This window comes from Salinicola halophilus (assembly GCF_003206155.1).
Lineage (GTDB): Bacteria > Pseudomonadota > Gammaproteobacteria > Pseudomonadales > Halomonadaceae > Salinicola > Salinicola halophilus.
Genome location: NZ_PZJV01000006.1, coordinates 574,038 through 630,650, shown reverse-complemented (window position 1 = coordinate 630,650; position 56,613 = coordinate 574,038). Strand labels below are relative to the sequence as shown.

The following is a 56,613-nucleotide window of genomic DNA, read 5'->3' as shown; positions in this document are numbered from 1 at the left end:
GCCATAGTCGAAAGGGTGCGGGTCGACGATACAGGTTTCGAGCGTCTCTCTCGGGCAAAGGTAATACTCGCCCTCTCGAATACCGTCGGAAGTGAGCGCCTCGCTCTCCATCGAGTTCCCTAGACTCAGCACCGCGACGTCGCCGTTATCGTCTCGATACCACCACGGCATGAAGCGGCCGTCCTCGCCGAACCCCTCGTCCTCGCGTCCTGTGTAGTAGCGGTCGCTGCCGAAGGCGTCGGGCTCCCAGCCGATGAACGCGTCGAGCAGATCGGGATTGTCGACCACCCGCTGGCGAACAAGGTTGGAGAGCTCACCGCGGCCGAGAATCAGTCGCTGCCGGCCGTCATCGTCGCTCTCGCCCATCAGTGCATTGGTATTGGCGAGCCCACGCGCCAGGGCCAGCGCGCTATCGAGTCGCGCCTCGATGCTCGTCGCTTCGCGATCGGCCACCGCGTTCAGTCGTTCTCGCATGCTGGTACCGATCAGCGACTGCGTGCGCGTATCGACCAGCGCTTGGGAGCGCGCATCCGCGAAAAAGGCGTACCCCACCAGCGCCACCACCACTAGCGCGATGGAACCGCCGACCAGTAGCGCCACTGAGGTACGAATGGATTTGAAGTGCATGCGACATCTCCGCGAGAACGCAGCCGGCGACATGATGTCGCCGGCGAGTTAAGCGGATATCGCCCAAAAGGCATGAAACTGTAGGAAAACCGGAAGGAACGCGTAGGAGATGGCCGACAAACGACGCGGCCGGCCGCAGGGGCGTCAGCCTGCCAGCACCTCGTCCACCAGCGCCTTGGCTTCCTGCTGGATTCGCTCGAGGTGTGCCTGCCCTTCGAAGCTTTCAGCGTAGATCTTGTAGACGTCTTCGGTCCCCGAGGGGCGCGCGGCGAACCAGCCGGCGTCGGTCACTACCTTGAGGCCACCGATGGCGGCGCCGTTGCCGGGGGCTTCGGTCAACTTGCGGGTGATCGGATGGCCGGCCAGCGTCTCGGCAGTCACCTGCTCGGGCGAGAGCTTGCCCAGCTTCGCCTTCTGCTCACGATTGGCCGGGGCGTCGACTCGCTCGTAGACCGGTGAACCGTAGCGCTCGGTGAGCGCCCGGTAGCGCTCGCCCGGATCCTGGCCGGTGACGGCAGTGATCTCAGCGGCCAGCAGGCCCAGAATGATGCCGTCCTTGTCGGTCGACCAAGGCTTGCCGTCGAGGGTAAGGAACGACGCGCCGGCGGACTCTTCGCCGCCGAAACCGAGACCGCCGTCGATCAGGCCGTCGACGAACCACTTGAAGCCCACAGGCACCTCGACCACCGGCCGTCCCAGGCCGTCCGCGACGTAATCGATCATCGACGACGACACCAGCGTCTTGCCGATCCCCGCTTTCGCGTCCCAGTCGGGGCGATGATTGAAGAGATACTCGATGGCGACGGCGAGATAGTGGTTGGGATTCAGCAGGCCCGTCGAGCGCGCGACGATGCCGTGGCGGTCGTGATCGGTGTCGCAGGCAAACGAGACGTCGAAGCGATCCTTGTTCTCGATCAGTCCGGCCATGGCGTAGGGCGAAGAGCAGTCCATCCGGATCTTGCCGTCCCAGTCGACGCGCATGAAGCGGAAGGTCGGATCGACGGTGGTGGAGATCACCTCCAGCGGTAGGTCGTACTTTTCGGCGATACGCGGCCAGTAGTGCACGCCGGCGCCGCCCAGCGGGTCGACGCCGAACTTGAGCCCCGAATCCCGAATGGCGGCCAGGTCGATGACCTTGTCCAGTCCACTCACGTAATGCTCGATGTAGTCGAAACGCTGCGTGGTCGGCGCGGCGAGCGCCTCGGCGTAGTCGATGCGCTTCACGCCTTTGAGCCCGGTTTCGAGCAGCGCGTTGGCGCGCTCCTGGATCCACTTGGTGACGCCGGTGTCCGCCGGACCGCCGTTGGTGGGGTTGTACTTGAAGCCGCCATCCGCCGGCGGATTGTGCGACGGCGTGATGACGATGCCGTCGGCCAGCCCGTCGCTGCGCCCTTTGTTGTGGCTCAGAATGGCGTTGGAGATCGCCGGCGTCGGCGTGTAGCCGGGATCGAAACCGGTCGCCTCGACGCCTGCATCGATGCAGGTGTCGACGCCGTTGGCGGCGAGCACTTCCAGCGCCGAGACGAACGCCGGCTCGGAGAGTGCGTGAGTGTCCATGCCGATGTAGAGCGGGCCCGTGATGCCCTGCGCCTGACGGTAGTCGCAGATCGCCTGGGTCGTGGCGAGGATGTGCCACTCGTTGAAGCTCGTCTTCAGCGAGGAGCCACGATGCCCGGAGGTGCCGAAGGCCACCTGCTGAGCCGGGTCGCTGGGGTCCGGTCGCTCGCTGTAGTAGCGCGCCACCAGGCGCGGCACGTTGACCAGGCTCTGTTCGGTGGGCAAGCGTCCTGCTTGGGGGTCGATACTCATCACGGGTTCCTTGGGATGACGGGGCGTTGACGAAGCGGTCGATCGACCGCGGGCCGTCGCGGGCCGCATGAAACGCGCCACGACGGGGCCGAGACTCTGTAGCAGACCATTATCGCCCCGCCAGCGGCAAGATCGCCAGACGCTAGCGGCCATACTCGCGTTCGACCCGAGCGATACGCGTTCGATACGCCGCGTACCAGCGCTCGCGCCCCAGGCGCTGGGCGTAACGATGATCGATGTCCTGCTTCCAGCTCGCGATCGCCTCGAGATCGCGCCAGTAGGAGACGGTAAGACCCACCGCTTCCCGCGCCGACTCCAACCCAAGAAAGCCGGACCGCTCCTTGGCCAGCGCCAGCATCCGCTCGGCCATCGCTTCGTAGCCTTCCGGGTCATCGCTCATCAGCGAGGTGAAAATGACCGCGTAGTAAGGCGGCTCGGGGGTCTCGGCAATCAGTGACACGTCACTCTCTCCAGCAGTCATCGGCGTGGCCTCCAGCAGTCATCGGCGTGGCGTTCGGCCGGGGTGATCGCGCGTCGCCAGGCGACCGGCGTGGCCGACGCAACGCCGGACCCGGCACCGCCGACGATCCTCGCCAAAACCCGGCTGCGCGGCAATCGTTATCGCGAGGCGGTTCGCTTGGGCTGGCGCAGGATGATCGACGAATCATAAAGGATGGAGTTTGTGCCAACCCGCTGTTGCGACTAGCTTTTGAGTTCAGATCGTTGGAAGCGATCCGAGCTGGCGATCACGTCAGCCCCGTTCACAAGGAGTCGATGACATGGAAATCCTGATTCACAACGACGGCATGGGCGCCGACGAATTCCACCAGCTCGCCGGTGGCGAGACGGGCGATGCGCTGCGCAAGAGCGCGAAGAACTATCTCGGCAGCGAGAATCTCTCCGAAAACCAGGTCAAAGAGATCAAGCAAAACGGCGGCGAAGACTACGAAGCGCTGATTCGCAAGATGACCGAGCATGCGCTCAACCTGGTCAATCTGCCGCTGAACTCGCGGATCCGCCTGGAGATCGATTTCGACGGCGGTCGCACTGCCTGATCGAACGCATCGCGTCGATACCGGCCGGCACGCTGGGCGCCGGCCGGCCCCCTGATTAGACTGTCGGGACTGCCCGCAACGACGGAGCCCGATCATGAAACGACTTTTTCGCCCCACCCGCGATGTCGACCACGACGACGTCACTGCCCTGCCCCAGGACGGCGTCCCTTCTGTCGTCACCGATCCGCTGGGCGAAGAGACACTGGGTGTACACCGCGGTGCCTTCAGCGATGAGCGCTTCTGGCGCAAGCTCGCTCGCTTCGGCAGTCGCGCCGGCCAAGAACTCGTACGCAAGGCGCTGCAGCTCTACTTCGTGCTCAAGCGCCCCGATGCCCCCCTCTGGGCCAAGTCCACCATCATCGGTGCGCTCGGCTATTTCATCTCCCCGCTGGATGCGATTCCCGATTTCGTCCTCGGCGTGGGTTACGCCGACGACGCCAGCGTGCTGGCCGCGGCGCTCGTTGCCGTCTCGATCTATATCGACGAGGACGTCAAACGCCAGGCCGATGAGGTGCTAAAACGCTGGTGGCCAGCCGGGGCGTAAGTCCTCCCGCTCAATGACGTATCGCTTATCCCTGCCTAACGGGCGCTTCAAGGGCGTTTTCGGTTTTCCCACGCTCACCGGTGCCCTGTCCTATCTCGCCTTTCTCGTATGACACCTCTCGATGCTGCGCTACCGCGTCAGGCGTTGCTGACCATCAGTTCTTCTATCTCGCTCATAGCCAAAAACCATCGATTTAGACTAAAGTAGCGCCCCGTAGCTTGGTACCGATTTGCCTGCTTACTATCGGCGCCATCGTCGTCATCGGCGTCGCGCGAATTCGATGCGTCATCACGGGCACATCGCTCGGCGTTCGTCCGCGCCCAGGCCCGAGCTGCACCCGACCCAGACCGTCGACTAGAAGGACATATTTTTCATGGCGTCTCAGCCTGACAACGCCTCGCGGCGCGCGTTTCTCCGCAACTCTTTCATGATGATCCCCGCCGTCAGCCTGACCGGCGGCGTTTCCCTCACCGCCAGCGCGGACGAACCGGCCCCGAACCTCGGCGACTATCAGCCCGCGTTCTTCAGCGACGACGAGTGGTCGTTCCTGCTCGCCGCCTGCGATCGATTGATTCCCGGCGAATCCGCCGGCAAGGGCCCGGGTGCGCTCGATACCAACGTACCGATCTTCATCGACGGACAGATGGACTCCCCGTACGGCCACGCCGAGCGCTGGTACATGGAAGGCCCCTACGTTCTCGACGGCTCGCCCGACCTCGGTTTTCAGTACCCCTACACGCCGCGCGAGGTCTACCAGAAAGGCATCGCGATGACGCAAGCGTACTGCCAGCAGCAGCATGGCAAGCGTTTCGAGCAGCTCGATGGCGATGCCCAGGATCGCGTACTGCAGGCGCTGGAAGCCAACGACGTGGATTTCGCGAGTCTGGGCGAGACGCAGAAGCTCGAGGCCTCCGAATTCTTCGCAAGCCTGCTCTCGAACACCAAGGAGGGCTATCTCGCCGATCCCATCCATGGCGGCAACAAGCACATGGCGTCGTGGAAGATGGTCGGTTTCCCGGGCGCGCGCGCCAGCTTCCGCGACTGGGTCGATCAGCACAACGTCGAATACCCGCTGGGCCCCGTCAGCCTGACCGGCGAACGCGGCTGATACGGAGAGCACCTGACACAGCGTGCGTGCGCCGCTGAGCGCCGTGCGTGCCGCTCTCCTTCAGCCATCGTGAGTACAAGGAATGCTACCGTGACAAAACATCTCATCCCGCTGCTCGCCGGCAGCGCTTTCGTGCTGGCCACTCCGGTTTTCGGCGCCGACGACGACACCGTCGAACGCGGCGCCTATCTCGCCCGCGCCGGTGACTGCGTGGCCTGCCACACCACTGAAGACGGCAAGGCGTTCGCCGGTGGCCTGGGCATCGAGAGCCCTTTCGGCATCATCTACTCGACCAACATCACCCCGGACGATGAGAACGGCATCGGCGACTACAGCGAAGAGGAGTTCGCCGCCGCGCTGCGCGAGGGCGAGCGCGCCGACGGCGCCAATCTGTATCCGGCGATGCCCTACCCCTCCTACGCCAACCTGACCGACGACGACATCCATGCGCTTTACGTCTACTTCATGCAGGGCGTGGAGCCGGTGGCCGAGAAGCCACCGCAGACCGACCTCGGCTTTCCGTTCAACCAGCGCTGGGGCATCAGCGCGTGGAACTGGCTGTTCATCGATCACCCCACCTTCGAGCCCAGCGCCAGCAACCCGGAACTGACCGAACGCGGGCGCTATCTGGTCGAAGGTCTCGGCCACTGCGGCAGCTGCCACACGCCGCGCGGCTTCGCGGCGCAGGAAAGCGCGCTCGACGACGATGGCGACGACTATCTTGCCGGGGCCAACCTCGGCGACTGGTGGGCGCCCTCGCTGCGCGGCGGCGCGGGTGGCGACGGTCGCGGCATACAAGGCTGGGACACCCAGGCGATCGTCGACTACCTCAAGACCGGGCGTAACGCTCACGCCGTCGTCGGCGGCGAAATGACCTCGGTCGTCGCGCACAGCACCTCGCACCTGACCGACAAGGATCTGACCGGGATCGCGCAGTATCTCAAGTCGCTGCCGGCCAACCCGGCCGATGAGGATGCCCCCACGGCCGACGCCCGAAGGCAGGCCGCGAAAGAGACCGAAGCCCATCTCACCGCCGCCAAGAATCTGAGCGACGGTGAACGGCTCTATCTCGATAACTGCGCCGCCTGTCACCTCAACGACGGCATGGGCGCCGAGCGCGTGTTCCCGCCGCTCGACGACAACGCGCTGGCCAACGCCGACAACCCGACCGGGTTGATCCACACCATTCTGGCCGGGGCCAAGCCGCCGGCGACGTCGACCATCCCCGCGCAGCTGCCGATGCCCGGTTTCGGCTGGCGCCTCTCCGACGACGAGGTCGCGACACTGGCGACATTCGTGCGCAGCGCCTGGGGCAACGACGGCGATGTGGTGGACGCCGAGCAGGTCGCCGAGGTTCGTGACGAGCTCGACGATGCGCCGCTCGACCGGGCCGTCGACCCCGAGGGCGAGCTGAACCAGACCGACGGCGAAGACTAATGACAGACAGGTCGCCCGAGAGGCGGCCTGCGTGGCGCGCCTCGATGCGCGCCGACAGGATCGAGGAGTTAATACATGGCTAAGCAACAACCGCGCGTCGATGCGGTCATCGTCGGTCTCGGCTGGACCGGTTCCATCATGGGCATGGAGCTGACCGACGCGGGCCTCAACGTGCTGGCGCTGGAGCGTGGCGAAGATCGCACCAACGAGGATTTCGCCTACCCGAAGCCGGCGGACGAGCTGCAGTACGGCATTCGTCACACCATGATGCAAAAGCCGAAGCAGTCGGCGGTCACCATCCGGCGTAATCTCGACGAACGAGCCCTGCCGCAGCGAAAGCTGGGCGCCTTCCTGCCGGGTGACGGCGTCGGCGGCGCCGGCGCGCACTGGACCGGCGTGCTGATTCGCCCCACGCCCACCGACCTGCAGCTCAAGACCTTTGCCGATCAGGCCTTCGGCAAGGGCGTGCTGCAGGACGACATGCAGATCCAGGACTTCGGTGTGAGCTGGGACGAGCTCGAGCCGCACTTCTCCTTCTTCGAGAAGGTGTGCGGTCAGTCCGGCACCACCGGTAACCTCAACGGCCAGATCCAGGCGGGGGGCGATCCCTTCGAGGGTCCGCGTAGCGAGCCCTATCCGCTACCGGCGCTGCAGGACACGCAGAACACCCAGATGTTCGAGAAGGCCGCCAAGCAGCTCGGGTATCACCCCTTCCCCAACCCCTCGGCCAACGTCTCGCGAGCCTGGACCAACCCCTACGGCATGCAGCTCGGGCCCTGCAACTACTGCGGCTTCTGCTCGCGCTACGGCTGTCTGAACTACTCCAAGGCCTCGCCGCAGACCTGCATCCTCAATGCGCTCAAACAGCGCAGCAATTTCGACTACCGCACCAACGCCAACGTCACCCGCGTCGAGCTGGCCGCGGACGGCAAGACCGCCACCGGCGTCACCTACGTCGACGGCAACGGCGAAGAGGTCTTCCAGCCGGCGGACATGGTCATTCTGGCCTCCTACGCGCTCAACAACGTGCGACTGATGCTCAACTCCGGCATCGGCCAGCCGTACGATCCGGTGGCGCGTACCGGCACCGTGGGCCGTAACTACTCGTATCAGATCGGCGGCGGCATCAACTGCTACTTCGACGACATCGAGTTCAACCCGTTCGCCACCGCCGGGGCGACCGGCAAGATGTTCAACGACTTCTCGCCGGGCAATTTCGACAGTGCCGCTCACGGCTTTATCGGCGGCGCCAAGATGCACTCCTCACAGGCCAGCGGCACGCCGATCAAGACGCCGCTGCCGAAGGATGCACCGAGCTGGGGTCAGGGCTACAAGGATGCGCTGCAGAAGTACTACGGCCATCACATGAAGCTCTCGATGACCGGCAGCGTGATGTCGTATCGCTCCAACATGCTGGATCTCGATCCGACCTGGAAGGACCCGTACGGCATGCCGCTTTTGCGCATGACCTTCGACTGGAAGCAGAACGAACACCGTCTTTCGGCGTTCATGCGCGACCGTCTGCGGGAGATCGCCGACGTGCTCAAGCCGGACTATCGCGACGAGAGCTTCAACCTCGAGGGCTCGCACTTCAAGGTGACAAGCTACGTCTCGACCCACAACGTCGGCGGCGCGGTGATGGGTACCGACCCGAGCACCTCCGCGGTCAACCGCTACCTGCAGAGCTGGGACGTGCACAACGTCTTCGTACCCGGCGGCAACGCCTTCCCGCAGAACTTCCAGGCCAACCCCACCGATCTGATCGCTGCGCTGACCTACTGGTCGGCGAAGAAGATCCGTGAGGACTACCTGAAGAACCCGGGGCCGCTGATGTCGCGTTCGTAACACGCAACCGGCACTCCCTCAGACGAAGGCGCCCAGGTGGCGCCTTCGTCGTGTCTGGCCCTCGTCTCGCTTGAGAAACCCGCCGCCCGCTCGCATATTGAGACTCGCTTCACGCTTCATTTCGTTCGTCACCAGCCCGCGAGTAGCCATGTCCTTCGATACCACCGCCGACAACCGCCACATGACCCACTTCGACGCCCACGATTCGGTGTGGCTGTTCGGCTATGGCTCGCTGATCTGGAAGGCGGACTTCGACTACCTGGAGCGCCGGCCGGCGTCTATCGAGGGCTGGACCCGCCGCTTCTGGCAGGGCTCCCACGACCATCGCGGCACGCCGGAATCGCCGGGGCGCGTCGTCACGCTGGTACCGGACGAGGAGGCGACCTGCCACGGCATGGCCTATCGCATCTCGCCGAGCCTGTTCGCCCAGCTCGATCACCGCGAGAAGAACGGCTACCTGCGGGTGATCACACCGATGACCTTCGACGACGGCAGCCAGGTCGAGGGCGTGGTCTATCTCGCCGGCGAGAACAACGCCGCTTATCTCGGCCCGGCATCGCCGGACGCGATCGCCCGCCAGATCGCCGACTCGCGCGGGCCGAGCGGGCCCAACCGGGACTACCTGCTCAATCTGGCCCAGGCGCTGCGCGAACTCGAAGTCGACGACGACCACGTCTTCACTTTGGAACGTGCGCTGCTGGGCTGAGCCGCAACGCCGAGACGATGGCTCGGGGCTCGGACATATGGCTAGCTCGCTTTCTGTCCTCTGAGTCTCTTCACGCCCTCGAAGAGGGCGAGTAGAAGCCCGCCGGCAAGGAGTCCGGCGGCGAAGTTGAGCAGCATCGGCGTCAGCGGCTGGATGATCGCGCCGACACCCGGCAGATCGCTGGCGTCGGCGAGACGGTCGATGCCGTGATGCAGAAACGGAATGCCGTGGGTGAGAATGCCGCCACCGACCAGGAACATGGCGATGGTGCCGACGATGGAGAGCAGCTTCATCAGCCAGGGCGCGGCCTTGAGGATGGCGTTGCCGACGACCTCGGCCACCCGCGAGCCGCGCTCGGCGAGATAGAGGCCAAGGTCGTCGAGCTTGACGATGGCGCCGACCAGGCCGTAGACCACCAGGGTGATGACGACCGCGATGATCGCCAGCACCACGACCTTCTCGGTGAAGCTGGCCGCGGCCACCGAGCCCAGCGTGATCGCGATGATCTCCGCGGAGAGAATGAAGTCGGTGCGCACGGCACCCTTGATCTTGTCTTTCTCGAACGCCAGACGCTCCTCTTTCGAGTCGAGCTTGGCGGCCTCACGCACCTTCGCCTTGCTCGCCTCCTTGCCGTGGAGAAATTTGTGGGCAAGCTTTTCAGCGCCTTCGAAGCAGAGATAGGCGCCGCCGACCATCAGCAGCGGCGTGATCAGCCAGGGCGCCACCACGCTGATCAGAAGCGCCGCCGGCACCAGGATCAGCTTGTTGCGAAGCGACCCTTTGGCCACCGCCCACACGATGGGCAGCTCGCGGCTGGGGCGAACGCCGGTGACCTGCTGAGCGTTGAGGGCAAGATCGTCGCCGAGGACACCGGCGGTCTTCTTCGCTGCGACCTTGGTCATGACGGAGACGTCGTCGAGCAGCGTGGCAATGTCGTCGAGCAGGGTGAGCAGGCTACCGGCGGCCAAGGGCGAAACTCCTGGAGATCGAAATCGAAGCGTCTTGGCGCGGCCCTTCGCGGGTGCGGTCAAGAACGCGAATCCGCCGATTTTTATGCCGGCGTCGCGGCTGAGCCTAGCCGAGTGTCATTCAGTCGACATCGATAATCTGCGAGAGCGCCTCTCGGAGCGTCTCCACGGCATCGGGGCGCACGCAGCGCGCCCTCTCTTCGCCGTCGCGCAGGAAGATCAGCGTGGGCCAGCGCTTGACGCCGAAGGCGCGCCCGAGCGGGCGCCCCTTGCCATCCTCGATGCGATGATGCACAACGCCACTGTCGGCGAATGCCTGTGACATGAGGGGCTGCGCCGTCTGGCACCATGGGCACCAGCCGACGCCGAACTCGACGATGACGGGCCCCGACGTCTCGCGAAGCGTCTCGAGATCGAGCGCCTCTACGGTGTAGATCGCACTCATGGGCAGCGCCTCAAGTCTCGTCGTCCAGACGACGCAGGCTCGAGGCGAAAGCGCGCCAGCGCTCGACGTAGTGCGTCGCGGAGGCCTTGAGCTCCTCGATCGCCGCCTCGTCGAGGGTGCGGACCACCTTGGCCGGAGAACCGACGATCAGTGAGTTGTCGGGAAACCGCTTGCCCTCGGTGATCAGTGCCCGAGCGCCGATCAGACAGTTGGCACCGATTTCGGCGCCGTTGAGCACGGTCGCCCCCATGCCGACGAGCGTGTTGTCGCCGATCCGGCAGCCATGGAGGATAGCGTGATGTCCGACCGTACATCCGCGGCCGATATGCAGCTCCAGACCGGGATCGGTGTGCAGCATGCAGCCTTCCTGAACGTTGGTGTCGGCACCGATGACGATGCGATCGTTGTCACCGCGAATCACCACGTTGAACCAGATGCCCACGTCCTCGCCGATCTCCACGTGGCCGATCACGTGGGCACCGGGGGCGATCCAGTAGCGCCCAGCCTCAGGCAGCAGCGGGGCGCGATCTTCATAGGCGTAGAGCGGCATGCGGATTCTCCGTGGGTGCGAGCCTTATAGCGTCGGCTGCATCAGGCACGCTCACCAGCCGACTTTAGGCCCACGCGCGACACTTCGCTATTGCGACTCGTCCTCGGACTCTTTCTGGCTGGCGGCCGGGATACTGCTCTCGCTGTAACCGCTCTGGTGGGAACTGGCCTGACTCTCGCCCACCATGAAAAGGGGCAGCAGCGCCGAGACGAGAACGGCGGCAATTTGCGAGAAGAATCGGTTGAACGCTTTCATGACCACTCCTTCGGTTGACGTGCCGATGCGGCTGATCGCCGCAGGCATCTATTTAGCATGCTAAATAGATTGCTTACCGTCAAGCTCGGAAAGAATACGCGCATTCGGATAGGGGTTTCTTCTCAGGAACGTGGCACTAGCGCAGCGACGTCATTAGACTAAGGGCAATCGCGTTCGCGCCTGTCCGTATCCATCAGACAGAGAACCTTCATGAAATTGCGTCACGGCATCACGTTCTGCTCCCTGCCCCAACCCGAGGCAGCAGCGGCATCCGGCGACACCTACGCCGATGTGGTTCTCATCGGGGGCGGCACCATGAGTGCCACCCTCGGCACCCTGCTCCAGTCTCTCCAGCCGGACTGGAAGATTCGACTCTTCGAGCGCCTCGACAAGGCCGCCGAGGAGAGTTCGAACGTCTGGAACAACGCCGGCACCGGCCACTCCGCCTTCGCGGAGATGAACTACACCTCCCCCCAGCCCGACGGTAGCGTCGACATCCAGCGCGCCATCAGCATCACCGAGCAGTTCGAGGTGTCGCGGCAGTTCTGGGCCAGTCAGGTGCGTGATGGCGTGCTCGCCAATCCTCGGTCGTTCATCAATACCGTGCCGCATCTGAGTTTCGTGTGGGGCAAGGAGCGCGTCTCGTTTCTCAACGCGCGCTTCGAGGCGATGCACAAGAACCCGCTCTACGCCGGCATGGAGTATTCGGAGGAGCCCGAGCAGATCGCCGAGTGGATTCCGCTGGTGATGACCGGCCGCGACTCCCGGGATCCCGTCGCCGCCACCCGCATGCCGGTCGGTACCGAGGTCAATTTCGGCGAGATCACCCGCCAGATGATGGGGTCGCTCGCCAAGCGCGACAATTTCCAGCTCGATGTCGACACCCAGGTACGCGATCTCGAGCGCAACGACGATGGCACCTGGCGAGTGACCGTTGCCAACACCAGCGACGGCGGCAACGAGCGCAGCGTCAACGCGCGCTTCGTCTTCATCGGTGCCGGCGGCGCGGCGCTGCCGCTGCTGCAGAAATCCGATATCCCGGAAGCCAAGCAGTACGGCGGTTTTCCGGTGGGCGGGCAGTTTCTCTACACCACCAATCCTGACGTCGTCGCCAAGCACGATGCCAAGGTCTACGGTCTGGCGCCGGCCGGCTCACCGCCGATGTCGGTGCCGCACATCGACAAGCGCATTCTCGACGGTACGCCGGCGATCATGTTCGGCCCCTTCGCCACCTTCTCCAGCAAGTTCCTCAAGAACGGCTCCTGGACCGACCTGATGCGCTCGATCACCCCGAGCAATCTCTGGCCGATGACCAAGGTCGGGCTGGATAACATGGATCTGGTTCGCTACCTGATCAGCCAGCTGCGAATGTCCGAGGGCGATCAGTTCAAGGAGCTGCAGGGCTACTACCCGGAAGCGGACCGCGACGACTGGAAGCTCTGGACGGCCGGGCAGCGAGTGCAGACCATCAAGGACGTCGAGGGCAAGGGCGGCACGCTGCAGTTCGGCACCGAACTGGTCACCGGTGCCGAAGGCTCCATCGCCGCGCTGCTCGGCGCCTCGCCCGGCGCCTCCACCGCGCCGTCGATCATGCTGCAGCTGCTCGAGAGAGCCTTCCCCGAACAGGTCGCAAGCCCCGAGTGGCAGGCGGAGCTCAAGCGTCTCATCCCCTCTTTCGGCCACTCGCTCTCCGAGAACCCGGAACTGCTTCGCGAGGCGCGGGCGCACTCCCGCGAGCATCTCGAGCTCACCGAACCTGCGCTCGACACGACCTCGAGTCTTGGCGAGGCGACCCCCGAGCCCTGATTCGCCGCTACCGTTGGCATCATGACGACTGCCCGTCGGACCTCTCCGAACGGGCAGTCGTCGTTCTTGGCGAGGTCGATCCTCACAGGTTGTACGACATACGACCTTTGCGGCATTTCCCGCATCGTTGCCAGCCCCTAATCTCGACGAGCCAGAACCCGCCGCGGTTCTTCTCGAGAGGTTCGTCATGAGTGAGTCCACCCCCCTTTCCCGCTCGCACGTCGTCTCACCGAGTCAGGAGCCACCGAACGTAGCGGCCCCCGGCCGCCTGTCACGTCGTCGCCTGTTGCAGTCGAGCGCGGTGCTCTCTGCCGTCGCGCTGGTCGGACTGCCCCGCGCCCGGGCCGACTGGGAACCCTCGCTTCGCTACCCCGATGCCAATATCGAGGTGCTCGATCCCGCCTTTCTCGACCTGCGGCTCTTCAACGCCAGCATCGAACGGCTGGCGACGGGGTTTCGCTGGCTGGAGGGCCCCGTCTGGTTCGGCGACGGGCGCTACCTGCTCGCCAGCGACATCGCCAACAATCGGCTGATCCGCTGGGACGAGGTCACCGGCGAGGCGGCCACCTTCCGCTCCCCGTCGAACTACTCGAACGGCAATACCCGCGACAATCGCGGCCGGCTGATCACCTGCGAGGGGTCGATCGGACGGCGCGTCACGCGTACCGAGTACAGCGGGCAGATCACCGTGCTGGCCGATCAGTACCAGGGCAAACCCTTCAACTCGCCCAACGACGTGGTCTGTACCCGAAACGGCGACATCTGGTTCACCGATCCACCGTTCCAGCTCGGCAACAACTACGAAGGCCGCATCGTCGAGCAGGAGCTACCGGCGGCGGTCTATCGCATCGATGCCGAAAGCGGGGAAGTCGAACAGGTACTCAGCGATATCGCCGGCCCTAATGGAATCGGCTTTTCGGCGGACGAGAGTCGTTTCTTCCTGGTCGAGGGGCGCGCCAAGCCCAATCGCATCCTGTGGGAGTTCAGCCACCGCGACGGCAAGCTCAGCGACAAGACCCAGCGCATCGAGGCGCAGAACCACGGCGCGCTGGACGGGTTTGCCATCGACACTCACGGGAACATCTGGGCCGGCTGGGGCAGCAGCGGCGCCGTGGGTGGCGATCCGGAGGCGCTAGACGGCGTGCGGGTCTTCGATCCCACCGGCAAGGCGATCGGCCACATCCATCTGCCGGAGCGCTGCGCCAACGTCTGCTTCGGCGGGGCGATGGGCAACCGGCTCTTCATGGCGAGCAGCCACTCGCTCTACTCCCTCTTCGTCAACACCCAGGGCGTCGGCTTCGATCTTGGCTGATCCGCGCTAGCGGGAAAACCGCCGACGCCAGCGATACGGGTGCATCGCTGGCGTCGGTTCGATCGGCGTATTATCGGCGGCACGTCGTCAGCGCGCGTTATGGGCGCGCCTGCGCTCACCCCCAGAGCGTGCGCAGTGCGACGAAAGCGATCGCCGCCAGTGCGGCCGCGGCAGGGAGAGTCACCACCCAGGCCAGCGCAATGGGCCGCATCAGCTTCCAGTTGGTCTGGCGATTGACCAGACCGATGCCGAGTACCGCGCCGATCAGAATGTGGGTGCTGGAGACCGGCAGGCCGAGGATCGAGGCGAGCATCACCACCGCCGCGGCGGAGAGCTCCGCCGAAAAGCCGGAGGCGGGGTGGATCTCGGTGAGATTGTGTCCCACCGTCTGAATCACCTCCTTGCCGATGAACCAGAGCCCCGCGATCAGCGCCACGCCAAAGGTCATCAGCGCCAACGGCGGTATCGAGGCCTCGCCCTGAATGCCACCGGTTCGCAGCACGTCGAGAATCGCCACGAACGGTCCGATGGCGTTGGCGATGTCGTTGGAGCCGTGGCTGAACGCAAAACCGGAGGCGGTGAACACCTGCATCCAGCTGAACATCAAAAACGTCGAGCGATCGAGAGACTCGCCCTTGAGCGTCTTGGCGAAGATGAAGGTCGCCATCCACACCGCAGCCCCGATCATGCCCATGATCAGGTAGTTGTGAAGCGTGCTCAGGCCAAGATCGACGTTGGTCAGTCCCTTGAAGAGCAGCATCGCCACGATGACCATCGCGCCGATCGCCGCCACCATCGGCACCCAGGCCTCCAGCGCCCGATGGGAGTGAACCTCGCGGCGCTTTTCATCGATCGACTGCAGATCGCGGTAGTACTCGGACTCCAGATCACCGGTATCGAAGTCGCCGTCGTTGATCGTCTGCATGTCCCGCGCCATCGCCTGGGTATAGGAGATCTTCTGAATTTCCGAGAGGCGTTCAAAGCGTGCCTTGTGGCGCTGCCTGTGCTCGCGTTTCTGTTCGCGGATCTGGTCGAGCTCGTGCTTGGCGACCTCGTTGTAAGACAGGATATGCCGCTTGATCAGCGAATAGAGCAGGTAGGAGCCGAGCCCGCCCAGCGCCGGCGAGAGCACCCAGGAGATCGCGATCTGGCCCACCTGCCCCCACTGCACCAGCCCGAGGGCGGTGTCGGTGCCGCTGACCAGCACGCCCAGCGTCAGCGAGGCGCCGACGATCGCCCCGATGATGGAGTGTGTCGTCGACACCGGGAATCCCTTGCGCGAGGCGAAGAGCAGCCAGACCGCCGCGGCGATCAGCGCGGACATCATGATGTAGACGAAGTCCGTCGGCGCTACCTGCATGCCGCCGAGATCGACGATGCCGCTGCGAATGGTCGACGTCACCTCGCCGCCGGCGATCACCGCGCCGCTGACCTCGAAGATCGCCGCCACCACCAGCGCCTGCTGGATCGTCAGCGTGCCGGCGCCGACGCTGGTGCCGAAGGAGTTGGCGACGTCGTTGCCACCGATATTGAACGCCATGAAGATGCCGAACAGTGTCGCCATCACGAAGAGGATCGGCCGGTCGCCCTGAATGTAGCCCAGCCCCCAGAACAGAAAGTAGCCGCCGGAGGCCAGCAGCAGCGCCGCAAAGAAAAGACTCAGCCGTGAGAAGCCGAACGGCGAAAAGCTCGAATCGGCATACCCGGATACGTTACGTTCCATGTCCACTTCCTCGCGAAGTCCCCGAATGGGCGAGACTGGCGTGACGAGCCTCGTCCGGCAGAGTAGAGCGCGAAACGTGACACTACGGTGACCCCGCGGGGGCGGCGCGCCCTTGCCTGGACTAACGACCGTTCGTACACTTTCCGGCCCTGCGCGCGCCGATGACGCCGCGCCACCGTCGCCACGCGGTGGATGACCTATGGAGGTGCCATGTCAGTCGAGATTCGCGGACTCATCGCCCGGGTGTGGCCGGTCGCCATGCTCATCGTCGCCATGGTGTCGATTCAGAGCGGCGCGTCGCTCGCGCAGTCGCTGTTTCCGACGATCGGCGCCACCGGGGCGACGTCGATTCGGCTGATCCTGGCATCGATCATGCTGCTCGCGGTGTTTCGCCCGTGGCGGCGCCCGATCGCGAAAAGCGCCTGGAAGACGCTGATCGTCTACGGCGTCTCCCTCGGGGCCATGAACTTTCTGCTCTATCAGGCGATACAGACGGTGCCGCTGGGCATCGCGGTGGCGCTGGAATTCACCGGGCCGCTGGCGGTGGCGGTCTTCTCGTCGCGGCGGCGGCTCGACCTGCTCTGGGTGGCACTGGCGGTGGCGGGGCTTGCGATGCTGCTACTGCTCGGGGACGAGGCGAGCGGCACTCTCGACCCCTATGGTGCGGCCTGTGCCCTCGGCGCCGGCGTCTGCTGGGCGCTCTACATTCTCTTCGGCCAGAAGGCCGGCGCGGTCAACGGCGCGCAGAGCGCCGCCCTCGGCGTGACCATCGCGGCCATCGTGATTGCACCGATCGGCCTGATCGATGCCGGTGCCGCCCTTCTCTCGCTCGACATCTTGCCGATCGCACTGGCCGTCGCCATCCTCTCCACTGCCATCCCCTACACCCTGGAGATGATCGCGATGTCGCGAATGCCGACCCCGGTGTTCGGTACCCTGATGAGCCTGGAACCGGCCATCGGCGCGCTCTGCGGGGTCATCTTCCTGAGTCAGCACCTGGGCCATCTACAGTGGTCGGCGATCGCGCTGATCGTGGTTGCCTCCATTGGCACGACGCTGGCGACGCGCCCGCACGATGGCATCGAGGCGCCGGTACCGGACTGATCTCGGCCAGGTTCAGGCGTCGAGCCCGAGCCGCCGACAGTGGCCACCGGCATCGGTGCGAAGCGTCTCGCAGCGCCGCTCGGCATTCCGACGCGCCTCGTCGTCGAGCCCGTCGAGGTTGGCCTCGGCCCCGATCAAAAGCGCCTCCAGGCCGGCCTTCACCATCAGCGCACCGACGGCAGTATCGCTTTCGAGCATCGGTGCGGTTTCATCGACCGACTCGACCGCCAGTGCCAGCGCCTGCTCGCAGCACGCCGCCGCGGCCAGCGGCACCTCGATCGAGGCCGCCTGCGCCGCCTCGAGCCGCGCCGGCTTGTCGGCGTTGGCATCGTCGAGCCGTTTCGCGGCGAGCCATTCGGCGAAAGCGGCGGCATCGTCGTCCACGGCGGCGGCGAGTTTGCGATAGAGAGCATCGCCCCGCTCGATGAGCTCGGCAGTGTCGGCGTCGTCCTGGCGCTTGTCGGCGGTCAGACGTAGCCCCTTGAGGACCAGCGAGAGCCCGAAGCAGGCGTTGACCGCTGCCGCCGCTCCGCAGCCTGGGGTCGGGCGCTTCTCCACGGCCTGCTGAAATTCGGTGAGCGAGAAGTGCCAGAGCGAGCGCGAGTCGGTGGACATGGAGAATCTCCGGAACAATCGGCGAGAGGGAGTCGTTAGCCTAGCGGCAAGTGCCCCTTCACGCTGGATCGATCTGGCGGCGGGAAAGCGGGTCACGGCGTGACGAGGGGGAGCGGATAAAGGGGGCGAGCGCGCGGCGAGTGGCACATTCGATGGCGTGGGGTTCGACGAAGCGCTATGGCGAAACGGCCCTCAGGCCGCTTGGCGATAGCGCCGCATCGGGCCACCCCGGCCCTTGCGGCTGTAGCTGCCTTTGCCTTTCTTCGGCGTCTGCTGCTGCTGGCGGAACTGCGGCGTCTTGAGCGCCGCCTTCAACGCGTTGTCGCGTATGGGGTGCGAGGCCATGGGCCCTCCCGAGTATCGATGAGTCTTCTGACGATGGCCGCTTCTCGAAGTGGCCCAGCCGACAATGGGGCGTGCGCAAGACGACTTCAACCGAGGGATCAGCTCGGCTGGAGAACGAGATGGTCGTAGAGCACGGCGCAACCGATCGCGATCAGCACGATGCCGCCGACGATCTCGGCGCGCTTGCCGATCACGCTGCCGATCACCCGCCCGAGCAGAATGCCGAGGGTGACCATGACGGTCGTGGCGATACCGATGGCAGCCGCCGCTAGGACGATGTTCACGTCGGCGAACGCCAGCGTCACGCCGACCGCCATGGCATCGATGCTGGTCGCAAAGGCGGTGGCCACCAGTAGCCAGAACGAGGGGCGTGGCGCCACCTCGTCGCGTACCGGCGAGGCGGGCCGGAAGCCTTCCCAGATCATGTGACCGCCGAGACCGCCGAGCAGCACGAACGCGATCCAGTGATCCCACTGGGCCACGAACTGCGATGCCGCCATGCCGATGCTCCAGCCGATCATCGGTGCGATGCACTCGATGATGCCGAATATCAGCCCGATCTTGAGCGCCTGCGGTAGCCGGGTACGTACCAGCGACGCGCCCTTGCCGATCGACGCGGCAAAGGCGTCGGTCGACATCGCAAAGGCGAGTAGCGCGAGTGAGGCAGGGTTCATAACGTTGTCCAGTCGGCCCGATAGCCATGACGCGCGCGCTGCCCGACTCTGCGCCGCCGCGTCGATGGTCTCGCCAACCGTGAAAGGTGTCCGCGCCACGGCAGTGCCGAGCATGTTGACGCGAACGCCGTCCGATACCGCTGAACGATTGGACGACCGGCTACTCCCCAAAGAGACAGGGACTATAGACCCGGACGTCCTGGAATTCAATAAATCATTGAATTACAAGAACAAATTACACCCCGGTTAACGGATGGAGTTGGCGTTAATCAAGTTAATACCGGTTCATCTTTGATGGCCGGGTTACGCCCAACGCAGTACCCCGGCAATCCAGACCGATAGCCTCGCGGGCGTTGCGCCCTCCGGGTCGTAGAGCAGGCGGTAGGTCATCGGGGCGACGACACCGTCCATCAGTGCTGCGACTTCCGGGGCCGCCTCTCCTCTGGCACGGGCCCTGGCCACCAGGGTGGCCATGATCGATTCACCGTAGCGATAGCAGCACTGCCGGCGCTCGAGATCGGCGCTGGCCATGACGTCGTTGAGCGCCCGCTGGCCGGGGGCCGAGACCATCTCCTCGAGATACTGCTCGCCCCACGCCTGCAGATCGCCGACGAGCGTACCGGTATCTGGCGGCTCACCGTCCGGGCGCAGCCGCGAGAGCGAGACATCCGCCAGCAGTTCGGCGAGATCGCCCCAGCGGCGATAGATGGTGGAGGGTGTCACTCCCGCCGTCGCGGCGATCCGCGGCACGGTCAGCGACTCCCGCGGGGCGCTCGCCTCGAGACACTTCACCGCCTGATGCACCGCTTGCTGAACGCGAGCGCTACGCCCGCCGGGCCGAACGCCTGCTCTTTCCGCCATGATCGCCCCGCTGTCGCCGACGACGCGCCCCACGCCGCCAAACGCAAAATATTTGCTTTATGTCTGCAACCCGCCCAGACTCGCGCTAACGCAAAATATTAGCTTAACGGATCGACTCATGTCATCGCCCGCCGCTTCCACCGCGCCCTATCCTGCCCCTCGGCCCGAGTCGCTGGTCTACTACTCGCTGCTGATGGTGACGTTCCTGGCCGCCTCGAGCGCCCCTACCCCGCTCTACCGGCTCTATCAGGCCAGTTGGGACTTCTCCACCACCTGGCTCACGCTGGTGTTCGCAAGCTATATCTTCGCGCTGCTCGCGACGCTCTTGATGACGGGGCCGCTCTCCGATCATCTCGGCCGGCGGCCGGTCGTGGCGGGAGCGATCGTCGGTGAGATCCTGGCACTCGGGCTGTTTCTCGTCGCCGACGATCTGGCCTGGCTGATGGCGGCGCGTATCGCACAAGGCATCGCCACCGGGGTCGCGACCAGTGCCCTGGCGGCCGCGCTGCTCGACAGCGACCATACCCGCGGGCCGCTGATGGCGAGCATCGCGCCGCTGTCCGGCATGGGCGTGGGGGCGCTGCTCGCCGGCGTGCTGGTGACCTATTGGCCGGCGCCCATGCGCAGCGTCTATCTCGTGCTGGCCGTGATGCTGGTACTGCTCGGGTTCTGGCTGAAGCGTATTCCCGAGGGCGCCACGCCACGCCCGGGGGCGCTGGCCTCCCTGCGGCCGCGCGCGAGCATCCCGCCGCCGGTGAGAAAGCCGCTGCTGCGCGTGGTGCCGGCGGTGGTGGCCTCCTGGGCGCTGGGCGGATTCTCGCTCTCGCTGGGGCCGACACTGGTCGAGACGATCAGCCACCGGGAGAGCCCGCTGATCGGCTCGCTGATCACCTTTCTGCTGCCGTTCGTCGGCGGCATCAGCGTCATGGTGCTGCGCTCGCGCCCGTCGCGGCTGGCCGTGCTGCTGGGCACCGCCTGTATCGTCGCCGGCATGCTCGGGCTGCTGCTCGGGGTCTATCTGACCCGGATCGATATCCTGCTCGGCGGCACGGCGGTGGCTGGCATCGGGTTCGGGGCTGCCTTCATGGGCGCGCTGCGCATCGTCATGCCGCTGGCACCCCCTACGGAGCGCTCGGCGCTGATGGCCGCGTTCTACGTGATCTGCTATCTCTCGGCGAGCCTGCTGGCGCTGATCGGCGGCGTCGCCGCTCAGCACCTAGGGCTGATGCCGACGACCTACGTCTACGGCAGCGGCGTGGCACTGCTCGCGTTGATCGCTTTCGTTGCCACGCTCGTCCAGCGCCCCACCGCGTGAGCGTCTGACGCGCTTCCGCTCGGGCTCCCCCGCTCAGGTCTTCCCTCGGCCTCCCCCCGCTCAGGTCGCGGGGCTTTGGACCTGACGCTCGAGCGTCTGCCGCAGCTCGGCGTCGAGTTCGAGCGCGGCGGCGAGCTGATCGAGCCAGGCGCGCTCCATCGGGTTCTGGTCGTCGGCGATCGCAAGGCTCGCCAGATAGGCTTCGCGCCCGGCCTGGGGCGAGTCGACTTCGCTGGCGATGACGTCGGCATCGAGCGGCGTCACCATCTGTCGTTCGACCCAAGTATGCAGCTCGTCGTCCGCGCCGAGGGCGTCGATCTGGTCGGTCAGCGCCGCCCGCTCTTCCTCGTCGATATGGCCGTCGGCCCGGGCCGTGGCGATCATCGCCTGCAGTATCACGCGACTACGCCTCTCCTGGGCGTCGCCATCGAGGGTCTCCAGCGGTCTACCCGTATCTTCCGCCGAGGTGTCGGATGCGCCGGTATTCGCCTGATGTGCCTGCCACGCCTTGTAGGCAAGCGCCCCCAGCCCCGCCAGCGCTCCGTATTTCACCGCCTTGCCGCCGAGACTGCGCCCGCGCTTGCTGCCGACGAGCAGACCCAACGCGCCACCGCCGAGCAGTGACTTGACGTCGAAACCACCGCGCTGGCTGCCGGATGTCGACTCACCGGCGCTCTTGGCCTGATTCATCAGTTGAGACAGGATCTTCTGTGCGTTCATGGCTCGAACCTCGTGGGGTGGGATGGGGCGAGACAGCGTGACCGGTCCTGCGTGCCTTCCCTGTATGACCGGAAAACCCGCGACAGGTTGCCTCACCCGGTCCCTGCGCTATCAAGTCGTACGGACGACGGCCGATAGTGTCGACTTAGCGCTTGGATTCTCTGCAGCGGGTGGACGCATGAAACGATTCAATGATCTGACGGTAAAGACGAGCTGGCTGCTGGTACTGGGCGCCTTCACGCTGCTGGTGATGGGAATGGCGGGTCTCGCCGCCTATGCCGTGAGCGATGCGACCTCCGTCGCGACCGGCATGGATCCGGCGCGGGCGCAGTGGTTCAACGTCGGCATCGCGGCAGGCGTGCTCGCCACGTTCGTTCTGGCGCTCATCGTGCTCTGGGGCGTCAGCGTCAATGTCATTCGCCCGCTCGAGCGTCTGATGACGCACTGCGAGCGGCTGGCCGAAGGTGATCTCTCGCACCCCGTGGAGAAGCGCGGCAACAACGAGATCGGCCGGTTGTTCACTGCGCTCGGCCATACGCAGGCGCATCTCTCCAATACCGTGGGTGACGTGCGCCTGGCCTGCACCAGCGTTCACGACAGCGCCGCCGAGATCGCCCGCGGCAATACCGATCTCTCCTCGCGCACCGAGCAGCAGGCGGCGTCACTGGAGCAGACCGCTGCCAGCATGGAGGAGCTCACCTCCACCGTTCGCCAGAACGCGGAGAACGCCGCTCAGGCGAACCAGCTGGCCGACGATGCCACCGCCGTCGCCAATCGCGGCGGCGAGGTGGTCGGCAACGTCGTCGAGACGATGCATGAGATCAGCCAGCAGTCGCGCCAGGCGGTGGAGCTTCTCGACGCCATCGACTCGGTGGCGTTCCAGACCAACATTCTCGCGCTCAATGCCTCGGTGGAGGCCGCCCGCGCCGGCGAGCAGGGCCGAGGTTTCGCCGTGGTCGCCAACGAGGTGCAGACGCTTGCCAAGCGTTCGGCGGATGCCGCGAAGGCGATTCGCGACCTGATCCAGCGCTCGGCGGAACGCGTCGAGAACGGGGCCGAACTCGCCGACAAGGCGGGCACGACCATGGGCGACATCGTCACGTCGATTACTCGCGTCAACGAGATCATGCGCGAGATCGCCGCCGCCTCCGAGGAGCAGAGCCACGGCATCAGCCAGGTCGATCAGGCGGTGTCGCAGATGGATCAGGTCACCCAGCAGAACGCCGCGCTGGTGCAGCAGGCCGCCGGCGCTGCAACGGCGCTGTCTCGCCAGGCCGACGAGCTGCAGACGACGGTGGCAGTCTTTCGTCTCGCCGAAGCCCCCGAATCGCGGGCCGGCCAGGCGCTAAAGCGGCCGGCGGCGCACTCCCAGGCCCGCTCGGCCATCGACGGCGGTTCGATGCAACGGCCGTCCCAGACGCCGGCATCGCCTCGGCCAAGCCCCGCGCCCAAGGCCGAAGCGACGGCGGAGTGGGAGTCGTTTTAACGCCCCGGGAATGCGCCTCGAGCCTATCGACGAACGCGGGTCGATAAAGACCGTTCGACGGTCGCCGGGCGATTCGGGTCAATCGACGATCGCAGGGCGATTCGGGTGGGCGTGAAAGGCGAAAGCGTCGACGATGTCCCGGTCGATGACGCGGCCCTCGGAGAGCGGTGGCAGCGCGTCGGGGGCGAAATAGGCCGCATCGAAGACTTCGTGGCCGGGATCGAGCGGCGCGTCGTCCAGCCGCTCGCATAGAAAGAACAGCTTGTAGAAGTCGAGCACGTCCGGCGGATAGGCGTGCCGCGCCTTGTGACGGATAGCGTAGAGCCGGTCGACGGCGACCTCCACTCCCGCTTCTTCCCACACTTCCTTGACCGTGTTGTCCGCCGCCGAGACGCCCACCTCGGCGTAGCCGCCGGGCATCGTCCAGCGGCCGTCGGTCTTCTCCTTCACCAGCAGTATCTTGCCATCGTCGATGATCGCCCCGCGCACGTCGATCTTGGGGGTGACGTGGCCGTGGCCCTCGCCGAGTGCCAGCGCCACCCGCTCGACGGGCGTCTCGCCGAGCGACGCCATCATCTGGTGCGAGAGCGCATTGATCTCTTCATAGCGCTCACGGTCGAACTTGTCCCGACAGTAGTGCAACCCGGTATCGGCCAGCGCCGATAGCCGCTTGGCCCAGCTCAGCCATTGATCTTCCATGAGGCGAATTCCTGTAGGTAGATGGCAACGCACGTTCGTTCAAAGACTAACAACTGTGGCGATGGCCGTCAGACGGCGGGGGTGGCAGAGACGCAAAGGCCCTCGTGCAGAAGGGACCGGAGCGTGTCGGAGACGGTTGCAGAGTATCAACCGATGTCCGGTGCTTCGTCGCCCGCCGCGGTTCGAGCCAGGCATCCGGCAGGCGTAAAAAAACCGCCCCGGACGGGGGCGGCTTTCGATGCGACAGGCGGTGACAATCAGAACGCCCAGTCGTCGTCCTCGGTACTCACCGTCTTGCCGATGACGTAGGAGGAGCCGGAACCGGAGAAGAAGTCATGGTTCTCGTCGGAGCCGGGAGAGAGCGCAGCAAGGATCGACGGGCTGACGTCGGTGACGCTCGCCGGGAAGAGCGCTTCGAAGCCCAGGTTCATCAGCGCCTTGTTGGCGTTGTAATGAAGGAACTTCTTCACGTCTTCGGTGAAGCCGACGTCGTCGTAGAGCGCCTCGGTGTACTTGACCTCGTTGTCGTAGAGCTCGTGCAGCAGCTCGTAGGCATAGATCTTGATCTCTTCCTGACGCTCCGCCGGCAGCTTCGCCAGCTGCTGCTGGAACTTGTAGCCGATGTAGTAGCCGTGGATCGCTTCGTCACGAATGATCAGGCGAATCAGGTCGGCGGTATTGGTCAGCTTGGCGCGGCTGGACCAGTACATCGGCAGATAGAAACCGGAGTAGAACAGAAACGACTCGAGGAAGGTGCTGGCGACCTTGCGCATCAGCGGATCGTCCGAGCGGTAGCGCTCGAGGATCAGGTCGGCCTTCTTCTGCAGAAACGGGTTCTCCTCGCTCCAGCGATAGGCGTCGTCGACGTCGCGGGTGGCGCAGAGCGTGGAGAAGATCGAGCTGTAGGAACGGGCGTGAACCGACTCCATGAAGCTGATATTGGTGATCACCGCCTCTTCGTGGGGCGTCACCGCATCGTCGATCAGCGCCGGCGCGCCGACGGTGCCCTGGATGGTGTCGAGCAGGGTGAGACCGGTGAACACGCGGATCGTGAGCTGCTGCTCCTGCTCGGTCAGCGTGTTCCAGGACGGAATGTCGTTGGAGAGCGGGATCTTCTCCGGCAGCCAGAAGTTGCCGGTGAGCCGGTTCCAGACTTCCAGATCCTTGTCGTCCTGCAGACGGTTCCAGTTGATCGCATCGACCCGGCTCAGGCGGCGGGTGGCGGCACTAGTCGGCATATCCATAAGAGTCTTCTCGTTCGGTTGGCGCCGGGAAGACGAGGTTTGGCCGCCTCGTCTTCCCGGTGCATTCACGCAAAGTCGATCGTGATCAAAGAGCAGTCGTTACAGCGAGCAGGAGACGCAGCCTTCGACCTCGGTCCCCTCCAGCGCCGCCTGTCGAAGGCGGATGTAGTAGATCGTCTTGATACCCTTGCGCCAGGCGTAGATCTGCGCGCGGTTGACGTCGCGAGTGGTCGCCGTGTCGCGGAAGAAGAGCGTCAGCGACAGGCCCTGGTCGACGTGCTTCGTCGCCTCGGCGTAGGTGTCGATGATTTTCTCGGGGCCGATCTCGTAGGCGTCCTGGTAGTACGCCTGATTGTCGTCGGTCAGATACGGCGCCGGGTAGTAGACACGCCCCAGCTTGCCTTCCTTGCGGATCTCGACCTTCGACGTCACCGGGTGGATGCTCGACGTCGAGTTGTTGATGTACGAGATCGAACCGGTCGGCGGGATCGCCTGCAGGTTACGGTTGAACAGCCCGTGGGCCATGACCGAGGCCTTCAGCTCGCGCCAGTCGTCCTGAGTCGGAATGGCGATACCGCTCTTTTCGAACAGCCCGCGCACCTTCTCGGTCTTCGGCAGCCACGCCTCGTCGATGTACTTGTCGAAGTACTCGCCGCTGGCGTAGGTCGACTGCTCGAAGCCGGCGAAGCGCTGATCGCGCTCGATGGCGATCCGATTGGAGGCACGAATGGCGTGGAACGCCACGGTGTAGAAGTAGAGGTTGGTGAAATCCAGCCCCTCTTCGGACCCGTAGAAGATGTGCTCGCGAGCCAGATAGCCGTGCAGGTTCATCTGCCCCAGGCCGATGGCATGAGACTTGGCGTTGCCCTCGGCGATCGACGGCACCGAGGTGATGTTGCTCATCTCGGAGACGGCGGTCAGGCCGCGAATGGCGGTCTCGACGGTGGCGCCGAAGTCCGGCGAATCCATCGCCTTGGCGATGTTGAGCGAGCCCAGGTTGCAGGAGATGTCCTCGCCGATCTTGCGATAGCCGAGATCGTCGTCGTAGTCGGTCGGCGTGTTGACCTGCAGGATCTCCGAGCAGAGATTCGACATGTTGATCCGGCCGTGAATCGGGTTGGCGCGGTTCACCGTGTCTTCGAACATCAGGTAGGGATACCCCGACTCGAACTGCAGCTCGGCGATGGTCTGGAAGAGCTCGCGGGCGTTGATCTTCTTCTTGCGAATGCGCCCGTCGGCGACCATCTCCTCGTACTTCTCGGTGACGCTGATGTCGCCGAACGGCACGCCGTAGATGTGCTCCACGTCGTAGGGCGAGAACAAGTACATGTCCTCGTTGCGCTTGGCGAGCTCGAAAGTGATGTCCGGCATCACGATGCCGAGCGACAGCGTCTTGATACGGATCTTCTCGTCGGCGTTCTCGCGCTTGGTGTCGAGGAACCGCAGGATGTCCGGATGGTGGGCGTTGAGATAGACCGCCCCGGCACCCTGACGCGCCCCCAGCTGGTTGGCATAGGAGAAGGCGTCTTCGAGCATCTTCATGATCGGAATGATGCCGGAGGACTGATTCTCGATGCGCTTGATCGGCGCCCCCGCTTCACGCACGTTGGAGAGCGAGAACGCCACGCCACCGCCGCGCTTGGAGAGCTGCAGCGCCGAGTTGATCGAGCGCCCGATGGACTCCATGTTGTCCTCGATGCGCAGCAGAAAGCAGGAGACCAGCTCGCCGCGCTGTTTCTTGCCGCAGTTGAGGAAGGTCGGCGTCGCCGGCTGGAAGCGGCCGTGGAGAATCTCCTCGACCAGATGCCGGGCTACCGTCTCGTCGCCACGGGCGAGCGACAGTGCCACCATGCAGACGCGATCCTCGAAACGCTCGAGATAGCGCTTGCCGTCGAAGGTCTTCAGCGTATAGCTGGTGTAGTACTTGAACGCGCCCAGAAAGCTCTGGAAGCGGAACTTGACCGCATAGGCCTGATCGAACAGCGCCGAGACGAAGGCGAAATCGTACTGATTGAGGACTTCACCCTCGTAGTAACCCTCTTCCACCAGGTAGTCGAGCTTCTCCTTGAGCGAGTGAAAGAACACGGTGTTCTGGTTCACGTGCTGGAGGAAGTACTGACGCGCGGCCTCGCGGTCCTTGTCGAGCTGCAGACGGCCGTCGGCGTCATACAGGTTCAACATGGCGTTGAGCGCGTGGTAGTCGAGGCTCTTGGCGTTGTGGTCGGCCGCGGGTCGCGTTGCCGCCTCTTTTTCTATGCTGAGCGTTTCCAAAATTCGTTCACCCCTGCAATAACGCGATGGACATCGTCGGGCGTGCCCATCAGCTCGAAACGATAGAGATATGGCACCCGACACTTCTCGGCGACCACCCGTCCGGCCAGCCCGAACGACGCACCGAAGTTGGAGTTGCCGCCGGCGATGACGCCGCGGATCAAGGATCGGTTGTGCGCATCGTTGAGAAACCGGATCACCTGCGGCGGCACCGAACTCTTCGGGTCGCCGTCGCCGTAGGTCGGCAAGACCAAGATATAGGGTTCGTCGACGTGCAGCGCCGGCTCGCTGCGGCTCAACGGAATGCGCTCGGCCGACATGCCCAGCTTCTCGACGAAGCGCCGCGTGTTGCCTGATTTGGTCGAGAAATAGACCAGTTCAGCCATGACGGACTCCTGCACCCTGCACGATGTCGGGCGATCGATGGTGAGCCGCCCGAGACGAAAAAACGTGATGCCAAAAGACTTTACGAGAAATTCCGGTCTACCCGAATCGGCCTCGATGTGGGCCGCTTGGGCAGACGCGCCGCTGTGTATGAGAGGCGAGTCGTGCACCGGGAAGGCCTCGTACTATCGAAGGCGTCCGGCGACTCGCTGACAGCGGCGAAAGGCCGGTCAGGCGACCAGCGTGTTGATCTTGTCGGGGCGAAAACCGGCCCAGTGATCGTCACCGGCGACCACGACCGGCACCTGGCGGTAGCCGAGATCCTGGACGCGCTGCATGGCATCGCTGTCCTGAGTCAGGTCGATCACGGTGTAGTCGATACCCTGCTTGTCGAGGGCACGATAGGTGGCGTTGCACTGTACGCAGGCGGGCTTGCTGTAGATCGTGATGCTCATGATAGTCACTACCATCCGTAGAGTGGGAAAACGGTCGGCAAGAGGGGCCGAACGTCGGCCTGGAAGGGCGTGGTACCACGATACCGTCGTCGCGCCCGCCGACAATGGAAAGCACTATATATGGTAGCCGGCGCTTTTTCCAAGCATAGATGTGCCGTTTTGCTGTGATATTCCTGTGGACAAATTTGCGCCTTTCTGTAGCCCGCATCGTTGCGCGCCTCTCGTCATGTCAAGCGCGAAATCGTCGCATCCCGGATACAAAAAGTGGCGACACCGAAACGAAAAAGCGTCCGCCGACTTGTGCCGGCGGACGCTTTCGCCCCCTACATCTGGTACCCGGTCGGAAAGACCGGCGAACGGGGAATCAGTCCTTCTTGATGGCGTGACCGCCAAACTCGTTGCGCATGGCCGAGAGCAACCGATCGGCATAGGAGTCGTCTTCGCGGGAGCGCAGTCGCTCCAGCAGTGACAGCGTGATCACCGGCGCGCTGACGTCGAGCTCGATCGCCTCGTTGACCGTCCAGCGCCCTTCACCGGAGTCCGACACGTAGGGTGCGATTCCATCAAGTGCCGGATTCTTGTCCAGCGCATTGGCGGTGAGATCGAGCAGCCACGAGCGCACGACGCTGCCATGGCGCCAGATCTCGCTGACCTGATGCAGATCGAGTCCGAACTCCGCCTTGCGCTCCATGATGGCGAAGCCTTCGGCGTAAGCCTGCATCATGCCGTACTCGATGCCGTTGTGGACCATCTTGGTGAAATGCCCGGCGCCGCTCGGCCCGACATGCCCCCAGCCCTTGTCGGCAGCGGGCGCGAGCGTCTCGAACAGCGGCGTGATCGACTCGACGATCGACGTTTCGCCGCCGACCATCATGCTGTAGCCCTCGGCGAGCCCCCAGACGCCACCGCTGGTGCCGACATCGACCCCGTGCAGCCCCACCTCGCGCAGGCGCTCGCCACGGCGCACCGTGTCCTTGTAGAGCGAGTTGCCCCCGTCGATGACGATATCGTCCGTCGTCAGCAGCGGCTCGAGCTGCTCGATCAGCTGATCGACCAGTTCACCGGCGGGAACCATCAGCCAGACGATACGCGGCGACGGTAACGCCTCGACCGCAGCCTCGAGCGACTCGGCCGCCTCGATACCCTTGCCCGCGGCGCGCTCCACCGCCTCTTTGCTGGGGTCGTGGCCCACCACGCGATGGCCGCCTCGCACCAGGCGCTCTGCCATGTTGGCGCCCATGCGCCCCAGCCCGATCATTGCCAGATCCATGAAAGATCCTCCGAAGTCCTTGGAGAGTGTGACGAGCGCGCGTGGCGACGAGAGACAGAGAGCCGTGCGCGATTCATCGATTCAGAGCCGCGGTAGGCTCGAGTCACTGACAGTCTGGGTCAATCGATGGCTCGCGTCAGGTGACTGGCGATGAGACGGCGCACCGGCCAGGCCGCATCGCCGGCTCTGAGCACCGCCTTGCGCAGCCACTGGGCCCGGCGACGATCATCGGTATAGAGGCCGACGATCGCCATCGTCGCCGCAAACAGCGGGCCGGTGGCGAGTCGCTGATCGCGCTGGTAGCGCGAAAGCAGCGGTGGCGAAGCGATATCGCGACTTGCGGCGCGCGCGTCGCCGATCAACCCCGTCAACCGCCAGAGTCCTTCCACCCCCAGGTTGAAGCCGTGGGCCGTGACCGGGTGCATACCGACGGCGGCGTCTCCCAGCAGGGCCTGGCGCCGTCCCACGAACCGCTCGGCGTAAACGCTGGCGAGCGGATAGCGGTGCGCGTCGGCGTTCGGTTCGGCCTTCGTCATGGCCCCCAGGCGATGATCGAAGCGCCGCGCAATATCGGCCTCGAACGCCGTCTGAGACAGCGCGAGCTGCGCTTCCATCTCGCTCGGCGAGAGCGTCAGCACCACCGACGAGCAGTGGGTATCGACCGGCAGCAGCGCCAGCGTCTGACCGTGACCGAACCACTCCCAGGCGGTCTGATCGTGGGCGTATTCATGATTCATGCGACACACCAGCATGTGCTGACCGTGCTGATAGGTATGCGCGGGAATGCCCATCGCTCGGCGCGTCGCCGAAAAACGCCCGTCCGCCGCCACCAGCAGCCGCGAACGGACGCGCTCGCCGCCGGCCAGCGTGATCTCGACGCTGTCGTCTCCCGCCACGAAGCGCTCGAGTTCGGACTCGTCGCGCCACAGAATCTTCCCCGCCTCGGCCTGTTCCAGACTCGCCAGGGCGGAGAACGCAGCGCCACGGATCACATGGTTGGGCACCAGACAGCCTAGCGAGGCGTCCTGCGCACCGCCCGGCGCAATCTGCATCGCGAACAGAGACTCGCCGTCGAACACTTTGGCGCCCCGCATGCGGGCGCGCTCACTCTCGGGAATACGCGGCCAGACGTCGAGCCGTTCGAGAATCTGCTGGGAAGCACGGGTCAGCGCGATCTCACGACCGTCACTGGCGGGAGCTTCGAGCGCTTCGCGGGACTGGCGGTCGATCAGCATGGCGCTGACGCCGCGTCGTGCCAGCGCATTGGCGAAGATCAGCCCGATCGGTCCGGCGCCAACGATAGCGACGTCGACTTCGGTGGCAGGATGGGTATTTGGCATGGTCCGTCGTCCCTGGTGCGAGGCTCGCGGTATCGCTCGAGACTCGCTCTGAACCCTCCAGACCGACCCCGGACGACCGGTGTGTCACACGGCGTATCGTGGAATATCGCAAAAGCGTACCGGAAAAGCGGGTAGCGGCGAAACGCAACGCCGGCCGATTACCGGCCGCGCGCGCTCGACCGTCGCCTGGCCGGCTACCGACCGAACGGTCATCGAACGAATAGTCATCGAAAACGGTCTTCGAACGAACAAAGGCGGCGCCGAAAACGGCGCCGCCCGGCTCCATAGCGCTGATATCGCGTCGATTCAGTGCTCTTCTTCCTGGACCCGGGTCTGGCCCGTCTTGTCCTTGAAGATCTTCTCCTCGAATTCGACCTCGAGGTGCTTGTCGCCCTTCTCGAACAGACGATGGTACTCGAGCCCGCTGAAGCTCAGTTCGAGATTGTCGTCGTACTCGTCGAGCAGTCGCTTGAATTCGCCCACGGTGATGATCATGACGTCTCCTTGTGTCAATGAGTCGTGTCGATGAGTCGTGCAGACGACCCATATCGATAAATCGTGTCGTTGCATGGCCGGCGTCCCTACCCGGCGCTCTCTTCAGCCTAGACCATTCGCCCCGGAATCGCGGGCACCGAACCTTGCGAAGCGGCATTCGCCAAGTGGCACGGGCACGATCAGAAGACGCACGCCGACTTGGACGCCAACCCGGCCCTGGACCAGACTGCCAGAATGACGACACGCCACCGTATCGCCCGCTCCCGATCCGCCGTCTCACGGCCACGCACCCGCTCGGGCGCGGGTCCAGCGTCGGCGCCGAAGCGGACGCCGAGAGGAATGCGTTCGCCGTGCGCCGTCCTCCGACTGACGCTCGCGAGTCTGCTCACCCTCGCACTGATCGCTCCCGCACTCGCCCAGCCGCCGCCGGCCGCTGCGCTCGAGCGCATGGCCGCCCAGGCCAGTGCCCTCTCCCGCAGCCATGCCCTGATGGTCGCCGTGGACGGCGAAACGGTGATCGAGGAAGGCTTTCGCGGTCATACCACCGCCGGCACGGCCAATATCAAGTCGCTCTCCAAGACAGTGATCTCGGCGCTGGTGGGCATCGCCATCGAGCGTGGCGTCATCGAGAGCGTCGACCAGCCCATCGTCGAACTGCTGGGCAACCGCGTGCCCGCCGACACCGACCCGCGGGTCGAGACGATCACCGTGGGCCAGCTGCTCTCCATGCAGGCGGGGCTGGAGCGCACATCCGGCGCCAACTACGGCGGCTGGGTCACCAGCGCCAACTGGATACGCAATGCCCTCACTCGCCCCTTCGTCGCCGAACCCGGTGGGCGCATGCTCTACTCCACCGGCAATAGCCACCTGCTCTCCGCCGCGCTGACCGAAGCGAGCGGTCGCAGCACCCTTGCGCTTGCCCGCGAATGGCTGGGCACACCGCTCGGTATCGCCATACCGCCCTGGACCCGGGACCCGCAGGGCATCTACTTCGGCGGCAACGAGATGGGATTCACGCCGCGGGCGCTTTTGCGCTTCGCCGAGCTCTACCGCCTGGGCGGCTCGCTCGACGGTGAGCGCGTGCTCTCCACGGCGTGGATCATGGCGTCGTGGCAGCCCCGGACCCATTCGTTCTTCAACGGCAATGACTACGGCTACGGCTGGTTTCTCACCGAGATCGCCGGCGAGCCCGCCTACTACGGCTGGGGCTACGGCGGTCAGCTGCTCTACGTCATCCCCTCCCAGGCGATGAGCGTGGTGATGACCTCCGACCCCACACCGCCCTCGAACGGCAGCGCCTACAACGCCCGCGTCGAATTCCTCATCGCCGAGCTGATCGAGGCGATGCGCGACGGCAAGTAGCGCAGCAACCAAGCGCTCGCCTGCAAAAAAACCGCTTATCCCTATCCAAAGAAAAATCGATTGGACGCTAGGTTCGAGAATCGATTTCCTCTGATCAACGCGACTCACTCCTTATGCCCCGGCGCAGCCATCATCTCGAGCGCGTACCGGGCAACGATTCCAAGTACAAATATAGAGAGCGCCCCATGCAACGAACGATCCTGGCTGCCGCCTTCGCCGCGGTGACCGCTGCCTTGCTGACGACCCCGGTTCAGGCCGAGACCTGGCGCATGGCGACCAAAATGCCGGTGGATAGCCCGGAAGGGCAGCTTTTCCAACACTTCGCCGAGCGGGTCGATGAATACACCGACGGCGAGCTCACCATCCAGATGTTCCCCAACGAGCAGCTCGGCAAGGAAGATGCCGTGCTCGAGCAGCTGCAGTCCGGCGTGGTCAACATCTACGCCGAGAGCTTCGCCTTCATGAAACGTTGGGAGCCGCGGTTGGCGTGGGTAGTCGCCCCCTTCGCTTTCGATGACCAGGCGCACTGGTCGCGCTTCATGAATTCCGAACTGGTCGATGAGTGGTTCGCCAGCGCCGCTGAGAAGTCCGGTATCGTGCCGCTTGGCGACCCTTCGGCCATCATCCGCGGGCCCTATCGCGTGCTCGTATCCAACACCCCGGTCAACTCACTGGATGACGTGGCGGGCTTGAAGATGCGCATGCCCGCCAACCAACTGTTGATGAAGACGTGGGACAACCTCGGCGCGCAGGTGATGACGCTGCCTTGGACCGAGGTCTACCAGTCGATCTCCAAGGACATCGTGCAGGCGGTCACCAGCCCGGCATCGATGGTGGAAGCGATGCGCTTCAACGAGGTCGCCTCCTTCGTCGCACGGACCAACGAGTACTATCAGTCGGTCGGTTTCATGACCAACCAGGCCGCCCTGAAGGCGCTGGACGACGAAACCCGTGCAGGACTGATGCGCGCCTACCGCGAGACCGGTGAAGAGAGCCAGACGGTCATGGCCGAGATCGCCAGTGCCAGCTTCGAGCGCATGCAGCAAGACGGTTTGACTTACACCGAGCTGGACACGCAGCCGTTCATCGATCGCACCCGCGAGCGCTACCAGCGCCTGGAGATCGAGGGCAATCTGCCGGATGGCTTCCTGCAGAGCGTGCAGGACACTCGCGCTGCTGCGAAGTGAGCCCTGCCATGAATGACGCTCTGTCGCCGCTGCAGCGCTGCGTGGCGCTGCTGGACCGCGGCCTTTGGAAACTGGGAGGACTGTGGCTCGGGATCTGCAATCTGTGCCTGCTGGGAATGTTGGCGCTGACCGCAGCCACTTTTCTGCTTCGCCCCTTCGACGTCTCGGTCTGGTGGTTCTGGCCATGGACGATGGTGCTGTTCATCTGGCTCAGCTTCTTCGGCTTTTTCGCCATCCACGTACGCCTCAAGGACGTGCGAATCGACTTTTTGGTCAAACGCCTCGGCCACGCGGCGGGCCTCGTCAGCCGCCTGCTTGCCGACGCTGTGGCGCTGGGGGTTTGTGTAATCATCCTCCAGCAGTACGTCACCGTACTCGCCGCCGCCGCGGGCTACGTCGAGGGCGTGATACTGCCGGGCGGTGAAGAGCTGCCGCGCCAAGCGCTGTTCATGCCGCTGTTTCTCTCCTGCGCACTGGTGGCGCTGACCGCGCTGGTGGATATCGCCAAGCTGTGTGTCGGACTCCCCGAAAACAGCGCGCCCGTTCACCCGGAGGTCGCGCCATGATCTACGTGCTCTTCGGCGTCTTTCTCGTCCTGATTCTACTGCGGGTACCGATCTCGATCGCCATCGGAGGCGCGGTGACCCTCGCCTTCCTCACGTCAGATTTTTCGACGGCGCTGCAGATCATCCCCCAGCAAATGCTGGAGGGCGTGAACAAGGCTTCACTGACCGCCGTGCCCTTTTTCATCATGGCTGGCAACCTGATGAACGTGACCGGCGTCACCGACCGTATCTTCGCCTTCGCCAACGCGCTGGTGGGGCACTTCCGGGCCGGACTGGCACAGGTCAACGTGCTCTCGTCGATGATCTTCGCCGGCATTTCCGGTGCCGCGGTGGCCGATTGTGCCGGACTCGGCGCCATCGAGATCAAGGCGATGCGCGAGCGGGGCTACCGCGCCGACTTCTCCGCGGCAATCACCGTCGCCTCGTCGGTGATCGGACCGCTGGTTCCGCCCTCGATAGGCCTTGTGATCTACGCCTTTCTGGCGCAGGTGTCGATCGAGCGTATGTTCCTCGCCGGTCTGATACCCGGACTGCTGGTAGGGCTTTCACTGATGCTCTATCTGCGGTTGCGCGCCACGCGGGAAGACTTCCCCGTTCAACCGCGCGCCTCGAGGCGTGACATCGTGGCGTCCGGCAAGCACGGTTTCCTCGCCCTGCTCGCGCCCGCGATCATTCTCGGGTCGATCATGACCGGCATCGTCACCGCCACCGAAGCGGGGGTGCTGGCCTGTCTCTACTGCATCGGCCTGGGGCTCTGGTATCGCGAGCTGACCTGGAGCAAATTCCGCGAAGCCTTGACCGACACGACATCGATGACCGCGGTGATCATGATCATCATCGCCTTCTCGATCGCCATGGGCTGGATACTGGCCATAGAGCAGGCGCCGCAGCAGATCGCCGAGCAGATGTTCACGTTGACCGAGAACTCAAACGTCTTCCTGCTGTTGCTGCTGGTCTTCATCGTCATCGTCGGCTGCGTGGTCGAGGGCGTGCCCGCCAAGCTGATACTCGTACCGACGCTGCTGCCGGTGATCGATGCCTACGGCATCGACCGCGTGCACTTCGGCATCATCATCCAGCTCGGCCTTCTACTCGGCATCGCCACCCCGCCCATGGGCATCGGTCTCTACATCGTCTCCAACGTTGGTCGTGTGCGCTTCGAAGACGTGACGCGGGCCGTACTGCCGATGCTGATTCCGCTCTTCCTGGTGCTACTGCTGGTGACATTCCTGCCCGGCATCGTGACCTTCCTGCCCGATTGGATACTGGGGCCGTCGTGATCGACGACGACCATTGAGTAATGACATTCACGACGATACTCATCACGACATTCACGACGACATACATAACGACAAGGCCAATGCCATGAGTCAGCTCAGCTACAAGATCAATCCGATGCCCGAGCCGATCGCCGCCGACAAGCTCGAGCGTCTCGCCAAGCTCGAAACCGCGACCCTCGGCCACTTCTATCACTTCGGTTTTGCCGCCCCGGAGATATCGCCGGTGTTACCGCAGAAAACCGTCGTCGGCACCGTCTGCACGCTGGCGATCCCCGGGCTCGATAGTACCCTGCTGCACCACTGTCTCTCGCAGATGGGACCGGGCTATTTCCTTGCCGTCGATCGTCTCGGCGACCGCAAGTACGCCTGCTGGGGCGGTGGCGTGACGCGAATGGCGGCTTCGATGAAGATCGCCGGTGGCTGCGTGGATGGCCCGCATACCGATACCGCCGAGATTCGCGAGCAGAATTTCCCGATGTGGTCCCGCGGCGCTTCGCCGGTGACCACACGGCTCTACAACACGGGCGGCGGTTTCAACATTCCGGTCTCGGTCGGCGGCGCCGCCGTGCTGCCGGGCTACGCGGTGCTGGCGGACGAGTGTGGCGTACTGTTCATCGCGTCGGAGGATCTCGATGCCGTCCTTGAAGCCGGTGAAGCCAAGACTGCCAAAGGGCTCAAGAACGAAGCCCGCGTCAGCGCCGGGGAGCGTCTGGGCGACCTGACCGGCGCCACGCGCATGATCGAAGACACGTTGGCGAACTGAGGCATCCATGGCCACGAACAGACTACAGGCAGATATCGACAACTGGACGCTGACCACGCCCGCGGCGCGTTCGACGCGTGGCGCGGTGGCATCGCAACATCGGCTGGCGGCACAGGCCGGCGCCGCCCAGATCGACGCCGGCGGTAACGCGATCGACGCCATCGTCGCCACCGCTTACGCCCTCAACGCGGTCGAGCCCTGGATGTGCGGGCTCGGCGGCTCCGGGTTCATGGTGATCTGGCTGGCCAGGGAGCAGCGGGCGGTGGCGCTGGACTTCCAGGGCACGCTACCCGGCCGCATCCAGCTCGACGACTACCCGCTCGACCCAGGCCGACCGCTGACGCCGATGGGCTTCCCCGGTGTAGTCGACAACGCCAATATCGAAGGCTACCGCTCGATCACCGTGCCCGGCGCCGTGGCCGGGCTCGACCATGCGCTGTCGCGCTTCGGCAGCCGACCGCGCCGCGCGGTCATGGCGCCGGCGATCCAGCTGGCCGAACGCGGACTCTTTGTCGACTGGTTCACCAGCCTCCAGATCGGCGTCTGCGCCCGCACGCTCGCTCGCGACCCGGTGTCGGCGTCGATCTATCTGCCGGGCGGCCACCCGGCCCTGCCGGAGAGTCGAATCCGGATTCCCGGGCTCGCCGAAACCCTGACCGAAATCGCGGATCAAGGCGCCGACACTTTCTACCGCGGCGCGCTGGCGAAGCGAATGATCGACGATCTGCAGGCCGGCGGCTCGCGGCTCTCGCAGGAGGATCTCGCCGCCTACGCGGTGTTCGAATATGAACCGATGGCCGCCGAGCACCGAGGCTACACGCTCTACACGCCCGGCGAGGTTTCCGGCGGGCGACGCCAGCGCGACATGCTCGCCCACACCCGTGCGTCGATGCCGACCCCGCCCGCGGCGCCAACGCCTGAGAGCTGGCTCGCCTATGCCGAGGCGCTGGAGCAGTGCTGGCGAGAGCACAAGATTCGCAACGGCGTACTGTCGTCGACCGAGGGTGACCTTGATGGAGAGAACGGCGCCTGCACCTCGTCGATGTCCTCGGTGGACGCCGACGGCAACATGGTCGCGCTCACCTACACCCTGCTCAACCGCTTCGGCTCCGGCGTCACGCTCCCCGCCACCGGCATGCTGATGAACGACAGCGTCAGCTACTTCGACCCGCGCCCGGGCTATCCGACGACCATGGCCGGCAACAAGCGCATCAACTCATCGAACATGTGCCCCACGGTAGCGGTCAAGAATGGCGAGGCGCGCTTCTCGGTGGGGGCCTCCGGCGGCAATCTGATCATGCCGGCGGTGACGCAGGTAGCGGCGCTGATGACCGACTTCGACATGGATCTCGAAGCCGCCATCCACCACCCGCGACTCGACGCGAGCTTCCGCGACTCGGTCCGCGTCGACCCGCGCTTCGCCCCGGAGACCGTGAGACGGCTGGGTGAACGCTTCGCCCTCGAGATCAGCCAGCAGACGGTCTTTCCCAAGCTCTACGCCTGTGTCTCGGCGGTGTCGCGCGATCCGGTCACGGGCGAGTGCGTGGGACTCAACGACCCGACCCAGCCGATCGGCGGCGGTGCCGCGCCGGCCCCGTTCACCCTCGATTCACTGGGTGACGACGGCCCGGTGGTGCGTCCCTGATTGGCGGCCGAAGATACAGAACGATTCGAGGAGCCCGCATGACCATCGTTGTTTCCGTCCCCAACCGTGAAAAGATCGACTGGTGGATCGAGCAGCTCACGCCGCTGCTGCTGGGCTGGACGATCCGTTCGATCCACGACCCCGGTGCGCCGGAAGCCGTCACCTACGCGGTGGTATGGAAACCCGCCATCGGTGCCTTTCTGCCCTTCCCGAACCTGAAGGCGATCGTCTCGCTCGGCGCGGGCATCGATCACGTACTGGCGGACGCCGAGCTGCCGCGTCAGGTGCCGATCATCCGCACCGTGGGCGAGGACCTGACCCAGCGCATGCGCGAATACGTGGCGCTCCACGTGCTGCGCCATCACCGCGACATGCCGGCGATCAGCGCCAGTCAGGGCAGCAGTGAGTGGAAGCAGCGGGTCGTGCCGCCCGCGACGAAACGCACCGTCGGCGTCATGGGGCTCGGCAATCTCGGCGGCGCCGCGGCGACGACGCTGGCCAGCCTCGGTTTCGAAACGCTCGGCTGGTCGTGCAGCCGGCGCGAGATCGAGGGCGTGACGACTTATGCCGGCGAAGCGGAATTCGACGCCTTTCTCGGGCGCTGCGAGATTCTGGTCTGTCTGCTGCCGCTGACCGCAGCGACGACCGGGATTCTCGATGCCGCGCTGTTCGATAGGCTCCCCGACGGCGCGAGCGTCATCAACGCCGGCCGCGGGCCGCATCTGATCGAAGCGGACCTGCTCGCCGCACTCGACCATGGCCGTCTCGCTCACGCCACGCTGGACGTCTTCGCCATCGAGCCGCTGCCAAGCGATCACGCCTTCTGGACGCACCCCAACGTCACGGTCACGCCGCACATCGCGTCCTTGATCGACGCCCCCACCGGTAGCCGTATCGTGGCTGCCAACATCGAGCGCTTCGAGCGCGACGGCCGCGTCGCCGATCAGGCCGACGCCAGTCGCGGCTACTAGTCCCGGTGCGACACGCTGACATGGCTCGAGAGCCGGGCATCCGCTGGCTCTCGCCCACCGGACACCGCCCAAGTTGCTAGACTGCCTGTGTACAAGACACATCGTGTCGAACTATCCACAGGCGGATGCCAAGAGGTGCCATGAGCAGCAGCAAGGAAAGCGGCAAAAAGACAGCCAAGGCCGAAGACAACACCGCGACTCGGCGCAACATCAAGTCCTGGCTGACCGACATGGACGGCGTGCTGGTCCAGGAGGGTAAAGCCATCCCCGGCGCGTCGGACCTCATCAACCAGTGGCGTGAGCGGGACATTCCGTTTCTGGTACTGACCAACAACTCGATCTACACCCCGCGGGATCTCAGCGCCCGCCTCGAGCACAGCGGTCTGATCGTACCGGAAGAGAAGATCTGGACCTCGGCACTCGCCACCGCCGTCTTTCTGCGCGATCAGGCGCCCGGCGGCTCCGCGTTCGTGATCGGCGAGGCGGGGCTGACCACCGCCATCCACGAAGCCGGTTTCATCATGACCGATACCCAGCCGGACTACGTGGTGCTCGGCGAGACCCGCTCCTACTCGTTCGAGGCGATCACCAAGGCGATCCGACTGATCAACGAGGGCGCGCGCTTCATCTGCACCAATCCGGATGCCACCGGCCCCAGCGCCGAGGGCGTACTCCCGGCGACCGGCTCGGTCGCCGCGCTCATCACCGAGGCGACTGGCCGCAAGCCGTACATCGTCGGCAAGCCCAATCCGATGATGTTCCGCTCCGCGCTCAACAAGCTCGGCGTGCACTCCGACGATACCGGCATGATCGGTGATCGCATGGATACCGACATCGTCGCCGGCATCGAGGCGGGCATGCACACCGTGCTGGTGCTCAGCGGCATCGCCGACAAGGCAGAGATCGACCGCTACCCGTTCCGCCCCAAGGAGATCCTCGCCTCGGTCGCCGACCTGGTGGACAAGTAACGCTCGCGGCGCGTACCGATCGCGCTGCCCGAACGCGCCACGCTGATCGCTCTAGCGCGGGTCGCTGCAGAGCGCGTCGAGCGCCTCGCCGAGCAGCCGCCCGTTCTCGAGACAGTCGCCCACGGCGATGCCGCCGCGCCAGTTGCCGACCAGATGCAGATCGGCGTGATGGTCCAGCGCCGAGTCGAGCCGTTCGAGCCGCTCGAGATGACCGATCTCGTACTGCGGAATCGCCTGCGGCCAGCGCACCACGCGCCGCCATACCGGCTCGCCGCGAATGCCCAGCACGTCGCGAAGATCGTTGATGACGCGCTGGGTGAGCGCATCGTCGTCACCCTCGGCGGCCTCGGGGGATTGGCGGCCGCCGATGAAGACGTTGAGCAGCTTGTGGCCTTCGGGGGCGCGCTTGGGAAAAAGCGTGGAGGGGAAGAGCGCGCCCAGTGTCGCGCGCTTCTCGACCCGCGGAATCAGCACGCCGAAGCCATCCAGCGGGTGGTCGATGTCGGCGTCGCGAAAGCCCAGCGCCACCGCGTTGACCGGCGGGTAGGGGATCGCTTCCAGCGGTTCGGCCAGTGCCGGGTCGAGCGGGCGTAGCAGCTTGGCCGCGATGGGCGCGGCCACCGCCAGCACCAGCCGCTCGCCGCGCCACTCCCGTCCATGTCGATCCGCCGCTACCCAGACGCCCGCCTCGCGTCGCACGCTTGCGATCTCGCAGCCGGTCTCGACGCTGGCGTTCGGCTGCGCCGCGATGCACTCGGCCAGTCGCGCCGCCAGGCGCTCGAGCCCGCCCGGAAAGCTCACCAGCTGGCCGCGCCACTTGGCGGACACGGCCGAGGGGTCACGGCGACTCTGGCGCATCCGCGAAAGACCGCCAAGAATCAGCGAGCGGTGGTCGCGCTCGATCGCCGCCAGCCGCGGCATCGCCGCGTGGACCGAGAGTCTCGCCGGGTCGCCGGCGTAGACCCCGGAGACGAAGGGGTCGACCATGCGCTCGAGCACGCGCCGGCCGAGCCGACGCTCGACGAAAGCGCCCAGCGACTCATCGGCGTTCGCATCGCGCGGCAGAAAGGGTTCGCGGGCGAGTCGCATCCAGCCCGCCAGGCCGATCAGCGGTGAGCGCAGCGCCTGCGCCGGCGTCATCGGCAATGCCACGGGCTCGCCGTCGAGCACCACGTAGCGCTTGTTGGCGATGCTATTGGCCGGCTGGGCCTCGTCGAGCAGGCCGAGCTCCTCGAGCAACGCATAGAGCGGCGGTTTCATGATCACGGTATTGGGGCCGTGTTCGATCTGCCATTCGCCGTCGCGCTCGCTGCGAAGGTTGCCGCCGACCCGCTCGCCGGCTTCCAGCAGAGTGACGCCCCGGCCACGCTCGGCAAGGGTTCGCGCCGCCGAAAGCCCCGTCGCCCCGGCGCCGACGATCAGCGTCGTGCCACCGGCCGGCTTCCCCGCGCCCTCGTCACCGTCTTCGCCTGGTCCCCAACCTTCGCTTTCACCGTCGCTGCGCATGACATCTCACCCCGTCTTCGATGCCCGCAGTGTAAGCCTCGCGGGCCGCCCCCGCACCCGTCGGGCCGGTGGCCAACCCTGCGACACGCGGTCGCCGGCACAGGCGTCGGCGGCGATCACCCTTCCGGCATGCAACCCGGGGCGGCGACGTAGCGCTCGCAGTCCGGCGTCACCGGGGTCTCATCCCGCGGCGTGCCAGCCGGCGCCCAGTCGTAGTCGAGCAGCTCGGCGCGATAGGTCTGATTCGTCACGTAGTCGTCGCCCGGCATCGACTTGCCGAAGAAGGGACTGACGTACTCCCACACGATCTCGCCGTCCGGCGTGACCTGGAAGAGGCGGCCGTTCTGGCCCTCGTCGATCAACGTATTGCCGTTGGGCAGGCGCCGGGCGCTGGAGATGAACGCGCTGTAGAAGGTGTAAGGCGAACGACCCGACTGACTGCCGGTGTACTGCCAGACGATCTCATTGGTGGTCGGGTTGACCTCGATGACGCGGGAGGAGGAGAAAAAGCCCTGCCGCGCCGGGGGGAAGCCGGCGTTGCCCTGATTGTCGAAGATCAGCAGATTGCCCGCCCCCGGCAGCCCCTCGGGAATCAGATGGGTGTCGTGGGAGCCGACGGTCTGATCGATCTCACGGCCGAGCTCGCCGTTGAGCGAGAGCGCCGGAAATTCCGGGCCGATGCGCCAGACGATCTCGTCACTGTCGCGATCGACGATGAACGTGACGTTGGCGTTGCGGGAGTTGACCAGGATGTTGTCCGGCTTGAAGCGCTCGTCGCCCGCCTCGAACCAGCGATTCGGCCCCAGCGGCACGGCGGTGTTGAAGTGCAGGAAGTCGGGATCCTTCGACGCCTTCAGCGAGCGCAGTCCGGCGTCGGAGAAGCCCATCTCGCCCAGATGATCGCCGGTCATCCACTTCCAGACCACTTCGCCCTCCGGGTCGACCTCGACCAGGCCGTTGTCGATCACCTCGTAGTCGAAGCCGTTCAGCTCGCGCATCTCGGCGGTCATCACCAGCGTGTTGCCGTTGGGCAGGCGGCGCAGGTCGTGATGCTGATAGACCGGCGACGCCTGGCTGCCCCAGTGCCAGTGAACCTCGCCGTCCCAGTCCACTTCCGCCACCGAGGCGTTGGTCAGGCCGTTACCGGGGCTTGCGTGCTCCGGCAGCGTATCGACGCGCTCGCGCTGAACCAGCAGACGCCCCTTGTCGCCGTCGGCCTGCTCGGGGCTCAGGGGCACCGGCGGGAAGCCCTCGAACGCCCAGCGGTGGACCTCGTTGCCGTTCATGTCGATCAGATGGGTCTTGCGATCCCCGCCGGGGAAGAGCACGTAGCCGCTGTAGGCGCGCTCCGGGTCGTAGATCGTGGTGCCGGTGGCAAAGCTCGAGGGCAGCGCGTGCGCTGCATTCGTCACCGCGGCGAGGGCCAGGGTCGTCAGCACTCGGCCGGCGCGGCCTGAAAGGAGAGAAAATCGAGAAAAAGATGTTGTCATGGGGAGTCGCATGTCGCGTCGCTCCGTCGTCGAGTCGCGGAAATCGAACCCCCGGCGCCGAACGCGCCGGGGCGATGCCGCTACTATAAGCCAGCGCCGCGCTCACCCGCCGTTGCAGTTTGCCGTCGACTCGGTGACCGCTTGTAGCCGGCGGGACGACTCCCTCGAGGATCGAAACTAGCCGTAGACGCCCTGGCTCTTCAGATAGTCGTCGTAGCTGCCGCTGAAGTCGACGATGCCGTCCTCCTTCATCTCGATGATGCGGGTGGCCAGCGAGCCGACGAACTCGCGGTCGTGGCTGACGAAGATCAGCGTGCCGGGATAGTTTTCCAGCGCCAGGTTGAGCGCCTCGATGGACTCCATGTCGAGGTGGTTGGTGGGCTCGTCCATCACCAGCACGTTGGGCTTTTGCAGCGCCAGCTTGCCGAACAGCATCCGCCCCTGCTCGCCGCCGGAGATCACCTTCACCGACTTGCCGATGTCGTCGTTGGAGAAGAGCATCCGCCCCAGCGCGCCGCGCACGGTCTGTTCACCCTCGGTGGTCCACTGGCGCATCCACTCGAAGAGCGTCTCGCCGCTTTCGAAATCCTCGGCGTGATCCTGGGCGAAGTAGCCCACCTCGGCGGCGTCGGTCCACTTCACTTCCCCGGCATCCGGCGTCATCGCCCCGGTCAGACAGTTCAGCAGCGTCGTCTTGCCGATGCCGTTGGGGCCGATGATCGCGACCCGTTCGCCGGCTTCCACCTGCAGGTCGAAGCGCTCGAACAGCACGTTGTCGCCCCACGCCTTGGAGAGCTTCTCCGCGTTGAGCGCATGGCGATGGATCTTCTTGGTCTGATCGAAGCGGATGAAAGGGCTCACGCGCGATGAGGGTTTGACCTCGTCGAGCTGGATCTTGTCGATCTTGCGCTGACGCGAGGTGGCCTGCTTCGCCTTGGAGGCGTTGGCCGAAAAACGGCTGACGAACTGCTGCAGCTCGGCGATTTCCGCCTTCTTCTTGGCGTTCTCCGCATGCAGGCGCTCGCGAGCCTGGGTCGCGGCGGTCATGTACTCGTCGTAGTTGCCGGGGAAGAGCGTCAGCTCGCCGTAGTCCAGGTCCGCCATGTGGGTACAGACGCTGTTCAGAAAGTGCCGGTCGTGGGAGATGATGATCATCGTCGAGCTGCGCGAGCGCAGGATCTCTTCCAGCCAGCGGATGGTGTTGATGTCCAGGTGGTTGGTCGGCTCGTCGAGCAGCAGCACGTCCGGGTCGGAGAAGAGCGCCTGCGCCAGCAACACGCGAAGCTTCCAGCCCGGTGCGACCACGCTCATCGGCTGCAGATGCTGCTCCAGCGGAATCCCCAGCCCGAGCAGCAGCTCGCCGGCACGCGCCTCGGCGGTGTAGCCGTCGAGCTCGGCGAAGCGCACCTCGAGATCGGCCACCTTCATGCCATCCTCTTCGGACATCTCGGCCTGGGAGTAGATGCGCTCGCGCTCGGCGCTGACCTGCCACAGCTCCTCGTTGCCCATGATCACGGTATCGATCACCCGCTCGTTCTCGAACGCGAACTGATCCTGGCGCAGCTTGCCCAGACGCGTGGCGGCGTCCTTCATGACCTGGCCGGCGCTCGGCTCGAGATCGCCGCCCAGAATCTTCATGAAGGTGGACTTGCCGCAGCCGTTGGCGCCGATCAGGCCGTAGCGGTTGCCCTGGCCGAACTTGACGGAGACGTTTTCGAACAGCGGCTTGGCGCCGAACTGCATGGTGATATTGGCGGTAGAGAGCAAAGCGCGGGATCTCGAGAAAACGACATGAATGGGCCTGCGACCGTGCAGCGGCATCGGTCAGGGCGGTCGCGCATTGTACGCGCCCGGCCGCGCGCCTAGCTACCGTGCGACGCGCGCCATCATCGGCGAGCGGTGAAGACCCTACGACTAAGGCATAACGCCGGTACGGCGCGGGTCGCCCTTTGTACGATGTATGATCTAGACATCGTCGATCACCCCGGGTGATCGTTTCCGGCGGTTTTCCCGCCTCGCTCGCAGACTGGAGTTGCCCCATGAAAGAGACGATCGTCGTCGTGCACGAGCTCTATCCCGAGCTGCTCGACTCGCTGAAAAAGTCGTTCGATGTCGTGCACTTCACGCGCCTCGCCAACGATGACGACCGCGCACGCTTTCGCGAGGCGATGAGCCGGGCGGTCGCCTTCATCGGCTCCAACGTGCCGTTCGATCGGGCACTGATCGAGCAGTCGCCGAAGCTCAAGGTCGTGGCGAGCGTCTCCGTCGGCGTCGACAACTACGACGTCGAGACGCTCAAGGCGCACGACATCGTGCTGACCAATACGCCTGAGGTGCTCACCGAAGCGACCGCGGACACCGGCTTTCTGCTGCTGATGATGGCCGCGCGCCGCGCCGGCGAGATGAACCGCATGGTCGTCAACGGCGACTGGAAGGCCTCGCTCGGCCGCGATCAGTTCGGCGTCGATCTCAAGGGCAAGACGCTGGGCATCGTCGGCATGGGGCGCATCGGCCAGGCGGTGGCCAAGCGCGGCCACTTCGGCTTCGACATGCCGATCCTGTTCCAGAACCGCTCGGCCAAGTCCGATGTCGAGCAGCGGCTCGACGCCCGTCAGGTCGAGCTCGAGACGCTCTTTCGCGAGGCGGATTTCATCTGCGTCACCGTCCCGCTCTCCGCCGAAACCGAAGGGCTCGTCGGCCGCGATCTGCTCTCGCTGACCAAGCCCCAGGCGATCTTCGTCAACATCGCCCGCGGCAAGGTGGTGCGCGAGCAGGAGCTGATCGAGTGCCTGCAGGACGGCACGCTCTACTACGCCGGGCTGGACGTCTTCGAGAAGGAGCCGCTGCCGGCGGACTCGCCGCTGCGTACGCTGGACAACGTCGCATGCCTGCCGCACATCGGCTCGGCGACCCACGAAACCCGCAACGCCATGTGCGACCTCGCCGCCGAAAACCTGCTGAACGTGCTCGCCGACAAGGCTGCCGTCACCCCGGTCTAGCCCAGCCGCGCGCTCACGCGCGAGCCGTGTGACGACGACGCCGGCATCGCTTTCACAGGCGGTGCCGGCGTCGTCGCACCGGGGGAAGGACAGTACTGCCGCGGTCCCCGTTCGCCCTTCTGCCATGGAAACGTCGTGCTGGCATGGCAACGTCGTGCTGGCTTGGCAACGTCGTGCTGACGTGGCAGCCCCGTGCCAACGCAGAAGCGCGGTGCTGGCACGGCAATAGCGTGCTGATGCGGGCGGCTGAACGCCGAGCCTGCGCACCGCCCGCTGAGAATCCGTTCAAGACGAAAAAGGCCGCCCCGAGGGGCGGCCTTCGTTTCATGCGACGCATGGATCAGCGTCGGCACATCTTGCGATCAGCTTTCGCGCTTGCCATCGACCAGGCGCTTCAGGTGGAGCGGGTTGCTCTCCTTGATCGCTTCCGGCAGCAGGCCGTCCGGCAGGTTCTGATACGACACCGGACGCAGGAAGCGGTAGATCGCCGCCGTGCCCACGGAGGTGGTACGCGAATCGGACGTCGCCGGGAACGGACCGCCGTGGACCATGGCGTCACACACTTCGACGCCGGTCGGCCAGCCGTTGACCAGGATACGACCCGCCTTGCGCTCGAGCGTCGGCAGCAGCTTGCGCGCGGCCTCGAGGTCGGCATCGTCCATCTGCAGTGTGATGGTCAGCTGGCCTTCCACGTGCTCGGCGACTTTCTCGAGCTCGGCCTGGTCGGCACACTCGACCACCAGCGACGTGGCGCCGAAGACTTCGTCCTGCAGGGACTGCTCGTTGAGGAAGTCGCTGGCAGAGGTCACGAACAGTGCGGTCTGGCACTGGTTCGAGCCATCGCCCTTCTCGCCGCGTGCCACTTCCTTCGCCTTGCCGGTACCGGCCAGCGCATCGACGCCGTGCTGATAGGCTTCCGCGATGCCCGGCGTCAGCATGGTCTGCGCCGCGCTGCCCTTGACCGCTTCACCGGCGACGGAGACGAAGGCATCCAGCTCCGGCCCCTTCAGCGCGATGACCAGCCCCGGATTGGTGCAGAACTGACCGGCGCCCATGTTGAGCGAGCCAACGAAAGCCTTGGCCATCTCTTCACCGCGGGCCTTGAGGGCTGCCGGCAGCGGGAAGACCGGGTTGATCGAGCTCATTTCGGCGTAGAACGGGATCGGCTCGGGACGCGACTGGGCCGCTTTCCAGAGTGCCAGACCGCCGCTGCGCGAACCGGTGAAACCGGCTGCCTTGACGCGGGAGTCGGTCACCAGCGCCGTGCCCACTTCGCGACCGGAGCCGAATATCAGCGAGAAGACGCCTTCCGGCAGATCGCACTTCTTGACCGCGGACTGGATCGCGCGGCCGACCAGCTCGCTGGTGCCCGGGTGCGCGGCGTGCGCCTTGACGATGACCGGGCAGCCGGCGGCGAGCGCCGATGCGGTATCGCCACCGGCGACGGAGAAGGCCAGCGGAAAGTTGCTGGCGCCGAAGACGACGACCGGGCCAAGACCGACATGGCGCTGACGCAGATCGACGCGCGGCATCGGCTGACGGTCCGGCAGGGCCGGGTCGACGCGCACGTCGAGCCACTCGCCGGCGCGGACGACGCGGGCGAACATGCGCAGCTGGCCACAGGTACGGCCGCGCTCGCCCTGAATACGGGCCTGGGGCAGGCCGGACTCGGCGACCGCACGCTCGATCAGATCGTCACCGATCGCTTCGATCTCGTCGGCAACGGTCTCGAGGAACTTGGCGCGCGCTTCGAGGGAGGTCTCGCGATAGGTATCGAAGGCGTTCCAGGCCAGTTCGCAGGCGCGCTCGACTTCCGCTTGCGTGCCGCCCGGATAGCTCGGGTCGAGACGCTCGTTGGTGGCCGGATTGATCGCCTGGATCGGATCGCGGCTGCCCTTGACCGCTTCGCGGCCGATTAGCATTTCACCTGTCAGATTCATCTTGCCTCCTGCAGTGAGTGAGTCTTCCTACCTGCCCGGTCGAGACCAGGCCTGAGCGGCGCTTGCGCCGTCGCCCCGAGGGGCGCTGGGCGTATTGGCGTCGGCCTCGGCGGCGAGCGCCGAGTACATCGCATGGGGCCGGTCGAAATGTCGGCGCATCGCGGTGAACGCCGCCTCCGGGCGCTGCACCTCGATCGCTTCGAGTACGGCCTCATGTTCCAGTGCGATACGTTCAAGGTAATCCCCAACCGCAATCAAATCCATTTCCCCCTTGAGTAGCTTCGCGCGGGGGATGGAACCTTCATTGAGCGGTTCGTAGATCGCCAGGAAGCAGGGGTTGTGGGTCGCGTCGATCACCGCCTTGTGAAAGCGATAGTCCTCATCGCGTGCCTGACGGCCGGTTTCGCAGGCCCGCCGAAAGGCGTGATGCGCCGCGTGCAGCGCGTCGAGATCCGCGGGCGTGCGCCGCTCGGCGGCCAGCGCCGCGGCCCGCGGTTCCAGGCTCGAGCGCAGCTCCAGCACCATCAGGATCTCCGCGGCGGTAGTCGCTCGAATCTGATGACGCTGGCGCTCGCGCGGGGTGAGCCTGGCAACGCGAGTGCCGATGCCGCGCTGGGTCTCGACCAGCCCCTGCGAGCGCAGCAGCGCGATCGCCTCCCGCACCACCGTGCGGCTCACGCCAAAGAGGTCGCACAGCCGCGTTTCCGTCGGCAGCTTTTCACCGATGGCGAAACGCCCCTCGGCGATGGTCGATTCGAGCTGTCGCGCAATCTGACGCGACAGACTCTCCTGCGGCGAGATGCGCTGGAACTCGACATCTCCCGCCAATGCCGTCGTGTCGATCGGAGCCTGTCGTTGATCCATGAAAGAGATCGCCTCAGGCGTCGTCTTTGACGCCGTTGCCTGAACGGGGTCTCGCCGATGCTGCCTTTGGCTCAGCGCACCAGCGCCGGGCGCTTGGGATCGAAGGTCCAGCCGTCGATCAGATACTGCATCGCCGTGGCGTCGTTACGCCCGCCGGCGGGGAGTTCCTTGTAGAAGGCGTGGGCGCGCTCGACCTCGGCCATGTCGATCTCCACGCCGAGCCCGGGGGCGTCGGTCACGGCCACGTGGCCGTCGACGATCTCCGGCGGGTTGCGGGTCAGGCGCGCATCGCCCTCCTGCCAGATCCAGTGCGTATCCAGCGCCGTGGTCCGCCCCACCGCGGCGGCGCCGACGTGAGCGAACATCGCCAGCGACACATCGAAGTGGTTGTTGGAGTGCGAGCCCCAGGTCATGCCGTGATCCTGGCAGAGCTGGGAGACGCGCACGGCACCGGAGAGCGTCCAGAAGTGCGGGTCGGCGAGCGGGATATCCACCGAGCGCAGCATCAGCGCGTGGGCCATTTCACGCCAGTTGGTGGCGACCATGTTGGTCGCCACCGGCAGGCCCGTGGCGTGCCGGAACTCCGCCAGGATCTCGCGCCCGGAGAAGCCCTGCTCGGCACCGCAGGGGTCCTCGGCGTAGGCGATGACGCCGTGGAGATCCTGGCACAGCCGAATCGCCTCCTGCAGCGACCAGGCGCCGTTGGGGTCGATCGTCACCCGCGCCTCGGGGAACGCTTGGTGCAGCGCGGTGACCGCCTCGATCTCCTGCTCGCCGGGGAGCGCCCCACCCTTCAACTTGAAGTCCTTGAAGCCGTAGCGATCGTGAGCCGCCTCGGCCAGTTCGACCACGCGCCGCGGCGTCATCGCCGCCTCGTCGCGCTGGCGATACCAGTCGTGGCTCGCGCCCTGCGTCCCCCGGCGATAGTCCAGCGGCGTGGCGTGGCCGTCGCCGATGAAGAACAGATAGCCGAGTACCTCGACGCGGTCGCGCTGCTTGCCGCTGCCCAGCAGTTCCGCCACCGGTACGCCGAGGAACTTGCCCATCAGGTCGAGCAGCGCCGCCTCCAGCGCCGCCACCGCGTTGATGCGCAGCTCGAAGGTCCAGGAGCCCTTGCCGAAATCCTCGAAGTCGGCGCTCTGGCCCGCGCTCTGCAGCGACGCCACCATCGAGCGCAGCTTGGCGATCGGCTGGCCCACGACCCGCGAGCGTGCCTGCTCCAGCGAGCGCTGAATGGTCTCGCCACCCGGCGCCTCGCCTACGCCGACGTTGCCGGCGCTGTCTTCGAGCAGGACCAGATTGCGCGTGAAGTACGGCGAATGCGCGCCGCCGATATTGAGCAGCATGCTGTCGCGGCCGGCCACCGGAATGACCCGCATCTCGGTGATCAAAGGCGTGGAAGGCGTCGACATGAGGAGAGGCTCCGTGGCTGAATCCGGCACCCGCAGGCAGCGAGCTCACGGCGTCGGAAAAGAATCGGGACGACCGTCGGGCCGCCTAACGGTGCCGAAACCGCCCCGGTATGCCCGAGACGGTCGGTGGCCGGCAGTGGCGCTTAGAGCGACTTGGCTTTCTCGACCAGCGTCTCGAGCGTCTTCTTCTGCTCGGCGGTCGGCATGCTCAGCGGCGCGCGTACGTCGCCACCGGGATAGCCGACGATGTCCGCGCCCGCCTTGATCAGGCTCACCGCGTAGCCCGGCGTAGTGTCACGCAGCGTAATGAACGGAATGAAGAACTCGCGGGTCGCCTTGGCGACGAACTCGCTGTCGCCGGCGCGCAGCGCCTTGTAGAACTTCACCGCCATCTCCGGGACGAAGTTGAACACCGCCGAGGAGTAGGTGCTGACACCGATGGCGAGATACGCCTCGGCGATGATTTCGGCCGTGGGTACGCCGCCGACGTAGGCGAGACGATCGCCCAGCGTCTTGATGGTGACGTTCAGGGTCTGCATGTCGCCCTTGCCGTCTTTCAGACCGACCAGATTGGGGCAGCTCTCGGCCAGTTTCTTGACGCCGTCGACACCGAGATAGCCGTTGGCGCGGTTGTAGTAGATGACGCCAAGATCGGTCGCCTGACACACGCTGATCGCGTACTCGGTGATGCCCGCCTGGGAGCACTCGGTGAGGTACGGCGGCATCAGCAGGATGCCGTCGGCACCGGCTTCCGCGGCCGCCTGGCACTGCTGCTTGGCGAGCTCGGCGCTCTGACCGGCGCTGGCAATGATCGGCACGTGGCCCCCGATGGTGTCGACGGCGATCTTCACGATCTCGCGATACTCATCGATGGTGATGTTGAAGAATTCGCCCGTGCCACCCGCGACGAACAGCGCGGAGACTTCGTAATCCTTCAGCCACAGCAGGCGTTGGCGATAGCTCTCGGCATCGAACTTGCCGTTCGCGTCGAAATCGGTCACCGGAAAGGAGAGCAGGCCATCGGTGATGGAGGCTTTGAGCGCTTCTCTGGAAAAATTCACTTCGATTCCCTCGTCTAGGATTAGCGAACGCCTGCCGAACAGGCCAAGGACCCGCTGCCGCCGCCCGATGGCGACTGTTCCGGTCGGTCCAAACTGTGCCTGCATGTTGTCATACATCATACCGAAGCGGCTTTTAGACCTTAGCCGCATGATGAGAAACGACGCGTGACGAGCGACGGCGTGAGCCAGACGGGGAACGAAAAAAGGCGACTTCCGGAGAAGTCGCCTTCGATGGCGGTTCTAGATCAGCGACCCGTGTCGCGTTAGAACACGAACGCCAGCAGCAGGTTGAAGATCATCGCCGCGACGAAGCCGAGCGGTGCGGCGCGGAACAAAAGCTTCGGCAGCAGCCCGGCGCGGGCCTGATCGTCCGGGCAGGAGCCGAGGATCAGGCTGCCGCCGGAGGAGAACGGCGAGATCGAGGTGGCCTGGGCGCCGACGACGATGGCGATGAAGACGATCATCGGGTCGATGCCGAGCGTGGCCGCCATCGGCGGGACCAGCGGGAACAGCGCCGGCGTCACCACGCCCAGGGTACTGGCGAACAGCGACATCAGCGCGGCGGCGACGCCGAAGGCGACCGGCACCAGCACCGGTGGAATATTGGTACCGATCCAGGCGCCGAGTAGATCGAGCGTACCCGCGGCGATCGCTACCGAGATCAGCATGCCGACCCCGCAGATCATGATGATCGTGCCCCAAGGCAGCGACGCGATCGCCTTACGCTCGTCGCCGAGCTTCATCAACAGCGCGATCACCGAGAAGACGCTGGCGATCAGCGCGATGTTGACCTTGGAATTGATGAACCCCACGGCCGCGTTATCCGGCAGCAGCAGGCTCGCGATCGGCGGCAGCAGCACCATCGCCATCATGATCAGGGTGAGCGTCAGCGTCTTCTTCTGGTTGGGGTCGAGAGGCGACGGGCGCTCGATGTGATCCAGGCTCGCCATCGCCGTGCCGCGGCGACGGTTCACCAGCACCAGCCCGGCGAGCACGATGATCGGCACGATCAGGGTGCTGGCAAAGATGCCGAAACTGTTGATGAACGCGGTGTCCTCGGGGATTCCGGAGCTGGTCATCAGGGTCCGGAAGATGATGCCGCTCTGACTCGAGACGAAGTTCGCCCCCGCCAGCGCCCCGTAGTTGACCGCCATTGCCCCGACGATCAGATTGAGCCCCGAGCGGTTGCACAGCAGCAGCGTGATCGGCGCCATGAACGCCAGCACCGTGTAGTAGCCGGCGCCGAGCGCGGAGATCACCGTCGCGGCCAGAAAGATCGCGAACGGCATCAGGCTCGGCACCCGCCGACAGCGGTACATCAGATGCTCGGCGAGCTTCTCGAGCGTGCCGTTGACGATGGCGAAGCTGTAGAACAGACACACCGAGAAGATGATGAAGAAGATCTTCAGCGGCCACATCGCGATCACTTCGGACGGACCGAGGTCGAGTCCGAAGCAGCCGATGAGATAGGCGAAAGCGATCGCGAACAGCCCGATGTTGATTCGGGTGCGATAGCCCAGGACGATCGAGACGACGATCGCCCCGATCACGACGAGACTCATCATGCTGATGCTCTCCTATTGAATGACGCCTGGCGGTACAGGGTGTTGTTATGAGTCGTTTTCAAGCGGGTGTTGTGAGTCGAGTTGTCGTGGGTCGAGTTGTCGTGTGTCTGACGGCACGGTGCCGACCGGCTCGCGCCGATCATGCGACGTCGAGCCCGAACAGCCGCGCCGGGTTGTCCACCAGCACCCGCCGGCGCTCTGCCGCATCGGGCAGCTGCGCCTCGAGCAGCCCGAACTGGGCATCGAAGCTCGTTTCGTGTTCGAAGCGGGTGTGCGGCCAGTCGCTTCCCCAGAGCAGGTTGTCGGCGTGGCCGTAGGCGTCTTTCAACCGCTCGATCGATGCCCGTGCCTGATCCGGCGTCGACCGGCTGCGATACGTCGCCGAGAGCTTGATCCAGATATCGTCTCGCGACAGCCGCGACAGGAAGGCACCGTGAGAGAGATTGACCGGATCGATCTCCCCGCCCGGCAGGCCGAAATGATCGATGACGACGCTGACGCCGGTGCCGAGGATCGCCGGCAGCACCGACTCGAGATCCTCCATGCCGCGCTGGATCTCCACCGACCAGCCGCGCCGGGCCAGCTCGGTGAAGAACGACTGCCAGTGCGGCGCGGCGTAGTCCTCGAGATCGCGACCGACGAGATTGAGACGCACCGCGACGATGCCGGCACTCGCCAGCGCGTCGAGATGGTCGTCCGCCAGGCTCGGCTCGATCACGGCCGTACCGCGCAAGCGTGCCGGATGACGCCGCAAAGCATCGAGCAGATAGCGATTGTCGGTGCCCAGAAAGCTCGGCTGCACGAGCATGCCGTGGGAGAGTCCGCAGCGATCGAGATGGCCAAGATAGGTGTCGACCGTTGCGTCGTAGTCCGGCGCATAGCGGCGATCATTGGCGAACGGCAAGGTTTGTTCGAAGATGTGGGCATGCGCATCGACGCCGGTAATCGGAATGGTGCGAGTCGAACTCATGGGCTCCCCTGGTCGCATGAAGAACTTGGCGCGGTTGGGCGCCGGGCGATCACTATAAACTTACAGTCATTTATATGAATTAACGGATGCGAGCTTATCTGCTTTGGCGTCGTTCGGGGGAGCGAATACGACTAAAGTCGAGGACTCGGGAACCACGCAGGGGACACAATGGAACGCACGGGACTCAAGATGGATACGCGACTACCGCTCTACCAACGACTGCGCGACGACATGCTGGCGAAGATCGCTGCCGGCGAGTGGACGCCGGGGCGCGCGATACCGACCGAAACCGAACTCACCAAACATTACGGCGTCGCGGTGGGCACGCTGCGCAAAGCCGTCGATACGCTGGTGCAGAACGGCTTGATGGAGCGCAGTCAGGGCCGCGGCACCTTCATTCGGCGGCCGAATTTCGAGGGGTCGCTCTTCCGGTTCTTTCGACAGCTGGACGAAAAGGGCGAGCGACGCATCCCCGAAGGCCGCGTGCTCGCCCGTGAGTCTCTGCCTGCGCCGGCGAACGTGGCCGCCGCGCTGGATCTCGAGGAGGAAAGTGAAGCGATCCGGCTCGAGCGCGTGCGCGAACTCGACGGCAAGCGGATCTACTACGAGGAGATCTGGCTGCCGGCCGCACCGTTTGCGGCTCTGATGGAGGTAGAGCCTGCCGATTTCGGCAACCTGCTCTACCCGTTCTACGAGAGCCATTGCGGCCAGCTGGTCGGCTCCGCGGACGAGACCCTCACCATCGTCAAGGCGTCGAGCGCGACGGCGGAAGGGTTGGGCGTACCCGAGGGGGAGGCGGTGGTGCAGATCGAGCGGCTCGCGCTCGGCTACGACGGTACGCCGCTCGAATACCGCCGTTCGCGAGGCGATGCCGAAACGTTCCGCTACCGGGTGACGATCGCCTGAGCGGCGAGGCGGCGCGATCTCGATCCGCGTCGTCGCGCATGACGTTGCCGCGAGTCAGACCGCGTCGCTTTCGTCATCCTCCGGCACCGCATGCAGGGTGATCACCAGACAGGGGGCAAGCTCCATCACCTTCTGCGACACGCTACCCACGAACAGGCTCTTGAGATTGCCGAGGCCGCGGCTGCCCATGACGATGCACTGGGCATCCAGCTCGCGCGCCTTCTCGGCGATCACCGATTCCGAATCGCCGTATTCGATGTGATAGGCAACGGCACCGTCAGCGTTGCCGAGCGTCTGCCAGGTCTCCTCCAGTAGACGCAGACCTCGTGTTTCGTCCGGCTCCTCGGTCGCCGCCATCGGCGGCACACCCACCATCGCACCGAGATGCTCGTCGGCGGCCGGCGGCTCCGGCACGTGAAGCAGATGCACCACGGCGCCGGTGGCGCGCTGCATCAGGCTTGCGTGTTCGAGCGCCCGACGGGCACTCGGCGAACCATCCATGGGGACCAGTATCGGTTGCGGCATGGCCTTCACTCCTCCGTCTTCATCGTTCGTCGGCCCCAAGCCTAGCCAATCGTGGCGATGACGACAGCGCACGTGTCACAGCCGCCGTCGCCTTCGACGTCTATCGACTCGCGGCGATGCTTGCCACCCCTACCTCGCACCGACACCGGCGTAGCGGGCCATGGCCTCGTCGACATGGATGCAGGCGACCTTGACCCCCTCGGCGACGGTCTCGAGCGGCGGATCGATCTTGACGCACTCTTCCGTTGCCAGATGGCAGCGCGGCGCGAACGGACACCCCGGCGGCGGACTGAGCGGTGACGGCGGCTCTCCCTTGAGCTTGACCCGCTCGCGCTGGCGATTGGGGTCCGCCACTGGCGTCGCCGAGAACAGCGCCTGGGTATAGGGGTGGCGTGGTGTGGTGAACACCGCCTCCGCCGGCCCGGTCTCCACCGGCTGACCGAAGTACATCACGATGACGTCGTCGGCGATGCGTCGCACTACCGAGAGATCGTGGGAGATGAACACGTAGGCCAGCCCGAACTCGTCCTGCAGGTCCGCCAGCAGGTTGAGCACCTGCGCCTGAATCGACAGATCCAGCGCCGACACCGGTTCGTCGAGCACCAGGATTCGCGGGTTGAGCATCAGCGCGCGGGCGATGGCGATACGCTGGCGCTGACCGCCGGAGAACATGTGCGGATAGCGGTCGGCGTGCTCCGGCCGCAGGCCCACCTTGGCGATCATCTCCAGCGCCTTGTCGCGGCGCTCGGCGGCACTCATCTCACGCCGGTTGAGCCTGAGCGGCTCCTCCAGCATGGTCGCCACGGTCTTGCGCGGATTGAGCGAGCCGTAGGGGTTCTGGAAGATGATCTGCACCTCGCGGCGCAGTTCCGCCGGCGGGCGCTGGCCCTCCTTGAGCGAGACGTGGTGGCCGCCGATGGTGAGCTCGCCGCTGGTCGGCGGCTCGATCATCGTCAGCACCCGGGCAAGGGTCGACTTGCCGCAGCCGGACTCGCCCACTACCGCTAGGGTCTGGCCCGGGTAGAGTTCGAAGCTCGCCTCGTTGAGCGCCTTCACCGTGGCCGGCTTGGAGAAGGTGCCGCCCTTGATCTGATAGTGGCGCGTGAGATGACGCGCGCTGAGTACGGCATCATGGCTCATGGGCGCACCTCCGGTTGCGTGGCGT

54 protein-coding genes and 1 riboswitch (2 of these 55 running past the window's edge) are annotated in these 56,613 nt (G+C 65.2%); of the genes, 21 read left to right on the top strand and 33 right to left on the bottom strand.

What is annotated here, in order from left to right; translation table 11 throughout:
- The 3 genes from DOM33_RS14635 to DOM33_RS14625 form a co-directional block, all read right to left on the bottom strand.
- A protein-coding gene (locus DOM33_RS14635) for a methyl-accepting chemotaxis protein (RefSeq protein WP_110670210.1) crosses the window boundary here: on the bottom strand, window positions 1–627 show its 5' end (the start). Its footprint begins 1,527 nt before the window's first position; only the first 627 of its 2,154 coding nucleotides appear in the window; it begins with the start codon at window positions 625–627; its stop codon lies off the left edge, out of view.
- Window positions 628–771: 144 nt separating this feature from the next.
- A complete protein-coding gene (gene pgm, locus DOM33_RS14630) occupies window positions 772–2,436 on the bottom strand; it encodes a phosphoglucomutase (alpha-D-glucose-1,6-bisphosphate-dependent) (RefSeq protein ID WP_110670208.1) in 1,665 nt (554 codons plus the stop codon).
- 142 nt (window positions 2,437–2,578) lie between these two features.
- Window positions 2,579–2,896, bottom strand: a complete 318-nt coding sequence (locus DOM33_RS14625) for an antibiotic biosynthesis monooxygenase family protein (protein WP_110670206.1) — start codon at window positions 2,894–2,896, stop codon at window positions 2,579–2,581.
- A 319-nt stretch (window positions 2,897–3,215) separates the two neighbouring features.
- On the opposite strand from DOM33_RS14625, the gene DOM33_RS14620 reads away from it, so the two are divergent.
- The 6 genes from DOM33_RS14620 to DOM33_RS14595 all read left to right on the top strand — a co-directional run bounded on the left by DOM33_RS14620 (window position 3,216) and on the right by DOM33_RS14595 (window position 9,131).
- Window positions 3,216–3,491, top strand: coding sequence for a hypothetical protein (locus tag DOM33_RS14620; protein ID WP_110670204.1), 276 nt, complete (start codon window positions 3,216–3,218; stop codon window positions 3,489–3,491).
- Window positions 3,492–3,585: 94 nt separating this feature from the next.
- Window positions 3,586–4,035 (top strand): YkvA family protein, encoded by a 450-nt coding sequence (locus DOM33_RS14615; RefSeq protein ID WP_110670202.1) that lies wholly within the window; start codon window positions 3,586–3,588, stop codon window positions 4,033–4,035.
- A 373-nt stretch (window positions 4,036–4,408) separates the two neighbouring features.
- Window positions 4,409–5,143: a gluconate 2-dehydrogenase subunit 3 family protein gene (locus DOM33_RS14610; RefSeq protein WP_204352697.1), complete on the top strand. Its 735-nt coding sequence runs from the start codon at window positions 4,409–4,411 to the stop codon at window positions 5,141–5,143.
- Between the two features lie 90 nt (window positions 5,144–5,233).
- A complete protein-coding gene (locus DOM33_RS14605) occupies window positions 5,234–6,580 on the top strand; it encodes a c-type cytochrome (RefSeq protein ID WP_110670200.1) in 1,347 nt (448 codons plus the stop codon).
- 75 nt (window positions 6,581–6,655) lie between these two features.
- Window positions 6,656–8,425, top strand: a complete 1,770-nt coding sequence (locus DOM33_RS14600) for a GMC family oxidoreductase (protein WP_110670198.1) — start codon at window positions 6,656–6,658, stop codon at window positions 8,423–8,425.
- Between the two features lie 148 nt (window positions 8,426–8,573).
- Entirely contained in the window at window positions 8,574–9,131 is a 558-nt protein-coding gene (locus tag DOM33_RS14595; protein ID WP_110670196.1) for a gamma-glutamylcyclotransferase, read from the top strand.
- A 41-nt stretch (window positions 9,132–9,172) separates the two neighbouring features.
- Here the strand turns inward: DOM33_RS14595 and DOM33_RS14590 are convergent, their stop codons facing one another.
- The 4 genes from DOM33_RS14590 to DOM33_RS16225 all read right to left on the bottom strand — a co-directional run bounded on the left by DOM33_RS14590 (window position 9,173) and on the right by DOM33_RS16225 (window position 11,349).
- Window positions 9,173–10,099 (bottom strand): DUF808 domain-containing protein, encoded by a 927-nt coding sequence (locus DOM33_RS14590; RefSeq protein WP_110670194.1) that lies wholly within the window; start codon window positions 10,097–10,099, stop codon window positions 9,173–9,175.
- A 121-nt stretch (window positions 10,100–10,220) separates the two neighbouring features.
- Window positions 10,221–10,544, bottom strand: coding sequence for a thioredoxin family protein (locus DOM33_RS14585; protein ID WP_110670192.1), 324 nt, complete (start codon window positions 10,542–10,544; stop codon window positions 10,221–10,223).
- A 10-nt stretch (window positions 10,545–10,554) separates the two neighbouring features.
- Window positions 10,555–11,094, bottom strand: coding sequence for a gamma carbonic anhydrase family protein (locus DOM33_RS14580; RefSeq protein ID WP_110670190.1), 540 nt, complete (start codon window positions 11,092–11,094; stop codon window positions 10,555–10,557).
- An 87-nt stretch (window positions 11,095–11,181) separates the two neighbouring features.
- Window positions 11,182–11,349: a hypothetical protein gene (locus tag DOM33_RS16225; RefSeq protein ID WP_162617987.1), complete on the bottom strand. Its 168-nt coding sequence runs from the start codon at window positions 11,347–11,349 to the stop codon at window positions 11,182–11,184.
- 210 nt (window positions 11,350–11,559) lie between these two features.
- On the opposite strand from DOM33_RS16225, the gene mqo reads away from it, so the two are divergent.
- On the top strand, window positions 11,560–13,155 hold the full coding sequence (gene mqo / locus DOM33_RS14575; protein ID WP_110670188.1) for a malate dehydrogenase (quinone): 1,596 nt from the start codon (window positions 11,560–11,562) through the stop codon (window positions 13,153–13,155).
- Window positions 13,156–13,342: 187 nt separating this feature from the next.
- The gene (locus tag DOM33_RS14570; RefSeq protein ID WP_110670186.1) at window positions 13,343–14,467 is read left to right on the top strand and encodes an SMP-30/gluconolactonase/LRE family protein; all 1,125 of its coding nucleotides are present in this window, start codon (window positions 13,343–13,345) and stop codon (window positions 14,465–14,467) included.
- A 115-nt stretch (window positions 14,468–14,582) separates the two neighbouring features.
- Here DOM33_RS14570 and DOM33_RS14565 read toward each other — a convergent pair whose 3' ends face one another.
- Window positions 14,583–16,190, bottom strand: a complete 1,608-nt coding sequence (locus DOM33_RS14565; RefSeq protein ID WP_110670184.1) for an inorganic phosphate transporter — start codon at window positions 16,188–16,190, stop codon at window positions 14,583–14,585.
- A gap of 210 nt (window positions 16,191–16,400) precedes the next feature.
- Here DOM33_RS14565 and rhtA point away from each other — a divergent pair, with 210 nt between their 5' ends.
- Entirely contained in the window at window positions 16,401–17,294 is an 894-nt protein-coding gene (rhtA, locus tag DOM33_RS14560; RefSeq protein WP_110670182.1) for a threonine/homoserine exporter RhtA, read from the top strand.
- Window positions 17,295–17,306: 12 nt separating this feature from the next.
- Here rhtA and DOM33_RS14555 read toward each other — a convergent pair whose 3' ends face one another.
- The 4 genes from DOM33_RS14555 to DOM33_RS14540 form a co-directional block, all read right to left on the bottom strand.
- Window positions 17,307–17,909: a cyclodeaminase/cyclohydrolase family protein gene (locus tag DOM33_RS14555; protein WP_110670179.1), complete on the bottom strand. Its 603-nt coding sequence runs from the start codon at window positions 17,907–17,909 to the stop codon at window positions 17,307–17,309.
- Window positions 17,910–18,101: 192 nt separating this feature from the next.
- Window positions 18,102–18,254: an alternative ribosome rescue factor ArfA gene (arfA, locus tag DOM33_RS14550; RefSeq protein ID WP_110670176.1), complete on the bottom strand. Its 153-nt coding sequence runs from the start codon at window positions 18,252–18,254 to the stop codon at window positions 18,102–18,104.
- Window positions 18,255–18,352: 98 nt separating this feature from the next.
- Window positions 18,353–18,928, bottom strand: coding sequence for a manganese efflux pump MntP (gene mntP / locus DOM33_RS14545; RefSeq protein WP_110670174.1), 576 nt, complete (start codon window positions 18,926–18,928; stop codon window positions 18,353–18,355).
- A riboswitch (yybP-ykoY riboswitch) is annotated at window positions 18,929–19,109 on the bottom strand.
- 122 nt (window positions 19,110–19,231) lie between these two features.
- Entirely contained in the window at window positions 19,232–19,789 is a 558-nt protein-coding gene (locus tag DOM33_RS14540; protein ID WP_110670351.1) for a TetR/AcrR family transcriptional regulator, read from the bottom strand.
- Window positions 19,790–19,907: 118 nt separating this feature from the next.
- Between DOM33_RS14540 and DOM33_RS14535 the strand changes: the two genes are divergently transcribed.
- Window positions 19,908–21,104, top strand: coding sequence for an MFS transporter (locus DOM33_RS14535; protein WP_110670171.1), 1,197 nt, complete (start codon window positions 19,908–19,910; stop codon window positions 21,102–21,104).
- Between the two features lie 60 nt (window positions 21,105–21,164).
- On the opposite strand, the gene DOM33_RS14530 is transcribed toward DOM33_RS14535, so the two are convergent.
- Window positions 21,165–21,824, bottom strand: a complete 660-nt coding sequence (locus DOM33_RS14530) for a tellurite resistance TerB family protein (protein WP_110670169.1) — start codon at window positions 21,822–21,824, stop codon at window positions 21,165–21,167.
- Between the two features lie 178 nt (window positions 21,825–22,002).
- Between DOM33_RS14530 and DOM33_RS14525 the strand changes: the two genes are divergently transcribed.
- Window positions 22,003–23,310, top strand: coding sequence for a methyl-accepting chemotaxis protein (locus DOM33_RS14525; RefSeq protein ID WP_275425801.1), 1,308 nt, complete (start codon window positions 22,003–22,005; stop codon window positions 23,308–23,310).
- 78 nt (window positions 23,311–23,388) lie between these two features.
- On the opposite strand, the gene DOM33_RS14520 is transcribed toward DOM33_RS14525, so the two are convergent.
- From DOM33_RS14520 to DOM33_RS14485, 8 genes are all read right to left on the bottom strand, one after another.
- A complete protein-coding gene (locus DOM33_RS14520; RefSeq protein WP_110670165.1) occupies window positions 23,389–24,009 on the bottom strand; it encodes an NUDIX hydrolase in 621 nt (206 codons plus the stop codon).
- A 257-nt stretch (window positions 24,010–24,266) separates the two neighbouring features.
- Entirely contained in the window at window positions 24,267–25,247 is a 981-nt protein-coding gene (gene nrdF / locus DOM33_RS14515) for a class 1b ribonucleoside-diphosphate reductase subunit beta (protein ID WP_110670349.1), read from the bottom strand.
- Window positions 25,248–25,352: 105 nt separating this feature from the next.
- Complete coding sequence (gene nrdE, locus DOM33_RS14510) at window positions 25,353–27,524, bottom strand: class 1b ribonucleoside-diphosphate reductase subunit alpha (RefSeq protein WP_239495375.1); 2,172 nt, start codon at window positions 27,522–27,524, stop codon at window positions 25,353–25,355.
- Entirely contained in the window at window positions 27,506–27,910 is a 405-nt protein-coding gene (gene nrdI, locus DOM33_RS14505) for a class Ib ribonucleoside-diphosphate reductase assembly flavoprotein NrdI (RefSeq protein WP_110670161.1), read from the bottom strand. The genes nrdE and nrdI overlap by 19 nt, the downstream gene beginning before the upstream one ends.
- Before the next feature lie 228 nt (window positions 27,911–28,138).
- Window positions 28,139–28,363, bottom strand: a complete 225-nt coding sequence (gene nrdH / locus DOM33_RS14500; RefSeq protein WP_110670159.1) for a glutaredoxin-like protein NrdH — start codon at window positions 28,361–28,363, stop codon at window positions 28,139–28,141.
- A gap of 364 nt (window positions 28,364–28,727) precedes the next feature.
- Complete coding sequence (gnd, locus tag DOM33_RS14495; RefSeq protein WP_110670157.1) at window positions 28,728–29,633, bottom strand: phosphogluconate dehydrogenase (NAD(+)-dependent, decarboxylating); 906 nt, start codon at window positions 29,631–29,633, stop codon at window positions 28,728–28,730.
- Window positions 29,634–29,752: 119 nt separating this feature from the next.
- Window positions 29,753–30,973, bottom strand: a complete 1,221-nt coding sequence (ubiM, locus tag DOM33_RS14490) for a 5-demethoxyubiquinol-8 5-hydroxylase UbiM (RefSeq protein WP_110670155.1) — start codon at window positions 30,971–30,973, stop codon at window positions 29,753–29,755.
- Window positions 30,974–31,279: 306 nt separating this feature from the next.
- Window positions 31,280–31,468, bottom strand: a complete 189-nt coding sequence (locus DOM33_RS14485; protein WP_110670153.1) for a hypothetical protein — start codon at window positions 31,466–31,468, stop codon at window positions 31,280–31,282.
- A 339-nt stretch (window positions 31,469–31,807) separates the two neighbouring features.
- Here DOM33_RS14485 and DOM33_RS14480 point away from each other — a divergent pair, with 339 nt between their 5' ends.
- The 8 genes from DOM33_RS14480 (at window position 31,808) to DOM33_RS14445 (ending at window position 40,210) form a co-directional block, all read left to right on the top strand.
- Window positions 31,808–32,830 (top strand): serine hydrolase domain-containing protein, encoded by a 1,023-nt coding sequence (locus tag DOM33_RS14480; protein ID WP_110670151.1) that lies wholly within the window; start codon window positions 31,808–31,810, stop codon window positions 32,828–32,830.
- Window positions 32,831–33,015: 185 nt separating this feature from the next.
- On the top strand, window positions 33,016–34,017 hold the full coding sequence (locus DOM33_RS14475) for a TRAP transporter substrate-binding protein (RefSeq protein ID WP_110670149.1): 1,002 nt from the start codon (window positions 33,016–33,018) through the stop codon (window positions 34,015–34,017).
- An 8-nt stretch (window positions 34,018–34,025) separates the two neighbouring features.
- The gene (locus DOM33_RS14470) at window positions 34,026–34,583 is read left to right on the top strand and encodes a TRAP transporter small permease (RefSeq protein ID WP_204352696.1); all 558 of its coding nucleotides are present in this window, start codon (window positions 34,026–34,028) and stop codon (window positions 34,581–34,583) included.
- Window positions 34,580–35,863: a TRAP transporter large permease gene (locus DOM33_RS14465; protein ID WP_110670147.1), complete on the top strand. Its 1,284-nt coding sequence runs from the start codon at window positions 34,580–34,582 to the stop codon at window positions 35,861–35,863. The genes DOM33_RS14470 and DOM33_RS14465 overlap by 4 nt, the downstream gene beginning before the upstream one ends.
- 13 nt (window positions 35,864–35,876) lie before the next feature.
- Window positions 35,877–36,626 carry an RraA family protein gene (locus DOM33_RS14460; protein WP_204352695.1) on the top strand — a complete coding sequence of 250 codons (750 nt, stop codon included), beginning with the start codon at window positions 35,877–35,879 and terminating at the stop codon, window positions 36,624–36,626.
- A 7-nt stretch (window positions 36,627–36,633) separates the two neighbouring features.
- A complete protein-coding gene (locus tag DOM33_RS14455; protein WP_110670145.1) occupies window positions 36,634–38,271 on the top strand; it encodes a gamma-glutamyltransferase family protein in 1,638 nt (545 codons plus the stop codon).
- Between the two features lie 38 nt (window positions 38,272–38,309).
- Complete coding sequence (locus DOM33_RS14450) at window positions 38,310–39,242, top strand: 2-hydroxyacid dehydrogenase (RefSeq protein WP_110670143.1); 933 nt, start codon at window positions 38,310–38,312, stop codon at window positions 39,240–39,242.
- 140 nt (window positions 39,243–39,382) lie between these two features.
- Complete coding sequence (locus DOM33_RS14445) at window positions 39,383–40,210, top strand: HAD-IIA family hydrolase (RefSeq protein WP_110670142.1); 828 nt, start codon at window positions 39,383–39,385, stop codon at window positions 40,208–40,210.
- Between the two features lie 51 nt (window positions 40,211–40,261).
- Here the strand turns inward: DOM33_RS14445 and hemG are convergent, their stop codons facing one another.
- The 3 genes from hemG to DOM33_RS14430 all read right to left on the bottom strand — a co-directional run bounded on the left by hemG (window position 40,262) and on the right by DOM33_RS14430 (window position 44,973).
- Window positions 40,262–41,716, bottom strand: coding sequence for a protoporphyrinogen oxidase (gene hemG / locus DOM33_RS14440; protein WP_110670140.1), 1,455 nt, complete (start codon window positions 41,714–41,716; stop codon window positions 40,262–40,264).
- A 116-nt stretch (window positions 41,717–41,832) separates the two neighbouring features.
- On the bottom strand, window positions 41,833–43,155 hold the full coding sequence (locus DOM33_RS14435; protein WP_204352694.1) for an aryl-sulfate sulfotransferase: 1,323 nt from the start codon (window positions 43,153–43,155) through the stop codon (window positions 41,833–41,835).
- A 228-nt stretch (window positions 43,156–43,383) separates the two neighbouring features.
- The gene (locus tag DOM33_RS14430) at window positions 43,384–44,973 is read right to left on the bottom strand and encodes an ABC-F family ATPase (protein ID WP_110670138.1); all 1,590 of its coding nucleotides are present in this window, start codon (window positions 44,971–44,973) and stop codon (window positions 43,384–43,386) included.
- A 272-nt stretch (window positions 44,974–45,245) separates the two neighbouring features.
- On the opposite strand from DOM33_RS14430, the gene DOM33_RS14425 reads away from it, so the two are divergent.
- The gene (locus DOM33_RS14425) at window positions 45,246–46,205 is read left to right on the top strand and encodes a 2-hydroxyacid dehydrogenase (protein WP_110670136.1); all 960 of its coding nucleotides are present in this window, start codon (window positions 45,246–45,248) and stop codon (window positions 46,203–46,205) included.
- 362 nt (window positions 46,206–46,567) lie between these two features.
- Here the strand turns inward: DOM33_RS14425 and DOM33_RS14420 are convergent, their stop codons facing one another.
- The 6 genes from DOM33_RS14420 to DOM33_RS14395 form a co-directional block, all read right to left on the bottom strand.
- Window positions 46,568–48,145, bottom strand: a complete 1,578-nt coding sequence (locus tag DOM33_RS14420; protein WP_110670134.1) for an aldehyde dehydrogenase (NADP(+)) — start codon at window positions 48,143–48,145, stop codon at window positions 46,568–46,570.
- Between the two features lie 27 nt (window positions 48,146–48,172).
- Window positions 48,173–49,009, bottom strand: coding sequence for a FadR/GntR family transcriptional regulator (locus DOM33_RS14415; protein WP_110670132.1), 837 nt, complete (start codon window positions 49,007–49,009; stop codon window positions 48,173–48,175).
- 71 nt (window positions 49,010–49,080) lie between these two features.
- Complete coding sequence (locus DOM33_RS14410; protein ID WP_110670130.1) at window positions 49,081–50,421, bottom strand: enolase C-terminal domain-like protein; 1,341 nt, start codon at window positions 50,419–50,421, stop codon at window positions 49,081–49,083.
- A 143-nt stretch (window positions 50,422–50,564) separates the two neighbouring features.
- Entirely contained in the window at window positions 50,565–51,482 is a 918-nt protein-coding gene (kdgD, locus tag DOM33_RS14405) for a 5-dehydro-4-deoxyglucarate dehydratase (RefSeq protein WP_110670128.1), read from the bottom strand.
- A 263-nt stretch (window positions 51,483–51,745) separates the two neighbouring features.
- A complete protein-coding gene (locus DOM33_RS14400; protein ID WP_110670126.1) occupies window positions 51,746–53,047 on the bottom strand; it encodes an SLC13 family permease in 1,302 nt (433 codons plus the stop codon).
- A 139-nt stretch (window positions 53,048–53,186) separates the two neighbouring features.
- The gene (locus DOM33_RS14395) at window positions 53,187–54,017 is read right to left on the bottom strand and encodes an amidohydrolase family protein (RefSeq protein WP_110670124.1); all 831 of its coding nucleotides are present in this window, start codon (window positions 54,015–54,017) and stop codon (window positions 53,187–53,189) included.
- 168 nt (window positions 54,018–54,185) lie between these two features.
- On the opposite strand from DOM33_RS14395, the gene DOM33_RS14390 reads away from it, so the two are divergent.
- A complete protein-coding gene (locus tag DOM33_RS14390; RefSeq protein WP_110670122.1) occupies window positions 54,186–54,923 on the top strand; it encodes a GntR family transcriptional regulator in 738 nt (245 codons plus the stop codon).
- A gap of 54 nt (window positions 54,924–54,977) precedes the next feature.
- On the opposite strand, the gene DOM33_RS14385 is transcribed toward DOM33_RS14390, so the two are convergent.
- From DOM33_RS14385 to DOM33_RS14375, 3 genes are all read right to left on the bottom strand, one after another.
- The gene (locus DOM33_RS14385) at window positions 54,978–55,448 is read right to left on the bottom strand and encodes a universal stress protein (protein ID WP_110670120.1); all 471 of its coding nucleotides are present in this window, start codon (window positions 55,446–55,448) and stop codon (window positions 54,978–54,980) included.
- 129 nt (window positions 55,449–55,577) lie between these two features.
- Window positions 55,578–56,588: a dipeptide ABC transporter ATP-binding protein gene (locus DOM33_RS14380; protein WP_110670118.1), complete on the bottom strand. Its 1,011-nt coding sequence runs from the start codon at window positions 56,586–56,588 to the stop codon at window positions 55,578–55,580.
- Window positions 56,585–56,613: the 3' portion of an ABC transporter ATP-binding protein gene (locus tag DOM33_RS14375; RefSeq protein WP_110670116.1), read on the bottom strand. It continues 1,042 nt past the right edge of the window; the window shows 29 of its 1,071 coding nt (coding positions 1,043–1,071); the start codon falls outside the window, past its right edge; the stop codon is at window positions 56,585–56,587. Before DOM33_RS14375 ends, DOM33_RS14380 begins: the two co-directional genes overlap by 4 nt.

Coding starts and splice junctions, on each gene's coding strand:
- pgm (WP_110670208.1), bottom strand. CDS start 2,436: ATGAGTATCGACCCCCAAGCAGGACGCTTGCCCACCGAACAGAGCCTG.
- DOM33_RS14620 (WP_110670204.1), top strand. CDS start 3,216: ATGGAAATCCTGATTCACAACGACGGCATGGGCGCCGACGAATTCCAC.
- DOM33_RS14615 (WP_110670202.1), top strand. CDS start 3,586: ATGAAACGACTTTTTCGCCCCACCCGCGATGTCGACCACGACGACGTC.
- DOM33_RS14610 (WP_204352697.1), top strand. CDS start 4,409: ATGGCGTCTCAGCCTGACAACGCCTCGCGGCGCGCGTTTCTCCGCAAC.
- DOM33_RS14600 (WP_110670198.1), top strand. CDS start 6,656: ATGGCTAAGCAACAACCGCGCGTCGATGCGGTCATCGTCGGTCTCGGC.
- DOM33_RS14595 (WP_110670196.1), top strand. CDS start 8,574: ATGTCCTTCGATACCACCGCCGACAACCGCCACATGACCCACTTCGAC.
- DOM33_RS14585 (WP_110670192.1), bottom strand. CDS start 10,544: ATGAGTGCGATCTACACCGTAGAGGCGCTCGATCTCGAGACGCTTCGC.
- DOM33_RS14580 (WP_110670190.1), bottom strand. CDS start 11,094: ATGCCGCTCTACGCCTATGAAGATCGCGCCCCGCTGCTGCCTGAGGCT.
- DOM33_RS16225 (WP_162617987.1), bottom strand. CDS start 11,349: ATGAAAGCGTTCAACCGATTCTTCTCGCAAATTGCCGCCGTTCTCGTC.
- mqo (WP_110670188.1), top strand. CDS start 11,560: ATGAAATTGCGTCACGGCATCACGTTCTGCTCCCTGCCCCAACCCGAG.
- DOM33_RS14570 (WP_110670186.1), top strand. CDS start 13,343: ATGAGTGAGTCCACCCCCCTTTCCCGCTCGCACGTCGTCTCACCGAGT.
- DOM33_RS14565 (WP_110670184.1), bottom strand. CDS start 16,190: ATGGAACGTAACGTATCCGGGTATGCCGATTCGAGCTTTTCGCCGTTC.
- rhtA (WP_110670182.1), top strand. CDS start 16,401: ATGTCAGTCGAGATTCGCGGACTCATCGCCCGGGTGTGGCCGGTCGCC.
- DOM33_RS14555 (WP_110670179.1), bottom strand. CDS start 17,909: ATGTCCACCGACTCGCGCTCGCTCTGGCACTTCTCGCTCACCGAATTT.
- arfA (WP_110670176.1), bottom strand. CDS start 18,254: ATGGCCTCGCACCCCATACGCGACAACGCGTTGAAGGCGGCGCTCAAG.
- mntP (WP_110670174.1), bottom strand. CDS start 18,928: ATGAACCCTGCCTCACTCGCGCTACTCGCCTTTGCGATGTCGACCGAC.
- DOM33_RS14540 (WP_110670351.1), bottom strand. CDS start 19,789: ATGGCGGAAAGAGCAGGCGTTCGGCCCGGCGGGCGTAGCGCTCGCGTT.
- DOM33_RS14535 (WP_110670171.1), top strand. CDS start 19,908: ATGTCATCGCCCGCCGCTTCCACCGCGCCCTATCCTGCCCCTCGGCCC.
- DOM33_RS14530 (WP_110670169.1), bottom strand. CDS start 21,824: ATGAACGCACAGAAGATCCTGTCTCAACTGATGAATCAGGCCAAGAGC.
- DOM33_RS14525 (WP_275425801.1), top strand. CDS start 22,003: ATGAAACGATTCAATGATCTGACGGTAAAGACGAGCTGGCTGCTGGTA.
- DOM33_RS14520 (WP_110670165.1), bottom strand. CDS start 24,009: ATGGAAGATCAATGGCTGAGCTGGGCCAAGCGGCTATCGGCGCTGGCC.
- nrdF (WP_110670349.1), bottom strand. CDS start 25,247: ATGCCGACTAGTGCCGCCACCCGCCGCCTGAGCCGGGTCGATGCGATC.
- nrdI (WP_110670161.1), bottom strand. CDS start 27,910: ATGGCTGAACTGGTCTATTTCTCGACCAAATCAGGCAACACGCGGCGC.
- nrdH (WP_110670159.1), bottom strand. CDS start 28,363: ATGAGCATCACGATCTACAGCAAGCCCGCCTGCGTACAGTGCAACGCC.
- gnd (WP_110670157.1), bottom strand. CDS start 29,633: ATGGATCTGGCAATGATCGGGCTGGGGCGCATGGGCGCCAACATGGCA.
- ubiM (WP_110670155.1), bottom strand. CDS start 30,973: ATGCCAAATACCCATCCTGCCACCGAAGTCGACGTCGCTATCGTTGGC.
- DOM33_RS14485 (WP_110670153.1), bottom strand. CDS start 31,468: ATGATCATCACCGTGGGCGAATTCAAGCGACTGCTCGACGAGTACGAC.
- DOM33_RS14480 (WP_110670151.1), top strand. CDS start 31,808: ATGCGTTCGCCGTGCGCCGTCCTCCGACTGACGCTCGCGAGTCTGCTC.
- DOM33_RS14475 (WP_110670149.1), top strand. CDS start 33,016: ATGCAACGAACGATCCTGGCTGCCGCCTTCGCCGCGGTGACCGCTGCC.
- DOM33_RS14470 (WP_204352696.1), top strand. CDS start 34,026: ATGAATGACGCTCTGTCGCCGCTGCAGCGCTGCGTGGCGCTGCTGGAC.
- DOM33_RS14465 (WP_110670147.1), top strand. CDS start 34,580: ATGATCTACGTGCTCTTCGGCGTCTTTCTCGTCCTGATTCTACTGCGG.
- DOM33_RS14455 (WP_110670145.1), top strand. CDS start 36,634: ATGGCCACGAACAGACTACAGGCAGATATCGACAACTGGACGCTGACC.
- DOM33_RS14450 (WP_110670143.1), top strand. CDS start 38,310: ATGACCATCGTTGTTTCCGTCCCCAACCGTGAAAAGATCGACTGGTGG.
- DOM33_RS14445 (WP_110670142.1), top strand. CDS start 39,383: ATGAGCAGCAGCAAGGAAAGCGGCAAAAAGACAGCCAAGGCCGAAGAC.
- hemG (WP_110670140.1), bottom strand. CDS start 41,716: ATGCGCAGCGACGGTGAAAGCGAAGGTTGGGGACCAGGCGAAGACGGT.
- DOM33_RS14425 (WP_110670136.1), top strand. CDS start 45,246: ATGAAAGAGACGATCGTCGTCGTGCACGAGCTCTATCCCGAGCTGCTC.
- DOM33_RS14420 (WP_110670134.1), bottom strand. CDS start 48,145: ATGAATCTGACAGGTGAAATGCTAATCGGCCGCGAAGCGGTCAAGGGC.
- DOM33_RS14415 (WP_110670132.1), bottom strand. CDS start 49,009: ATGGATCAACGACAGGCTCCGATCGACACGACGGCATTGGCGGGAGAT.
- DOM33_RS14410 (WP_110670130.1), bottom strand. CDS start 50,421: ATGTCGACGCCTTCCACGCCTTTGATCACCGAGATGCGGGTCATTCCG.
- DOM33_RS14400 (WP_110670126.1), bottom strand. CDS start 53,047: ATGATGAGTCTCGTCGTGATCGGGGCGATCGTCGTCTCGATCGTCCTG.
- DOM33_RS14395 (WP_110670124.1), bottom strand. CDS start 54,017: ATGAGTTCGACTCGCACCATTCCGATTACCGGCGTCGATGCGCATGCC.
- DOM33_RS14390 (WP_110670122.1), top strand. CDS start 54,186: ATGGAACGCACGGGACTCAAGATGGATACGCGACTACCGCTCTACCAA.
- DOM33_RS14385 (WP_110670120.1), bottom strand. CDS start 55,448: ATGCCGCAACCGATACTGGTCCCCATGGATGGTTCGCCGAGTGCCCGT.
- DOM33_RS14380 (WP_110670118.1), bottom strand. CDS start 56,588: ATGAGCCATGATGCCGTACTCAGCGCGCGTCATCTCACGCGCCACTAT.